We start from the raw sequence: 55560 nt of genomic DNA, 5'->3' as shown, positions 1-55560 counted from the left end.
AATCCACCCCGTGTATCCCCCTCACCCCGACCCTCTCCCCGGGGGGGAGAGGGAGAATCCCCGCCTCGGGAGAGGGCATTCCTCACCTCACGATGCCGACAGCACCGCGCCCGAATCCACCGTGGCGCCGTTCTTCAGAACGAACTTGCTGGCGCCGTCGACGCTGCGCACCTCGGCCACCGTGTCGGTGACGACGGTGGCGGTGTTCAGCGCCTTGCCGTCCTTGTCCTTCGCCGTCACCCGCAGCGTATAGACGCCGTCCGGCGCGGTGCCGCCGCTCGCCGTCCTGCCGGTCCAGTCGAAGACCTGCCGGCCGGTCTTCAGCGAACCGGGGCTGCTGTAGACGACGCCGCCGGCGCCGTTCAGCACCTCCAACTTCACACTGGCCGGCGTTCCTTCGACCGTGTAGGCGGCCTGCGCCTTGCCGTCGGCCAGCGACAGCTGATCGGACGCCACCTCCACCTTGCGGCCGAGCAGGGCCATGTCCATGCGCATGCCGCTGCTCTTCAGCGTGTCCAGCACCTTGCCCAGCGTGTCGTTGGAGCGCATCGACTGCTCCACCGTCGACAGCTGCGCCAGCTGGGTCATGAACTGGGTGGCGTCCATCGGCGCCAGCGGGTCCTGGTTGCGCAGCTGCGCGGTCAGCAGCTTCAGGAAGGATTCGTAATCGACCGTGGCCTTCTTCTGCTCGTCGGCGGCTGCCGCGTTGGTTTTCGCGGCGGTCATCAGGCCGGTGCTGGGCGTGGTGGTACCGGACATATTTGTCATGGCGGGAAAGTCTTTCCTGTTCAGACGGTGACGTCGACCAACCCGTCGATCGGGCGCAGCGGTCGGTCGGCAACGGCTTCGGCGGCGGGTTCGGGAACGGCCTGCACGCTCCAACCGCGGGAGCCGCCGCCTTGGTCGGGAGCGGCGAAGCCGCGCGACTGCCCGTCGCCCTGCAGCGAGAACTGGAGGTTGGAGCTGTCGAGCGACATCCCGGCATCGCCGAGCGCGCGTTCCAGCTGCGTCAGGTCGCGCCGCAGCAGGGCCAGCGTGTCGGCCTGTTCGGCCTGGATGGTCAGCGAGACCTTGCCGTCGCTGACGTCGGCGACGACGCGGATGCGGCCAAGCTCCGCCGGGGCGAGGTCGATGTGGAACTCGCCGCCGCCGCTCTCCGCCACGCGGACCAGCGGGGCCGCCAGCTGCGCCATCGCCGGGCTGTGCGCGGTGGCGGCCCGGCCGGAGGCTGCGGCGGCGGCATAGTGGGTGGCCGCCTGGGCCGGCAGCGTCGGCACCGCCTCGAACCCGGTGGCCGCCGCATCGCCGCTGCCCGCGGTGGGGGGAGCGGGGACGGGCGGGGCGGGGTCCCGGCCGGCAGGGGCGGGAGCGGCGTTGGGGGCCGGCTGTCCGGGCTGTGTGGATTGCGGGGTGGCGGATGCACCGGCGGTCTGTTCGGCCTTTCCGGTGGCGCTGCCCTGACGGCCGACGCCATGGGCACCGCGGATGGCGGTGCGGGGATCGCTGCTTTCGTCGCGCCGGATCTGGCGCCCGTCTGGGGAGAGGGGCGCTTCGGCGGTCGCGTCCGGCGCGGCGGCGGCGGCCGTAGCCGTGGCCGTAGCCGTGGCCGGCAAGCCGGCCTGCACGATCCGGCTGGGATCCGGCGTCTCGGCAACCCGGTCGGCGTTGCCCTGTGCCGCGGCGTCGGCGCTTGCAGGTGCCGCCGTTTCGGCCTGTCCGGCCGGCGCATTGGGTGCGGCGGTGGCAGGCGTCGGCTGCGGCGCGGTTGCCGGTGCGGTCGCGGAGGTCTTCCCGGCAAGGTGCTTGCCGTCGCCGGCCGGCCCTGCCGCCTGCGGAGCGGCGGAACCCGGCGTCGTCGCATTGCCGATGGTCGCCGTCGGCACAGCCGTTGCCGGTGCGGTCGTGGCTGCGGCCATCATCCAGGGCATCAGCGGGGCGTCGGCGCCGCTCGCCTGCACCACCGCCTGGGTGATCGCGCCCTGCGCGGCGACGGGGTCGTCCGCTCTCGGCTCCTTGCGCTTGCGCAGCCGTTCGGGGCGGGCCGCATCGTCGGGTTCCTCCTCCGCGGCCTCGTCAACCAGACTGGCGAAGTCCCCGTCGCGCGCATCGTCGCCGGACGAGCCGCCGCGTTGGGCCGAGGCGGAGTTTGCGGCCGGCCGGGGCGGAGCCGAGACGGCATCGGGCATGCTGGTCATGGCGCTCAATTCGTCAGGGTGGGGCGCGGAACGGCCGTCACCGGCACCGAAGCTCCGACGACGGTGGGCGCGGCCTTGCGGTCGCCGGGCAGGGCGCGGCGCTGCAGGATCAGCCGCGTCACCTCGCGCGCCTTGGCATCGGCCATCTCGGCCAGGATCGGGGCGGCGCGCCGCTCGGCGATGCGGTCCAGCACGTCCACCACGATGTCGGTTTCCATGTCCGTCAGGATGCGGGCGGCATCGCGCGGCTTCATCGCCTCATAGATCGCCACCATCCGCTTCAGATCCTCCTGCGCCAGGTTGGACCGCTGGGTCATCAGCGCCTCGACCTCGCGCTTCACGCCGTTCAGCCGCTGGATCTGCGTGCCGACCCGCGCCTCCGTCGCCGCGAGCACCGCCTCGGCCTCGCGCAGGCGGTTCTGGCGGCCGGCGCTGTCGGCCTTCTGCTCGTCGATGGCCGCGCGCAGCAGCGGATCGGTGCAGTTGGGCGGCGCCAGCGCCACCGGTGGCGGGATCTCCGCAACCGGCGTGGAAACCGGCGGGGGAGCCTGTGCCGGTGTGGGTGCGGCATCGGCCGCCTTCGGATCGGTCGCCTTCAGGTCGGTGGCCCAGGGCCGTTCATGGGCGCCGAATTCGCGGTCGAACTGCTGGGCGATCACCGGGAAGCCGTCGACCAGCGCGCCGAGCTTCAGCGGCAGCACCATCAGCACGGCGACCAGGGTGATGGGCAGGATGCGCGGGATCATGCCGACGCCTCCGACCCGACGGTGCGCAGCCGTGCGTAGAAGGCGCTGGCCGCCGCCTTCGCCGGGCCGGCGGGAGCGGGAACCGCCGCTTCGGCAGGCTGTCCCGCCACCGCACGCAGAGCGGTTTCGAGCGCCCGGAACTCGCCATGATCGACCTCGGCCGCTTTCAGTGCGGTCACCAGGGTGGAGGTTGCCGCGGCCTCTGCGGTCACCTCGGCCGGCTTCGCCGCGCTTTCGACGGTATCCGCCACTTCCGGCCGCGCCCGGTTGCGGGTGGAGCGCGCTGTGCTTGCCATGGCGCCTTCATCCAGGCGACGCAGCAGGGCGCGGGCATGCTGGACCGACTCCTCCATGCGGGCGGTGGTGCGCTCGCAGGATCCCAGGATCAGCGCCATGTCCTCCTTCATGCCCTTGGCGCGGTCCAGATCGTCGGACAGCCGCGCGGCGATCTCGGTCGCCGACGCCACCATGCGCTTCATCGAGGCGTCGGTGTCGTCGATCGACTTGGAGAAGGTCGACACCAGGGCGTTGATCTCGGACTGGCCGGTGCGCAGCAGCTTCAGCCGCTTGTTGACGATGACCAGATAGGCGGTCGCCGTGACCAGCATCACCGCCAGGGCCGCGTCAATGAGAAAGGAGACCATCGATCAGCTCCTGCTTGGTGTCGAGATCGGTGTCGATCTTCACCGCGATGTTGTCGTTGCGCTGTCCCATGTGGCCGGCGAACAGCGGGATGGTCTTGCTGAAGACCAGGACGGTGGAATCGGGATTGATGCGCAGCTTCAGAGACTGGCCTTTCTGCCAGGCCAGGACCTCGCCCAGCGGCACCTTGGTCTCCGCCAGCACGGCGACCAGTTCCAGCTTGGAGCGCATCAGCTCGTTCTTCAGGTGGCTTTCCCACACCGTGTCATGGCCGAACTTCTCGCCCATGAACATCTGCACCAGCTTGCCGCGGATCGGCTCCAGCGTGGCATAGGGGATGACGATGTCGATGTGGCCGGTGCGGCGCTCCACCTCCACGGCGATGCGCACGCGGATGATGGCGTTGGTGGCGCGCGTGATGGTGGCGAACTGCGGGTTCACCTCCAGCCGGTCGAAGACGAAGTCGACCTGCGCCAGCGGATCGAAGGACTGCCCGAGATCCTGCAGCACCACCTTCATCATCCGCTCGGTCATCTTGCGTTCGATGGAGGTGTAGGCGCGCCCGTCGATCCGCCCCGGCCTGGACCGCCGCCCGCCCAGCAGCACATCCATCATGCAGTAGATCAGCGCGCTGTCGATGGTCACCAACATCTGGTTGTCCCACGGCTCGGCGCGGGCGACGCCGATCAGGGCCGGCAGCTCGATGGCGTCCTGGAAGTCGGTGTAGCGCAGCCATTCGATCTTCGACAGCGACGCCTCGACGTTGGTGGAGGCGAACTGGCGCAACGAGGTGTTCAGCATCCGCACCATGCGGTCGAACACCACGTCCAGCATCGGCAGCCGGTCCTTGTTGACCGTGGTCGAGCTGACCAGCCGCTGGATCGCGCTCATCTCCGGCCCGCCGCCTTCCGGCGCGCCGAAATTCAGCAGCCGGTCGATCTCCTCCTGACTCAGCGTCTTGGTCTCGCCGCCCAGCGCCTGCTGCATCGCCTCGGCCATCGCCGCTGCTTCCGCGGCAGGGGGCGGAGCGGGCGCGGCGGTCTGCTGTGCCGCGGCCAGTTCCCACGCGGCATCGGACCAGTCCGCATCCTCGTCGGCGACGGGGACGGAGGTGGGCATGGACGGGGTGGCCATGGACGGGGCGGGGGTGTCGGTCATCCGGTGCCTCTGGAGGTCGCTATTGCGTGAGCAGGCTGCGCAGCAGCACGTCGGTGACGACGTCGCGCCGGCCGGCGGGGTCGGACAGGATCAGGTTGAAGCGGCGCCTGATCTCGCTGCGCAGGCGGTGCAGCCCGGCCGATCCCTCAAGATCGTCCTGGTCCAGGTTGCGTAGGAATTCCTGCAGACTGTCGGTCAGCTGCGGCATCGCCCGTTCCAGCGTCTGGCGGTCGCGGGGAGCGACGGTCAGCGACAGGCCGATCTTCAGGAAGCGGGACGGCGTGTCGCGGCGCAGGTTGACGACCAGTTCCGGCATGTCGACCACGGCGTCGGCCGGCGCGGTTTCCGCCGAAGGCACCCAAAGCCGCTCGACGGCTTCAGTACCCGCCGCCAGCCAATAGCCGCCAAGCCCGGCCGCCGCCACCGCGCCCAGCGCCACCAATCCTGCCAGCAGCCGGGCGACCGGCAGGGCGATCACCAGGATCCGCCCCGACCCGCGCAGCCTGTTCAGGACTTCGTCCCGTGCCGCCGCCGTACCTGCGATGCCAAGTCGTGTAATCATCGCTCCATCCCGCCGGACATTGCCGAAAATTTTAGTCAATCGGGAAACCAGTAAAGTTTTAGAAGCTTTGTCTTCAGCACCGCTCCCGTTTTTTACTCCGCTTAAAAGTCGCGCCGTTAGCGTGACGGGGTGTGCAGGGCGAAGACTAGGCCCGCCGATTTTCAGAAACTTTAAAGGTGCGGGGAACCGTGGACAGTCTGATCGACACCTTGCGGTCGTTGGGGCGCGGTCGGCTGCTCGTCCTGGCGGGCACCGGGCTCGGCATCGTCCTGGCCGTCGCCGGCATGGCCCTGCTGCTGTCACAGCCGCACATGACCGCGCTCTACAGCGGCCTTGAACCGGCGGAGGCCGGCCGCATCGCCAAGGCGGTGCAGGAGATGGGCGTGCCGGTGAATGCCGGCTTCGACGGCACGACGATCAGCGTGCCGCAGGCCGACGTCTCCCGCGTCCGCATGGCGCTGGCGGAGAAGGGGCTGCCATCCCACGGCGGCGTCGGCTACGAACTGTTCGACACCGACAAGCCGCTGGGCATCACCAGCTTCATGCAGCGCATCAACCGCCTGCGCGCCATGGAGGGCGAACTCGGCCGCACCATCGAGACTCTGTCCGGCGTCGAGGCGGCCCGCGTCCACATCGTCCTGCCGGAGCGCGAGGAGTTCTCGCGCAATGCGCCGAAGCCGACCGCGTCGGTGGTGGTGCGCATGCGCGGCCGGGGATCGATGGACCGCCGCCAAGCCCTGTCGATCCGCCACCTCGTCTCCGCCGCCGTGCCGAACCTGAAGCCCAGCGCCGTGACGGTGATGGATTCCTCCGGCGAGCTTCTGCTGACCGAGGATGACGGGCCGGGGCTGGCCTCGGCGCGCACCGACGGGCTGCGCGTCGCGGCGGAAACCCGCGTCGCCCGCGCGGTGGAACAGATGCTGACCGCCCGTCTCGGCGCCGGCAACGTCCGCGTCCAGGTCGCCGCCGAGGTGGAGACCAAGCGCGAGGTGGTGCGCAGCCAGACCTTCGACCCCAACAGCCAGGTCGTCCGCTCCACCCAGACGGTGCAGGAGCAGGACCGCAGCCAGGACAGCAACGGCGAACCGCCGGTCACTGCCGAACAGAACCTGCCGCAGCGCGACGTCCGCGCCCAGCCGCAGGGGCCGCAATCCTCCAACGACAGCAAGCGGCAGGAGGAGACGGTCAACTACGAGATCTCCAACGTCAGCCGTGAAACGGTGATCGAGCCGGGCGATGTCCGCCGCCTCAGCGTCGCCGTGCTGGTCAACGGCACCTGGAAGACCGCCGCCGACGGCACCCGCCAGTACGAGCCGCGCTCGGCGGAGGAGCTGCAGCGCCTGGGCGAGCTGGTCCGCTCCGCCATGGGCTTCAGCGAGGCGCGCGGCGACCGGGTGACGGTGGACAATCTGGAATTCGTCGATCTGGCCCCCGACCTCGCCCCCCGCCCGCTGGGCGACGAGATCGCCGAGACATTGACCCGCAACGTCATGACGCTGATCCAGTGGGTGATCCTGCTGGTGCTGTCCGCCCTGGTGATCCTGGTCGGCCTGCGTCCGCTGATCCGCCGCGTCTTCCCGGCGCCCGAACCGGTGGCGGCGGAAGCCCCGGCGCTGGCCGCCCCGGCCGGCGGCGCCATGCCGCAATTGACCGGCCCGGCCACGGCGGCCGCCGCCGCCGGTGCGGCGTTGCCTGACGGCGCGGAAGCCGACGCTGCCTTGGCCGCCGCCCCGATTGCGCCGCAGCTGGGCATCGAAGAGACGATGGACCAGCTGATCGAGCTGCGCACCGTCGAGGGCCGCGTCCGCGCCTCCTCCATCCGCCGGCTGGGCGAACTGGTCGACCAGTATCCGGACGAGGCCATCGATATCCTGCGGTCCTGGCTCTATGAGGAGGTGGCGTGATGGCCGCCTACCCGCGCTATCGCTTCGACCACAGCTTCGGCGCCCCCGTCGCGGCGGCGGAGCCGGAAGCGGTGGAGATCGCCGACCCGCTCGACCTGCCGACCTTGTCGGAACGCGAGCACCGCGCCGCCCTGGACCGCACCCGCGAGACCGCACTTGCCGAGGGCCTGGCCCAGGGCCGCCGCGACGGCGAACTCTCCGCCGCCCGCCGCATCGAGGCGGAGCTGTCCGCCACCCTCGACCAACTCGCGCAGCGGATGGCGGCGCTCGACGCCGGCCATGCCGCCCTGATGGAGCGGCTGGAGGCCCAGGGTGCCTTCCTGCTGCTGGCGCTGGTCCGCCGCATGGCGCCGCGCCTGCTCGATCAGGTCGCCCGTGCCGAGGTCGAGCGTCTCGCCGCCGATGCCTTGCGCGCCGCCGGACAGGCCCCCGTGCTGACCCTGCGCCTGCACCCCTCGCTCTGCCTCCCGCTGGAAGAGCGGCTGGCCGGGCAGGCCGTCTTCCAGGGCCGTCTCGACATCCAGGGTGACCCGGATCTGCCCGTCGGTGCCCTGGAGGCCAACTGGGGCGCCGGCTCCGTCCGCCGCGACCCCGCCGCCATCCAGGCCGCCATCGCCGACCTCACCGACCGCGCCGTCGCCGCCCTGACACCGGCGCTGTCCCCCGACCTTTAACGATCCGAAGCGAGACTCCGCATGCCTCCCCTGAACCTCGACATGCTCGACGACGATCCCAAGCAGGCTGAGAAGGCTGCCGACAAGCTGGGCGACAAGCCTTACGACGGCCCGATGAACGCCATTTACAACGTGCCGGTGGACGTGCAGGTCGTCCTTGGCCGCACCAGCATGCTGGTGGCGCAACTGCTGAAGCTCGGCCGCGGCGCCGTGCTGGAGCTGGAGCGCAAGGTGGACGAACCGGTCGAGGTGCTTGTCAACCACCGCCTGGTCGCGCGCGGTGAGGTGGTGATCGTCGAGGACCAGCGGCTGGGCGTGACCCTGACCGAGATCGTGCGCACGGAGCTGGAGATCGACTGAGGGACGTGGTTGCCGCCGGTGCCCCCTCCCTAACCCTCCCCCGCTTCGCGGGAGAGGGGACTGCCGCCGTTCCTTTGAGTAACTCCCGCAAGCGTCCTGCCCCCTCTCCCGCGAAGCGGGGGAGGGATGGGGAGGGGGCAACCGCGGCAACCACCCCCCGAAAGCCCTCGCATGCGCCTCCGCCCCCTGACCCTCCTCCTGGCCATCCTCCTCGCCGCCGGCCCCGCGGCGGCGGCACCGCTCAACCTCGGCGCGCTGGGATCGCTGACGGACGGCGCCAGCCTGTCGGGGCGGATCGTCCAGGGCATCGTGCTGCTGACGGTGCTCAGCGTCGCGCCCGGCCTGCTCATCATGGTCACCTGCTTCACCCGTATCATCGTCGTGCTGTCGCTGCTGCGCTCGGCGCTCGGCCTGCAGCAGTCGCCGCCGAACATGGTGCTGGTCAGCCTCGCCATGTTCCTGACCTTCCACATCATGGGGCCGGTGATCGACAGCGCCTGGCAGGACGGGTTGCGCCCGCTGCTGAACGAGCAGGTCACCCAGGAACAGGGATTGGAGCGGATGGTCGAGCCGTTCCGCGGCTTCATGGCCTCCCATGTCCGCGAACGCGACCTCGCCGCCTTCGCCGCCTTCACGGCAAAGCCGAAGCCGGCCACCGAAGACACGGCACCGGCCAGGGACGAGCGGCCGGTGACGGCGGAGAGCGTCGACCTGCGGCTGCTGATGCCCGCCTTCCTGCTGTCGGAACTGCGCCGCGCCTTCGAGATCGGCTTCCTGCTGTTCCTGCCCTTCCTGGTGATCGACATGGTGGTGGCGGCGATCCTGATGGCGATGGGCATGATGATGCTGCCGCCGGTGATGATCGCGCTGCCCTTCAAGATCATCTTCTTCGTGCTGACCGACGGCTGGTTCCTGATCGCCGGCAGCCTGATCCGCTCCTATGGGGTGTGAGCCGATGGACGACACGCCCGCCAGCCCCCCCGCAAGCCTTGCCGACAGCCTGCTGGCGCTGGCCCGCCGCCGGGGCGTGGCGGTGCCGGAGGATGGCTCGGTCGCCGGGCTGCTGGCGGCCCTCGACCCCAACCCGCTGATCCCGCATCCGTTGCTGCTGGTGGCCGGCGCGGTGATGGCGGTCGCCTTCCGTCATGACCGCGCGCTGGCCCTGCCGCCGGCCGATGCCTTCGATGGCGGGGGCGACCCCGCCCCGTCCTCCGTCCCCTCCGCCGATTACTCCTTCTGAGGTGCCGTCATGGGAACGCCGATCAAGATCCGTGAGAACTACAAGAGCCTGACCGGCGTGGAGAAGAGTGCCGTCATCTTCCTGGCCTTGGGCGAGGAGCGTGGCTCGCGGCTGATGGAGCGGCTGGACGAGGACGAGATCCGCCTCGTCAGCCGGGCAATGGCGACTCTCGGCAACGTCACCTCCAATCTGGTGGAGACGCTGATGCGCATCTTCACCGAGCGGTTCGCCAATGCCGGGTCGGTGATCGGGTCCTATGACAGCACGGAGCGGATGCTGAACCGCTTCCTACCGGCCGACCGCGTGACGGAGATCATGGGCGAGATCCGCGGCCCCGCCGGCCGCACCATGTGGGAGAAGATGTCCAACGTGAACGAGGGGGTGCTCGCCAGCTATCTGGCCGGCGAATATCCCCAGACCGCGGCGGTCATCCTGTCGAAGATGCGGGCCGACCACGCCGCCAAGGTGCTGGTCCTGCTGCCCCCCGCCATCCGCACCGAGGTGATCGAGCGCATGATCCAGATCGAATCGGTGCAGCGCGAGGTGCTGCTGGACATCGAATCGATCCTGCACAACGAGTTCATGGCGAATTACGCCCGTACCCACGGCAACGATTCGCTGGAGCGGATGGCCGACATCTTCAACCGCATCGACCGCGAGACGCTGACCGAGATCTTCGACGATCTGGAAACGGTGATGCCGGAGCCGACCCAGCGCATCAAGCAGCTGATGTTCACCTTCGAGGATCTGATGCGACTGGACCGCGTGTCCCTGCAGGCGGTGATCCGCCGCTGCGACACCGGCCAGCTCGCCATCGCGCTGAAGGGGGCGCCGGCACCCCAGCGCGACCATTTCCTGTCGGTGCTGTCGGAACGCGCCCGCCTGATCCTGCTGGACGAGATCGAGAACATGGGTCCCTTGCGCATGCGCGACGTCAACGACGCCCAGGCGGAGATCGTCCGCGTCGCCAAGGCGATGGCCGACGACGGCACCATCATCATCCCGCAATCGGACGACGCCGACACCGTCGTCTATTGAGCGGAGCGGCAGGCAATGGGAATCAACTGAATGGCTGGGCGCGACCTCGTCCCCCGGCGTGTGCCGCCGCCGGAACTGCTGGCCGCGCAGTTCGCCGCGACGCCGCCACCCGCCCCGCGCGCCACGGATGACGGCGACGAGGCCGGGCCGCTCGTGCGCCGCCTCCTCGACCTGCTCGATTCGCTGTCGCCGGCCGATGCGGCGCTGGCGCGGGGATGCCTGCCGCGCTGCGATTCGACCTTCGGCGCCGCGCTCGCCCTGTTCCTGGCGGCGACGGCGGAAGGCTGCCGCGGCTGGCTGGGACCGGAGGCGGCGGCCCGGCTGGAGGATCTCGACGGCGGGCTGCTGCTCGACGACTGCGACCGGGCGCTGGCCGCGCGGTTCCAGCCGGTGGACGGACGGCTGTGGCGCCTGTCGCGCGTGCCGCTTCTGGACAGCGGCGAAAGCCTGTTGTGCGCCGTCGGCATCGAAGACGGCCTGTCCGACCGCATCACCCTGGTGCTTCAGGCCCGGCCGCAGCGGTTGGGTCCGGTGCAGCTGATGGCGACGCTCGCCGGCCGCCGGCTGGACGTGACCCTGCGTCTGGCGGCGGGGTTGCCGTCCGCCGCCCTGGCCGACCTGCACGAGACCTTCCGCGCCGCCCTGACCGACTGCCGGCTGGACGGCGCGCTGACCGTCGGCCCGCTGGCCGATGCCTGGCTGGGGCTGGACCGGCCCCTGTCGTCCGATCTGGCGCTGTGAGAACCTGTAAGGTTTTCGCGCTGATGATCGGCCGTCATCCCCGCGAAGGCGGGGATCCAGGAAACTCCGCGGATCGGTTGCCGAGACGGCTGGATTCCCGCCTTCGCGGGAAAGACGGCTGAAAAAAGCGGCTGCTGTGATCCGATGCGAAGTGGTTCAAGATTGCGGCACCTCCCCCTCAAATCTCCCCGACCGGCCTGATCTGGGTCGGCACGCCCGGCGCGGGAGGCGGCGGCAGCGTGCGCAGCGAGGCGCCGGCGGCCTCACGCATCGCGGCATATCCGTCCTCCGGGAAGCGGTGGATCAGCGTCCGGTAGGACGCGCGCGCCACCTCCGTGCAGTTCAGGATCTGGAACTGGTCGCCCTGGCGCAGCAGGGCGGCGGCCTCGTCGGTCTTCGGGTGGCCGGCGATGGAGGACCCGACCGCGTACCACCGCCCATAAGCCGACCACATGTCGCGCACCGCATCGCCGTCGCATTGGCCGGCGGTGAGCGCCTTTTCAAGGGCTTGGCGGTAATCGCTGTCGGGGGCCTGCGACAATTGCGCACAGCCCGCCAGGACGAACAGGCAAGCAGCGGTGGCGGCCGCCGGCAAGACGGGTGCCTTCGTTCCGGACATGGAACCTCCTCAAACGCGGATGCCCGGCGACGCTAGGACATCAGGGTTAAACCAGCGTTCATATTCATGAGCGTTGGTTTTCCATCCGATTACTGTCGTTAACCAAACATGGCGGGACGATTGCTGGTTGCTTGTGGTGATCACTATAAATTCACGTCGAATCTCAAAGTAAAACCGGTATTACATAAAAATTTATCCAGTGTTTATCCAAACGAAACTATTAAAACGGCGTAAAACGCTCGAATGTCCTATATCAACTCGGCTACCCCAAAGTGTTGACACATCGCCTTTCGATGGGTTCTTTTGATCCTGTGATAAGCGTGTGATATCAACGCAATTGCGTAAAAATCAATGCTTACCAGCGCTTGCTCGACAATGGAGAATCCAATGCAGGCTTTGCTGATTGAGCCAGCCGATCTGATCGCCGATGCCATCGGCAAGCAACTCGCCCTGTGCAAGGTTAACCATGACCGCCTGGACCTGAATGGCCTGCGCGATCTGGTGGGCGGGCATGGCTCCATCGACATCGGCCATGACGCGATCATCATCGGCGACGTCGGCGATACCGAGGCCTGCGTGGCGATGCTCCGCGCCCGCAACGTGACCGCCGCGATCATCTGCCTGATCGAACGCCGCTGCGCCAACACCACCGCCGGCATCCTGCGGGCAGGCGCCGACGACGTGCTGGTGAAGCCGGTGGTCAGCACCGAAATCCGCGCCCGGCTGGAGGCGATCCGCCGCCGGTCCTACGGGCTGACCAGCAACGCGGTGACGGTCGGCCGCCTGACGGTCTTCCTCGACGGCCGCGACCCTGAGGTGGACGGCGAGCGCCTGCGCCTCAGCCAGCGCGAGCACGCGATCCTGTCGGTGCTGGCTCTCAACCACCGCCGCGTGGTGTCGAAGGAACACATCTACGAGGAGGTCTACGGCCTGTCCGGCTCCGACCCGCTCGACAAGGTGATCGACGTCTATATCTGCAAGCTGCGCAAGAAGATCGACACGGCGACCGGCGGCGGCCGCTACATCGAGACGGTCTATGGCCGCGGCTACAAGTTCGAGGCGCCGCCCGACCATGTCGCTCCCGACCGCGCCCAGCTGATGCTGGACCGCTGGTCGGGCGCCGGCGGGCTGGCCGGCCCCCGCGTGCCCTTCATCCCGCCGGTGGTGCCGCGCGCCGCCGCCCGCGCCGTCGGTCGTTGACCGCAGTTCCGTTGCCGCAACCCGTCCGTCCCGAACGCCTGCGATTTTTTACCCCGGCTTAAACCGGCTCGGTCATCCTCGAATTTGCCGCTCGCGCCCCCGCACATTGGATCGGGAAGGCCGGCGCGAATGGCCCCGGCGTCAGAAAGGCGCCATGCATCTCGCGAATGGAGATACCCATGGCCTCGATTATGACGAACACCTCCGCCATGACCGCGCTGCAGACCCTGCGTCGCGTGACCGGGGATCTGGAGACCACGCAGGACCGCATCTCGACCGGCCTGAAGGTCAACAACGCCAAGGACAACGCCGCCTACTGGTCGATCGCCACCACCATGAAGGCCGACGTCGCCGGCTTCAAGGCGGTCAAGGAATCGCTGGAGCTGGGGTCCGGCACCACCAACACCGCGTCGGTGGCCTCCAAGAACATCGTCGAGAACCTGCAGACGCTGAAGGCCCGCGTCATCGCCGGCCAGACCAACGGCGTCGACAAGTCGCTGATCCAGAACGACGTCGACCAGCTGGTGAAGCTGATCAAGGGCGCCGCCGCCGACGCATCGTTCAACGGCGACAACCTGCTGCGCGTCACCTACTCCAACGACGGCACGGCCAAGGACAAGAACGTCGCCATCCTGGCGTCGCTCAGCCGCAGCGACGGCAGCGTCGATCCGAGCTACATCGACTTCCAGCGCCAGGACATGCGCGTGGAATCGATCGTCGGCAAGGCCACCATCGAACAGCAGGTCGACTCGACCAACGCCACCAAGGCCAAGGTCGACATCAAGTTCGGCGCCCCCGGCGACACCTTCATCGACGGCCAGAATCTCGGCCTCGGCAGCCTGACGCTGACGGTGACCAAGGAGGACGGCACCAAGGCCGACGTGTCGGTCGACCTGTCGGCCCAGACCTACGACACCGACCTTGCGACCACCCAGGGCAACATCGCCACCGCGGTGAACACCGCCCTGACCGCCGCCGGCGGTGACTTCCAGGTCGCCTTCACCGGCGACACGCTGACCTTCACCGACCAGGACAAGAACACCGACGGCAACTTCACCGCCCAGGTGTCCGGCCTGTGGGTCGGCTCGAAGGAGAGCGACGCCTTCGGCGGCCTCGCCGATCTGACCCAGATCGACGTGGTCAACAACTCCAAGAAGTCGCTCGAGGTCATCAACAAGCTGCTCGACAGCGCCATCGGCAAGGCGTCGGTCATCGGCTCCATCGAGAACCGCGTGTCGGTGCAGAACGACTTCGTGTCGAAGCTGACCGACTCGATGAACAAGGGCATCGGCGCCCTGGTCGACGCCGACATGAACGAGGAATCGAGCCGCCTGCAGGCCCTCCAGGTCCAGCAGCAGCTCGCCATCCAGGCTCTGTCGATCGCCAACCAGGGTCCGCAGAACATCCTGTCGCTGTTCCGCTAAGTCCCTGACGGGCGGTGCCGTCGTCCAAAATCGGGGCCAATCCCCTGGACGATGGCGCCGCCCCATCGGCCGTTCGCGTCCTTTTCTCGCATCCGTCGCCAAAACCCACCGCAACCGGTCCGGCATCCCGCCGCAAAGGACCCCACCGCAGGGGTGCGCCCATGAGCATCGCCGCCTACCACCAGACCATCGCCGAGTGCGACGATCCGCGAAGGATCGAGTACCGGGTGTTCCTGCGGATCACCCTGGCGCTGGAGAACAACCGCGACGCCGACTGGCGCTCCGCCGCGCTGAAGGACGCGCTGTGGCGTAACCTGGAGCTGTGGAACACGCTGCGCGCCGACCTGCTGGAGGACGGAAACGCCCTGCCGGAGGCGTTGCGCGCCGGTCTGGTCTCGCTGTCCTTCGCGGTGAACCGCAACACCCAGCGGGTGCTGCGCGGCGAGGGCGGCATCGACCTGCTGCTCCACATCAACCGTTCGGTGATGCAAGGGCTGCAAGGGGCGGCGCAGGCCACGCGCGAACTGGCGACGGAGGATCTGTCCTATGGCACTTAAACTGCGCCTGAAGCCGTGCGAGCGGGTGGTCATCAACGGCTGCGTCGTGCAGAACGAGAACCGTCGCTACACGCTGACCATTTCCAACTTCGCCCAGATCATCCGCGGCAGCGACATCCTGCAGGAAGAGGATGCGGTGACCCCGGTGCGCCGCGCTTATTTCCTGATCCAGAGCATGCTGCTCGATCCGACCGTCGCCGCCAACGGCAGCGGTGCGGCGGCGGAGATGATGGCGCAGCTTTACACCACCTTCACCCGCCCGGACATCCAGGACCGCATCGCCCGCGCCATGGGCCATATCGGCGAGCGCGACTATTACAAGGCGCTGTCCGCCCTGCGTCCGGTGATGGAGTATGAAGGCACGCTGCTGTCGCCGGCTCCCTCCGCTCCGGCGCCGTCCTTTCAAACGGACGGCCTCGATCATCACACGGGCCACCACGCCGGAGGATGACGCCATGCCGCCCCCCGTCACCGGCGTGACCGGCCCGTCCGGCGAACGCTCTCCCGCCAGCGCCGACATCATCGCGGAGGCGCGCCAGCGTCAGGCCGACCGCCTGCGGGCCGCCCAGGCCGAAACGACCAAGCCGGCCGAGGTGGTGGAGCGCGCCCAGAAGACCACCGGGAAGACCGATGCGACCGAGGCGGAGGCGAAGCGCGCCACCGGGCCCTACCGCGTCAATCTCGATCCCGACACCCGGCGTCTCTACACCGAGGTGCTCGACACCGCGACGGGGGAGGTCATCATGCGCATCCCCGCCGGCTACGGCGCCGAGACCGATGCCGCCGACGAGAACCCCGCCATTCCGCGCAGCGGTGAAAAGACCAGCGAGGTGGAGGCATGACCACGCTGGTCGACCTGCGCGTCGTCACCAAGAACCATGACCGCTACGAACAGGCGGTGCGCAGCCGCCCGGCGGTGCAGCGCGCCGTCTCCTATTTCCAGGACAACATCGGCAAGATCGCCAGCACCGAAGACTTCATGAAGGACGACAAGCTCTATCGCTTCGTCCTGGAGGCCTTCGACCTGGGCAGTCAGGCGAAGTCGCGCGGACTGATCCGCAAGGTTCTGGAAGAGGGGGTGAGCGACCAGTATTCCACCGCCAACCGGATGAGCGACACCAAGTTCCGCGAGATGGCGACCGTGCTGGGCTTCGCCGAAAACGGCGGCGACAATTTGAAACAGCCGGCCGTGGTCCAGGCGATCATCGACCGCTACGTCAACGTGACGCTGGAGGTCGAATCGGAGGACAGGAACCCGGCGGTGCGCCTCGGCCTCTATTTCCAGCGGCGGTCGTCGAACATCACCAACTGGTATCAGGTGATGGCCGACAATGCCCTGCGCAAGGTGGTCTACACCACGCTGGGCCTGCCCGACCAGACGGCGCTGCTGGAGGTCGACAAGCAGAAGGCGCTGCTGGAAAAGCGCATGGACATCGCCGACCTGAAAAGCCCGGAGAAGGTCGCCAAGTTCCTCGACCGCTTCGCCGCGATGTACGACATGCAGAACGGCGGTGCCACCGCAACCGCCGCCATGCCGTCGATCGGCCCGATCTCCCGCAATGGCCGGGCCTCGGTCATCTCCATCGATCCATCCATCACCATGACGCTGATGAGGTTCCCGCGCTTCTGACAGACCGCGGGGCTCGCCCAAGCGGGAGGAGTCCAGCCGTGCAGCCGCCAGCGGGCATCCCACAGGACCGCAGGTCCGGCGAATTACGAGACCGCAAGGGCCGCGACCGCATCCGCCCGCCGGCCACCACGGGGGCCGCAGCCGTGCAGTTGCGCGGGGCCTCGACGGCGGAGGAGGATGACGGGCGCGACGCCCTGCACATCCTGCCCTTGTCGATCCTGCCCCTGGAAACGCCGGGGCTGCGCCGGGCACGGCTGATCAAGAACGTCCGGCTGGAGACGGTGGCGGAGCTGTTCAACGATGCCCAGACCGGCAGCGGCCAGATCGGCATCGGCCAATTATCGAAATGCTTCGGCATCGACGGCCCGGAATTCCGCCGCGACCTGCGCAAGATCGTCCGGATCGGCGAGGCCGCCAGCTTCGACGTCTACAGTTTGCGGCTGGAGCTGCGCCGCCTGAACATCGATGTGGAGGAGGCGGGCGCGCTCCGCCTGTCGGCCGCCAAGCGGGCGGAGCTGACCAGCTACATGCGTGTCTTCACCCGCCCGCTGGTGGAGCATGTCTATGGCGCGCAGGGGGCGGACATCGCCAGCATGGACGAGCTGGTGCGCCTGTTCGCCCAGCCCGACGTGGAGGAGGCGCGGCGCCGGCTGCAGATGACGGCCGACCGGCTCGACATCCCGTTGCAGGAAATCCCGGCCTTCCTGGAGGAATATGCCGACATCTTCCTGTCGCTGGCCTATTTCAAGCGCTGCCTGGACGACATCGTGCCCGACGTGCAGGGCTTTCTCGGCTGGATGGCGGAACTGTTCCAGGTCAGCGAGGTGCGGCGCGACGCCCGACAGCGCAGCATGCTGGACGAGATCGGCCATGATTTGACCGACATCGCCACCTCCATCACCGGGCGGTTCGAGAGCTTCGACAACCGATCCCGCGATTTCTGGCGCGACATCAACCCGGAAAGCTTCCGCAGCATCCGCGACCTGATCGTCACCCATCACCTGACCATCGGCGGCGTTCTCTGCGGTCTGGCGGTGAAGATGAATCTGTGGAAGCACCGCTTCGCCCGCGGCGGTGGCCCGGTGCGCCGGCTGGAGTTCATCCGCTCGGAAATCCTCCCCGGCCTGGCCCACATCAAGACCATCGAACAGGCGTCGCGCAACAGCATGGGCCGGTGAGGATATACCGCCGGAGAATCGTCCCCACGCCCTTGTTTTGAGCGTCGCCCCCCTCATCTAATCCGGTGTGGGCGGCGACGCTCCTGTTCCAGTGCAGTATCGCGTGCCGAGACCGCTTTCCCGGCCGGCGCGGCAACTTCGGTGATCTCCCTTGATCTAAGTTCCCCGGTTCGGCCTCCCGCCTCGGGTGTGCCGACGCTCTCCTCTCCGACCTCGTGACGCGCAGGCCGCCGCGACCCTCCCCCGTGCCGTGGCGCCGCCGGTGGGGTCGGAGAGGACCCCTTCTTCCCGATTTCCGAGCTTCGCATCCGCGAGGGATGCGCGCATGCCCCGCGCATCCGGCGCCGGGGCGGACAAAGGAACCCTATGGGCACGCATCAGACCACCGATTTGAAAACCACCGAAACGTCGCGCTCCGCATTGGGCCGCGCCCTCGTCCTCCATCCGGTCCTACGCGGGGCCGACACCGACCGCAGCCCCGAAGCCTCGCTGGAGGAAGCGGTCGGCCTTGCCGCGGCCATCGATCTCGACGTGGCGCAGGCCGCTGTCGTCAAGGTCAACCAGCCGCGCCCGGCCACCCTGCTGGGCGGCGGTGCCATCGAGCAGTACGCCAAGCTGATCGAAGACGCACGGGAGGCGGGCGAGGCCATCGACCTCGTCATCGTCGACCATGCGCTGACCCCGGTGCAGCAGCGCAACCTGGAGAGGGCGTTCGGCGCCAAGGTCATCGACCGTACCGGCCTGATCCTGGAGATCTTCGGCGCCCGCGCCCGCACCCACGAAGGCCAGCTTCAGGTCGAACTGGCGTCGCTGAGCTACCAGAAGTCGCGGCTGGTGCGGTCCTGGACCCACCTTGAGCGCCAGCGCGGCGGCTTCGGCTTCCTCGGCGGCCCTGGTGAATCGCAGCTGGAGATCGACCGCCGCCTGATCGGCAACCGCATCGTCAGGATCAAGCGGGAGCTGGACGAGGTCCGCCGCACCCGCGGCCTGCACCGCAAGGCGCGGGCCAAGGTGCCGTACCCGGTGGTGGCGCTGGTCGGCTACACCAACGCCGGCAAGTCCACCCTGTTCAACCGGATGGCCGGCGCCGACGTGTTCGCGAAGGACCTGCTGTTCGCCACGCTCGACCCGACCATGCGTCAGGTGGTGCTGCCGTCGGGCCGCAAGGTCATCCTGTCCGACACCGTCGGTTTCATCTCCGACCTGCCGACCCATCTGGTCGCGGCCTTCCGCGCCACGCTGGAGGAGGTGCAGGCGGCCGACATCATCCTGCATGTCCGCGACATCGCCCACCCCGACACCGAGGCCCAGAAGGCCGACGTGGAGGCGATCCTGGCCGATCTCGGCATCGATCCGGAGCGCGACCCGCGCGTGGTCGAGGTCGCCAACAAGATCGACCTGCTGGACGGGGCGGAACTCGACGCCGTGCTCGCCCGCACCGAACGGGCCGGCAACGCCTGCGCGGTGTCGGCCGCGACCGGCGGGAGGCTGGACACGCTGTTCCGCATCCTCGACGACCGGATGACCGCCGGCCGCGAACTGGTGGAGCTGGATGTCGCGCATGGCGACGGCGCGACGCTCGCCTGGCTTTACGCCCATGGCGAGGTGGTCGGCCGCCGCGACGACGACAGCCACGCCCATCTGCGGGTGGCCATCGAGCCAGCGACGCTGGCCCGCATGGCGCATCCGAGGGCGCATCCGGGGCAGGGCCGCGTCGCCGCCTGACCGGCGGATCGATTCTGGAAGGGAAGGGGCTGCCGGAAACGGCGGCCCTTTTTCTTTGTCCGCTGCATAGATTGCAGAATGAAAAACACTGTATAGATTGATAGAATATTTGAAATCTGCGAGATAGTTTTATAAAGAACCAAATTATTACCCCATAGTCAATTGTATCAAAGAGGAGGTGTGCCATCAATTAGAAGATTGTCGGCGTCAGCTAATCTTATATCTCAGATCAAGATGTTTGACGGCCCCCGGAAAATATGTATGATCCCGCGCTTCGATTTGTGCGACCGCGCGATTCGCGCGATGCGAGCAGTTTGCGCAAGGATGCCGATCAGTGGCTTTTCCTGGCGGGCTCGCAACATTCACTCACCCGGGTCGTTGTGCTGTCAGCGTCTCGACACGCTTACGCTTGGGCGGGCTTGTTTCGGAGTGCCAACATGCATGGGATCAACAAAACCGTATCTTTCACTGCCGGGGGGATAATTCTTCTTTTCGTCGCGGTGGCGGCGCTGTTCACCGAACCGTTCAGCGCCCGCGTTTCGGCGGTGCAGGCTGCCATCGTCGGGAATTTCGGCTGGTTCTATGTCCTGACCGTCGCCGGATTCCTGCTGTTCGCCCTGTGGCTCTTCATCAGCCCCTACAGCGCGATCAAGCTGGGCAAGGACGATGACGAGCCGGAATTCAGCTATCCCACATGGTTCGCCATGCTGTTCAGCGCCGGCATGGGCATCGGCCTGCTGTTCTACGGCGTCGCCGAGCCGATGCTGCATTTCTCCAACCCGCGCGTCGGCGTGGGCGGAACGCCGGATGCCGCGCGCGAGGCGATGAATCTGGCCTTCCTGCATTGGGGCCTGCATGCCTGGGGCATCTACATCGTCGTCGGGCTGGCCTTGGGCTATTTCGCCTACCGCCACGACCTGCCGCTGACGATCCGCTCGGCGCTCTACCCCCTGCTGGGCGACCGCATCCGCGGCTGGCCGGGCCATATCGTCGACATCGTCGCCATCTTCGGCACGCTGTTCGGCATCGCCACCTCGCTCGGCCTCGGCGTCATGCAGATCAACGCCGGGCTTGAGTATCTGGGATTGCTCAGCGTCGGCACGGTGCAGCAGATGGTGCTGATCGCCGTCATCACCGCCATCGCCACGGTGTCCGCGGTCAGCGGCGTCGGCAAGGGCATCCGCCGACTCAGCGAGTTGAACATGCTGGCCGGGCTCCTGCTGCTGGCCTTCGTTTTCCTGCTTGGCCCGACGGTCTTCCTGCTGTCCACCCTGGTCGAGAATATCGGCCGCTATCTGTGGACGCTCCCCTTCACCAGCTTCCGCACGCTGCCCTATTCCGGCGCCGAATGGCAGGCCAGCTGGACCATGTTCTATTGGGGCTGGTGGATTTCCTGGGCGCCCTTCGTCGGCATGTTCATCGCGCGGGTGTCGCGCGGCCGAACCATCCGCGAATTCATCGGCGGCGTGCTGTTCGCGCCGGTCGCCCTGACCTTCGTCTGGTTCACCGTGTTCGGCGAAACCGCCATCCACATCCAGATGTTCGAAGGCGGCGGCATGGCCAAGGCGGTGGCCGACAGCATCCCCACCGCGCTGTTCGTCATGCTGGACCGCCTGCCGCTCAGCACGATCACCTCCGCCATCGCCACGCTGATGGTCATCACCTTCTTCGTCACCTCGGCCGATTCCGGCGCGCTGGTCATCGACATCATCGGCTCCGGCGGCAACCAGGATCCGCCCATCGCCACCCGCATCTTCTGGGCGGTGCTGTCCGGCGTCGTCGCCGCCATCCTGCTGCTGGTCGGCGGGCTGCAGGCGCTGCAGACGGCGGCGGTCACAACCGCGCTGCCCTTCGCGGTGGTCATGGTGCTCATGTGCATCAGTCTGGTGGTCAGCCTTCGCGAGGAGCGCAGCGTGGCGCAGGACCGGCGCACGACCCGCGAATCCATTGGCTCCGGCGTACCTGCCGGCGCTCCCGCCGACGGGGCCGTACTACCGCAGCCGGTGACGATCGACGGCGACTGGCGGCAGCGGCTGGCCGCGATGGTCGGACGCCGGACCGCGGCGCAGGCCGCCCTTCCCCCTGGCAGTACCGCCGCCCGGCAGGAGGTCGCCCGTTTCATCGCCGAGACGGTGCAACCGGCGCTGCGCGACGTGGCGCTGGAGCTGGAGCGGCACGGCCGGCGCGTCGAGATCGAGACGGGCACCTTCAGTGCCGGCATCGCCGTGCTGCGCAACGGGGAGGAGGAGTTCTCCTACTCCATCCGCGCCCGCGCCTACCATCCGATGACCTTCGCCTTCCCGGAGATGCAGGACAAGCGCGCCGCATGGCAACGGCGCGTGGAGGTGATCCTGCGCGGCGGCCTTCACAAATACCTGCCGCCGGACCGCACCTCCCGCGAGGGAATCACCCAGGACATCGTCCACGAATACGGCAAGTGGCTGGGCTGGTGAGCGGAGCCTATCCGTCCGAAGGCGGCGGACGCGACACCACATACACAGCCACGGCCGCCATGGCCAACCCGGTGCCGGCGAGCACCGGGTAGCCGGGCGACGACAGGGCGAGCACGGCGAAGCTGGACGACATGCCGCCGACCGCCATGACCTTCGCCTTCACCGGGATGGCGCCGCGGTCCTGCCACTCGCGCACGGCACGGCCGAACCGCGGGTCGTTGCGCATCCGCTCCCGCAGTTCGGGATTGCCGCGGGCATAGGCCCAGCCGGCGACCAGCAGGAAGGGGACGGTGGGCAGGATGGGCAGGAACGCCCCGGCGGTGGCCAGTCCGACCGCGCCATGGCCAACCAGGAGCCACAGCCGCCGCCGGCCCTTCGCCATGCCCATATCCTTGCTTTCGTCCACTGCCCGCCTGTTCATCATGGAACCCGGTGCCGATCATTGAACCGCGCCCGGCGGTGCCATGCAAGCGCGGGTTGGTCACCCCGTTTTGCGCACCGTCCCCGGCGCGCCGGCCTTCGCCGTGGCTTCCATGCTGTAGAGCTTCGCCAACAGCTGCGGCGCCGCTTGTTCGCCCGCCGGCACCGCTGCCGCCACGTCTCCCGCCTCCGCCCCTGACTTGCGCCGCAATGCCTCCGCCAAGGACTGGGGGGAGGGCAGGGCGGGATCGCCGCCACTCCCATCGCCGCCGCCCATCCAGGGCAGCGTCCCGGCCGGCGCGCCCTCCGCCGCCGTCTCCGTCCCGTCCTCCAGCAGGCTGCCGATATGGCCCAGCACGCTGTCGCCGGTGACCTCCTCGAACGCCACCATGGCGGCGCTGCCGATCAGGCCGGGCAGGCCGCCGAACAGGAAACCGCCGGCCAGCCGGGCGGGGATCGAGATGCTCTCCCCCGTCGCCTCGCGGTAGACCGACGACACCACCGGCAATTGCTGGAGCGGGTTGACGACGTCGAGCAGGTCGTCGAACCCGACGCTCATCCTGTCGGCCAGCGTTTCCTCCGGCTCATTCGATTTGCGCTGGGCGGTCGGCGGGCTGACGGCCTGGGCGGCCAGTCTGGTATTGACGCTCATGCATGGTCTCCGATGGCGGCGAGCAGCCTGTCCAGCCGCGCGAAACTCTCGGCGGAGGGGGAGGGGTCGTCCTTGCCCTGGCGCAGGAAGTCTTCCAGCTGCGGGTGCAGGTCGATGGCGGCGTCGGTCTCCGGATCGGTGCCGCGCTTGTAGGCGCCGAGCCGGATCATCTCCTTCATGCCGTCATAGGTGGCGGCCAGCGCGCGGGCGCGGCCGACGATGCGGTTCTCCCGCGCGTCGTGACAGCCGGGAAGTGTGCGCGACACGCTGCGCAGCAGGTTCACGGCGGGATAGCGCCCCTGCTCGGCGATCTTGCGATCCAGCACCAGATGCCCGTCGAGGATGCCGCGCACCGCGTCGGCGATGGGTTCGTCATGGTCGTCGCCGTCCACCAGCACGGTGAAGATGGCGGTGATGTCCCCCTCTCCATCACCCTCCGGACCGGGCCCCGCGCGTTCCAGCAGGCGGGGCAGCTCGGCGAAGACGCTGGGCGGATAGCTCTTGGCGGTCGGCGGCTCTCCCGCGGCCAGCCCGATCTCGCGCTGGGCCATGGCGAAGCGGGTGACGCTGTCCATCAGGCACAGCACATGCTTGCCCCCCTGGCCTCCGGAATCGCGCAGTTCCTCCGCCACCGTCATCGTCAGCAGCGCGGCCTGACGGCGCATCAGCGGCGGCTCGTCGGAAGTGGCGACGATGACGACGGAACGCGCCAACCCCTCCGGCCCCAGATCGTCCTGGATGAATTCGCGCACCTCGCGCCCGCGCTCGCCGATCAGTCCGATGACGATGGCGTCGGCCTCGGCATGGCGGGCGACCATCGCCAGCAGCGTCGATTTGCCGACGCCCGACCCGGCGAAGACGCCCAGCCGCTGCCCGCGGCAGAGCGGCACGAAGCTGTCGATCACCCGGATGCCGCTGTCCAGCCGCGCCCCCACCCGGCGCCGGGCGCAGGCGGCCGGCGGCGGCTGGCGCAAGGATCGCGGATGCTCGCCATTCGCCAACGGACCCTTGCCGTCGATCGGCTCGCCCAGCGCATTCACCACCCGGCCGAGCCAGCCGGGACCGGGCCGCAGCATGAAGGCGGTGTCGTCGGTGACGGCGGCGCATCCCTCCGCCACACCATCCAAGTTGTCGAAGGCCATCAGCAGCGAGCGGCCGTTGCGGAAGCCGATGGTCTCGCACAGCACGCGCCCGCCGCGCAGGGTTTCCGCATGGCATTTGTCGCCGACCGACAGCACGCGCTGCAGCCCGTCGACCTCCAGCGTCATGCCGGCGGCCGAGCGGATTTCCCCGCGCCACTGGCGCGTCGGCAGCCGGTCGAGTTCCGCCGCCAGGGTGGCGAGTGCCGGCATCGGCGCTGTCTCCATCATGCCTGTCGATGGAGACAGCCTAGAGCAGCGAATTTAAATCCGGTTTTAAACGGGCGGGCTCATCGTCCGGCCTTGTGTTCCGGTGAGATGTGGTGGAACGAGGTCGCAATGGATTTGAGTAAAATCGGTTTCTTCCAGCTTGCCGGCACGCGTCTCGACTATCTGGCGCAGCGGCAGAAGCTGATCGCCGAGAATGTCGTGAACGCCAACACGCCCGACTACCAGGCGCGCGACCTGAAATCCTTCGACAGCGTCATGGAGGGCATCCGCCCGGTGGAGACCGCCCGCACGTCCGGCCTGCATCTGGCCGGCAGCCGCACCGCCACGCCCTACCGCGAGGAGGGCAAGGCGGGCTTGTGGGAATCGACCCCAAGCGGCAACGCGGTGTCGCTGGAGCAGGAGATGATCAAGGGCAGCGAGACCCGCGATGCCTTCGCGCTGACCACCAGCCTGTTCCAGCGCAATGTGCAGATGCTGCGCATGGCCTGGCGGAACGGCTGACGGCATTTTAGGACGGAGACGAGCGATGATGAACGATGTCCTCGGCGCCACGCTGAAGATCGCCGGCGCCGGGCTCCAGGCGCAATCGACCCGCCTGCGCGTGGTGGCGGAAAACCTCGCCAACGCCGACAGCACCGCCACCTCCAAGGGCGGCGATCCCTACCGCCGCAAGACGGTGTCCTTCGACAGCGTGATGGACCGGGGCGTGGGGGCGGAACTGGTGCAGGTCAAGCAGATCGGCCGCGACCGCAGCGACTTCCAGCTCGCCTACGATCCCTCGCACCCGGCGGCCGACGACAAGGGCTATGTCAAGAAGCCCAACGTGCAGCCGCTGATCGAAATGATGGACATGCGCGAGGCCGGCCGCGCCTTCGAGGCCAGCATGAACGTCATCGAACAGTCGCGCGCGATGATGACCCGCGTCGTCGACCTGCTGCGCAGCTGAGGAGCCGTCCCATGATCGAGATGTCCGTCGGCCGCGTCGCCGCCGCCTACGCCGCCAACCGCAGCCCCATCGCCAGCGGCCTCGCCGAGACCCAGGCGGCCACGTCGCCCCTGTCCGCCGCCGGCCAGCCCGATGCGGTTGCCGCCAGCGCCGAGAGCGACTTCGGCGGTTTCCTCGACAAGTCGATCTCGCAGGCCGTCGACACGCTGAAGGAGAGCGAGCGCGTCTCGCTCGCCGCCGTGTCGGGCAAGGCCAGCGCGCAGGACGTCGTGCGTTCGGTCCTCGCCGCCGAGATGACGGTGCAGAGCGTCGTCGCCATCCGCGACAAGATGGTCCAGGCGTATCAGGAGATCATGCGGATCGCAGTTTGAGCCGCGGTGCTGCCCCCTTCCCCATCCCTCCCCCGCTCTCAGCGGACCTACGGTCCGCCTGTCGCGTCAGCACAAAGCGAAGCTTTGTGCGAGAGCTTCGCGGGAGAGGGGGCCGGACGCTTGGCGGCGTGAGTTATTCGCGAAGCGGCGGAGTTCCCTCTCCCGCGCAAGCGGGGGAGGGTTAGGGAGGGGGCAAAGTAGAGCCGCAACCTCCCACAACCAAAGGACCACCCCCATGAACCAGGCCGACGTGCTGGAGGTGCTGCGCAGCGGCATCTGGACGACCCTACTGGTCGCGGCGCCGCCGCTGATCGTGGCGGTGGTGGTGGGCGTGACGATCTCGCTGGTGCAGGCGCTGACCCAGGTGCAGGAGATGACGCTGACCTTCGTGCCGAAGATCGTCGCGATCCTGGTGGTGACGGTGCTGGCGCTGCCCTTCATGTACGGCACGCTCGCCACCTACGCCGACCGGCTGAGCGACCTGATCGTCGCCATCGACTGATGCTCCGGTTGCGAGCGGTCATCCCCCTTCTCGGGCTGCTCGTAAGTCCGGCCGGCGGTGCGGCGGCGCCGCCGGCCAACCCCTCGCAGATCGGCGTGTGGAGCACCGCGCTCTACGCCCCGCCGCAACCGCCGTCCCAGCCCGCCCCCCAAACGTCTGCCAAAGCCTTGCCGCCGGAAGCGCAGTGCATCGCCGCCATCCTCGACGCGGAGAAGGCGGCCGGCATTTCCGACCATCTGCTGCTGGCGATGGGCTTCACCGAATCCGGCCGGCGGACGGAGGACCGGCTGTTCACCGCCTGGCCCTGGACCGTCAACACCGAAGGGCGGTCCCACTATTTCCCGACCCGCGACGCGGCAATCGCCTTCGTGCGCGAAACGCAGGCGCGCGGCGTGCAGTCCATCGATGTCGGCTGCCTGCAGGTCAACCTGCGCTGGCACCCCGACGCCTTCCCCGACCTCGTCACCGCTTTCGATCCGGTCGCCAACGCCCGCTATGCCGCCTCCTTCCTGTCGGCGCTACGCCGCGATCACGGTTCGCTGGAGACCGCCATCGCCCGCTACCACTCCGCCCAGTCCGAGCGCGGCGAGGCCTATCGCCAGCGGGTGACCGGCAATCTGCGCTGGGTCGCCGGCGCGCTCGGCTATCTGGAGACGCTGGCGGCGGGCCCCAGCGGCGCCGCCCAGACCTGGACCGCGGCGGAACGCGGGCGGCTGAGCTTCCTGTCCGGCCTGTTCGCCGACGGCCCGGCCCGCCCGCTGCTGCCGAGCCAATGACAGCCCAGGGGAGCCGTTTAAATCCCGGTTTTACCGCACCCGCCTATCGTTGCCGGACAAGTGTCCCTCCCTCGAACCCATCCGGACCCCCATGACCCTCACGGATCACGTCCGCAGCCGGTTCGGCCTGCTCGGCGACATCGGGCTGGCGAACCGCGACGTACTGTTCGCGGTCGGCATCCTGCTGGTGCTGGCGGTGCTGTTCCTGCCGGTGCCGTCCTGGTTCCTCGATCTCGGGCTGGCGCTGTCCTTCTCGGTCGCAGTGCTGGTGCTGATGGTGTCGCTGTGGATCCCACGCCCGCTCGATTTCTCCTCCTTCCCCACCGTGCTGCTGGTGGTGACGATGCTGCGGCTGGCGCTGAACATCGCGTCCACCCGCCTGATCCTCAGCGAAGGGCACAACGGCCACGGCGCCGCCGGCCACGTCATCCAGGGCTTCAGCCAGTTCGTGATGGGCGGCAACTTCGTCATCGGCGTGGTGATCTTCTGCATCCTGGTGGTCATCAACTTCGTCGTCATCACCAAGGGCGCCACCCGCATCGCCGAGGTCGGGGCGCGCTTCACGCTGGACGCCATTCCCGGCAAGCAGATGGCGATCGACGCCGACCTCTCCGCCGGCATGATCGACGAGACCGAGGCACGCCGCCGCCGCAAGGAGCTGGAGGACGAAAGCACCTTCTACGGCGCGATGGACGGCGCCTCCAAATTCGTGCGCGGCGATGCGGTGGCCGGTCTGGTCATCACCGTCATCAATGTGCTGGGCGGCATGGCCATCGGCATCGTCCAGAAGGGGATGAGCTTCGACGCCGCCGCATCCGCCTACACCACCCTGACGGTGGGCGACGGGCTGGCGACGCAGATCCCGGCGCTGGTGGTATCGCTGGCCGCCGGCCTCTTGGTGACCAAGGGCGGCAACATCGGCTCCGCCGAAAAGGCGGTGATCGACCAGCTTGGCGCCTATCCGAAGGCACTGCTGGTCGCGGCCGGGCTGCTGGGGGCGCTGGCGCTGACGCCGGGCCTGCCGATGGCGCCCTTCCTCGCCATCGGCGCCGCCTTCGCCGCGCTCGGCTGGTACGCCCCGCGCCGCAAGGCCCGCGCCGCCGCGCTGGCCAAGCTGGAGGAAAGCCGCAAGGCGCCGCCCGCTGTCCCGGAAGAGGCGGTGGAGGACATGCTGAAGGTCGACGAGGTGAAGGTGGAGGTCGGCAACCACCTCGTCCCGCTGATCCTGAACAAGAACGGCCCGCTGACCACCAAGGTGAAGACCCTGCGCAAGCGCTTCGCCACCGAATTCGGCTTCGTCCTGCCGTCGGTGCGCATCAAGGATTCCAGCTTCCTGCCGCCCAAGAGCTACGTCATCAGCATCATGGGGGTGGAAGCGGCGAAGGGCGAGGTGCGCCCGAAGCACCTGCTCGCCATCGACCCCACCGGCGGCGCCGTTCCCGACATCGCCGGCGACGCGACGCGCGAGCCAACCTTCGGCCTGCAAGCCAAATGGATCGACCCGGCCCGTCATGAAGAGGCGGTGGCGAAGGGCTACACCGTCGTCGATCCGGAAAGCGTCATCACCACCCACCTGACCGAGGTCATCAAGGACAACCTCTCCACCCTGCTGACCTTCGCCGCCTTGCAGAAGCTGATCGACGGGCTGGGCCGCGAGTATCAGAAACTCATCAACGACATGGTGCCGAGCCAGACCTCGCTGGTCGTCCTCCAGCGCGTGCTGCAACAGCTCCTGTCGGAACGGGTGTCGATCCGCAACCTGCCGGCCATCGTCGAGGCGGTGGCGGAGGCGGTGGGCTGGACCCGCCACATCACCCTTATCACCGAACATGTGCGGATGCGGCTGGGCCAGCAGATCCACCAGGGTCTGGCCGGTCCCGACGGCTTCGTCTCGGTCATCGCGCTCAGCCCGCGCTGGGAGCAGGCGCTGCTCGACCACATCGTGGTCGAGGGCGACGACCGCCGCTTCGTCATGCCGCCCAGCCAGGTGCAGGAGTTCCTGACCGCGGTGCGCCTGAAGATCCAGAAGCACGCGACCTCCCAGGTCTGGCCGGCCCTGCTGGTGGGGGCGGAGGTGCGGCCCTTCGTCCGCTCGCTGCTGGAACGGGTCAGCCCGATGACCCCGGTGCTGAGCCACGCCGAGCTGCACCGCAAGGCGTCGCTCAAGACCGTCGATCAGGTGTAGGCGGATGGACGGGCCGATGGGGGACTTGAGCCAGTTCCTGACCCTGGAGATCTATCGCGGCTTCATCGTGCTGGCGCGGGTGGCGGCGGCCATCGGCCTGTTGCCGGGCTTCGGCGAGGCGGCGGTGCCGATGCGGGTGCGGGCGGCGTTGGCGATCATCGTCACGCTGGTTCTGCTGCCGGGGGTGGATGGCCTGCCCGAGCGCATGCCGGACCAGCTGGTGGAGATGCTGCGCGCGCTGGCGGGGGAGACGCTGGTCGGCGCCTATCTCGGCCTCGGCGCCCGGCTGTTCATGGCGGCCCTGCAGACCACCGGGGCGCTGACGGCCCAGGTCGTCGGCCTCAGCAATCCCTTCTCCATGGAGGCCGCGGGGTTCGAGGGCGGATCGGTGCTGTCCGGCGTGCTGCTGATCGGCGGGCTGGCGCTGCTGTTCGCATCGGATGTGCATTACCTGATGATCGGCGCGCTGGCCCGCTCCTACGGCTCCTGGCCGGCGGGGGTGTTCCCCGACCTCGGCATGGTCGCCCAGCGCTTCGCCGAGCTGCTGGCGACCACCTTCCGGTTGGGCGTGGGGCTGGCGGCGCCCTTCATCCTCTACGGGCTGGTGGTGAATGTGGCGCTGGGGCTGGTCAACCGGGTGATGCCGGCGATGCCCGTCTATTTCGTCGCCACCCCCGGCGTGCTGATGGTGGGGATGGGCCTGTTCATGGCGACCGCCGGCGCGATGCTGACCGCCTTCGTCGCCGCGCTGGGCGGCTGGCTGTCGGGGTCTTGACCCATGGCGGAGCAGGACGACGAACAGAAAACCGAAGAACCGACAGAAAAACGACTGCGCGAGGCGGCGGAAAAGGGCGACGTCCCCCGCGCCCGCGATGTCGGCCTGCTGTCCGCCATGGTCGCCGCCTGGATGATCGTGCTGATGGCGGTGCCCGGCGTCGCCTCGAACCTGTCGGCCCTGCTTCTGCCGCTGATCGAGAATCCCGACGACATCCGCATCGACGGCAGTGCCATCGACGTCATCCACAGCCTCGCTTGGCTGATCGGCGGCGTCGCGGTGGCTCTGCTGCCGGTGCTGGGCATCCTGCTTGGCGGGGTGGTGGTGTCGGCGCTGGGGCAGGGGCGGTTCGTCGTCGCAAGCGACCGCATCCGGCCGAAATGGTCGCATCTGTCGCCGGCGTCGGGCTGGAAGCGGATCGCCGGCCGCCCGGCGCTGGTCGAATTCGCCAAGAGCCTGGTCAAGCTCGCCATCATCAGCGCTGCTGCCTGGCACGCGCTGGCGCCCTACATCGCATGGACGGAGGATACTGTGGGCATGGACGTCGCCGGATTGCCCGTGCTGCTGCGGGACGTGACCTTGCGGCTGCTGCTGGCGGTGCTGCTGGCGACCGTCCTGATGGCGGCGGTGGATGTGCTGTGGAACCGCCTGGAATGGCGCCGCCGGCTGCGCATGAGCCACCAGGAGATCAAGGACGAATACAAGCAGATCGAGGGCGACCCCAACGCCAAGGCCCGCCTGCGCGACATCCGCCGCTCGCGTTCGAAGAAGCGGATGATGGCCAACGTCCCGCGCGCCACGGTGGTCATCACCAACCCCACCCATTTCGCCGTGGCGTTGGAATACGAGCGCGGCCGCACCGCCGCCCCAATCTGCCTCGCCAAGGGCGCCGACCTGATCGCGCTGCGCATCCGCGCGCTGGCCCAGGAACACGACATCCCCATCGTCGAGAACCCCCCGCTCGCCCGCGCCCTCCACGCCTCGGCCGAGGTCGACGCCACCATCCCCCTCCAGCACTATCAGGCGGTGGCGGAGGTCATCACCTATGTGCTGAAGCTGAAGGGCGGGCTGGCGCGGCGGGGCTAAATTGCCCTCTCCCGCCCCGGGAGAGGGAGGGGACCCGCCGAAGGCGGGGAGGGTGAGGGGTAGCCCAAGTATCCCGAACCGCATGGCTCCGTGCCTGACCTCTCATCCCCTTGCCATCCCGCCGGTCGCGTGCCAGGAACGGTATCGCCAGCCCGTGACGTGAAGGGGACCCCCGATGCCGCCGCTCTCCGCAAAGCCCGCCGCCAAAGCCGCGCCCAAATCGGCTGCCGGATCGCTCGCCGGCTTCTGCCCCTGGGCGGCGGAGGAGGGCATCCGGGTCTACCTCCGCCCCATCGGCCTGATGCCCATCGCCGCCTGGGCCAAGGGGGCGGCGGTGCCGCTGGCCGGCGGGCGCTTCGCCTTCTCCACCGCCGAACTGATCGTCCGCGATGCCGGTTCCCGCATCGACCGCGCCTTCGCGCCGCTGTCGGAGATCATGGCCTGGGGCTGGGAACGCTCCCGCACGGTGGCGGAGGCGCTGGACCGCCAACTCGGCGCCCTGACCCGCGCCCGCGCGCCCTTTGCCGGGCTGGCACCCGACCGGCCGCAAATCATGGGCATCGTCAATGTCACGCCCGACAGCTTCTCCGACGGCGGCGATTTCCTCGACCCCGGCGCCGCCATCGCCCATGGCGAGGCGATGCTGGCCGCCGGTGCGGATATCCTGGACATCGGCGGCGAATCCACCCGCCCCGGTGCCGTCCCGGTCCCGCCGGAGGAGGAGGAGCGGCGTGTCCTGCCGGTCATCCGCCATTTCGCCGCGAAGGGAGCGACCGTCTCGGTCGACACCCGCCACGCCAGCGTGATGGAGTCCGCCGCCGCAGCCGGTGCCCGCATCGTCAACGACATCGCCGGGCTGGGCGACCCGCAGGCCCTGCCGGTCGTCGCGCGCACCGGCACCCCGGTGGTGGTGATGCACATGCAGGGCGATCCCGGCACCATGCAGGCCAACCCGACCTACCGCGACGCAGCGCTCGACGTGTTCGACTGGCTGGAGGAGCGGATCGCCCACTGCGCCGCGGCCGGCGTGCCGGCGGAGCGCATCGCCGTCGATCCCGGCATCGGCTTCGGCAAATCGACGGAGCACAATCTGGACATCCTGCGCCACACCTCGCTGTACCACGCCCTGGGCTGCACGGTGCTGATCGGCCTGTCGCGCAAGGGCTTCATCGGCCGCCTGTCGCGTGGCGAGCCGCCGAAGGAACGGCTTGCCGGCTCGCTCGCCGCCGGGCTGGAGACGCTGAACCAGGGTGCGCAGATCCTGCGCGTCCACGACGTGGCCGAAACCGCGCAGGCCCGCGCGGTGTGGGAGGGGCTGCATCGCCTGTAACCCTTTCGCGCAGCCGCCGATGGGGCCTTGACCCGGCCCGGCTGCCGGGCGAAGAAACATCCTTCGCTTGCGTTTCCCGCCACCGGATCCGACATCCGGGGCTGGAGACGGTCTCTGCACGAGGTTTTCATGACGCGACACCTGTTCGGCACCGACGGCATCCGTGGCACCGCCAACATCGACCCGATGACCGCCGAAACGGCCCTGCGCGTGGCGATGGCGACCGCGCTGCAGTTCCGCCGCGGCGACCACCGCCACCGGGTGGTGATCGGCAAGGACACCCGCCTGTCCGGCTATCTGCTGGAACCGGCGCTGACCGCCGGCTTCATCTCCATGGGGATGGACGTCGTGCTGGTCGGGCCGCTGCCGACCCCGGCGGTCGCCATGCTGACCCGCTCGCTCCGTGCCGACATGGGCGTGGTGATCTCCGCCTCGCACAACCCCTATCAGGACAACGGCATCAAGCTGTTCGGCCCCGACGGCTACAAGCTGTCGGACGAGGTGGAGGCGGCGATCGAGCGGCGCATGGCGCTGCCCTTCGCCCCCGATCTTGCCGGTCCCGCCGATCTCGGCCGCGCCAGCCGGATGGAGGACGCCACCGGCCGCTACATCGAATATGTGAAGAACACCTTCCCGCGCGGCCTGCGGCTCGACGGGCTGAAGATCGTCGTCGATTGCGCCAACGGCGCCGCCTACAAGGTCGCGCCCAAGGTGCTGTACGAGCTGGGGGCCGACGTGATCCCGGTCGGCGTCAGCCCCGACGGCACCAACATCAACAAGGGCTGCGGCGCCACCGCCACCCAGACCCTTCAGGAACAGGTGGTCGCCCACGGTGCCCATCTCGGCATCGCGCTGGACGGCGACGCCGACCGCCTCATCATGGTGGACGAGGCCGGGCGCCCGATCGACGGCGACCAGCTGATGAGCCTGATCGCCACCTCCTGGGCGCGGTCGCAGACCCTGCGCGGCGGCGGCGTGGTCGCCACCGTCATGTCCAACCTCGGCATGGAACGCCATCTCGGCGGCCTCGGCCTGCATCTGGCCCGCACCCCCGTCGGCGACCGCTATGTCGTCGAGATGATGCGCGAGCGCGGCTACAATGTCGGCGGCGAGCAGTCGGGCCATGTCGTGCTGTCCGATTATTCCACCACCGGCGACGGGCTGATCGCCGCGCTGCAGGTGCTGGCGGTGCTGATCCAGGCCGACGGCCGCGCGGCCAGCGAGGTCTGCCGCGTCTTCGATCCGGTGCCGCAGAAGCTGACCAACGTCCGCTTCTCCGCCGGGACCAAGCCGCTGGAGGATGCCGTCGTCCAGCAGGCGATCAAGGAGGGCGAAGCACGGCTGGCGGCGAGCGGCCGCGTCCTGATCCGCAAGTCGGGCACCGAGCCGCTGATCCGCGTGATGGCGGAGGGCGACGACGAGACGCTGGTCCACAGCGTGGTCGCCGACATCGCCGGGGCCATTCAGGCCAGCGCCGCCCGCAGCCTGGAGGCCGCGCAATGAGCGACAGCAGCGTGAGCGACAACACCATCAAGGGCCGCGTCCTGATCGTCGCCGGCTCCGATTCCGGCGGCGGCGCCGGCATCCAGGCCGACATCAAGGCGGTCAGCGCGCTCGGCGCCTATGCCATGACCGCCATCGCCGCCCTGACGGCGCAGAACACCACCGGCGTCTATGGCGTGGTGCCGGTCGATCCGGCCTTCGTCGCCTTGCAGATGAAGCTGGTTCTGGAAGATATCGGCGCCGACGCGGTGAAGATCGGCATGCTCGCCAACGCCCCCGTCATCGAGGCGGTGGCGGCCGAGTATGAGGAACGGGCGGTCAACGTCCCCCTGGTCCTCGATCCGGTGATGATCGCCAAGAGCGGCCACCATCTGCTCGATCCCGACGCCGTGCTGACCCTGCGCCGGCGCCTGCTGCCGCTGGCCGAGGTGGTGACGCCCAACCTGCCGGAGGCCGAGGCGCTGACCGACCTGCCGATCCGCGACCTGGACGACATGCGCCGCGCCGCCGAACTGATGCTCAGCTTCGGCCCGAAATCGGTTCTGCTGAAGGGCGGCCATCTGGAGAACGACACCCTCTACGACCTGCTGCTAACGGAGGAGGGCGAGACGGTGTTCGAGGGCCGCCGTGTCCACACCCCCCACACCCACGGCACCGGCTGCACCCTGTCGTCGGCCATCGCCGCCGGTCTGGCCCAGGGCATGACCACCCGCGACGCGGTGGCCCGCGCCCGCCGCTATGTGGAGACGGCGATCCTGACCGCGCCCGGCTTCGGCCACGGCCACGGCCCGCTCAACCACCTGCACACGGTGCGGGAGTTCTCGTAAAGGGGCGGGCGCCCCTTCGGACTTGGAGTTGGTCAAATCCAGTGGCTGTTGTCGGCCGTCATCCCCGCGAAGGCGGGGATCCAGGCTTTGCCGCGCCTAAGCCTTTGGAATGTCTGGATTCCCGCCTTCGCGGGAATGACGGCCGAGACAAACTCATAACGGGATCGGATGCGAAGCGGTTCAAACGACTAGCGTCTCTCAGTACTCACGGCACCCGCTTCTTCTCCAGCTTGCGCGCCAGGGTGCGCCGGTGCATGCCGAGCCGCCGCGCGGTCTCCGAGATGTTGAAGTTCGTCTCCACCAGCGTCTCGTGGATGCGCTCCCACTCCAGATTCTTGATCGAGGTGGTGCGGACGGCCGGCGCGATGGAGGTGTCGCCCTCGGTGCGGTCGAAGGCGGCCTCGATGTCGTCGGTGTTGGACGGTTTCGCCAGATAATGGCAGGCGCCCAGCTTGATCGCCTCCACCGCCGTGGCGATGCTGGCGAAGCCGGTCAGCACGACGATGCGGGTTTCCTCGTCCGCCTCGTGCAGTTCCTTCACGCATTCCAGCCCCGATCCGGTGGCGAGCTTCAGGTCGATCACCGCATAGTCGGGGTCCACCGTCTGCAGGATCTCCCGCATCTCCTCCAGCCCGGCGCAGGCATGGACCTCGTAGCCGCGGCGTTCGAAGGACCGGCGCAGCGCGCGGGCGAAGGACTCGTCGTCCTCGACGATCAGCAGGGTGCGGTCGCCCCCCTCCAACTCGTGCGTCTCCAGTTCAGTCGTCTCCATCGGAGCCTCCCGGCGACAGGGCGGACAGCGGCAGGGTGAGCGTCACGGTGGCGCCGCCGGCGGCCCGGTTCTTGGCCGTGACGGTGCCGCCCAGCTTGCGCAGCACATTGACCACCAGGAACAGGCCGAGCCCGCTGCCCGGCCGCTTCTTGGTGGAGCGGTAGGGCTTGCCAAGCTCCTCCAGGATGGCGGGGTCGAATCCGGGGCCGCAATCATTGACCGCCACCACCAGATTGTCGCCCTGCCGCAGCGCGGCGACGGCGATCCAGTCGGGCGAGGCCTCCAGCGCATTGTCCAGCACGTTGAACAGCACCTGTTTCAAGGCGAGGTCGGCGATCATCCGCTCCTGCGGGCCGACGGTGTTGTCATAGTCGAAGCGGCCCGGCGAGCGGCTGGACAGCCAGTCCTCCACCAGCCCGTCGAGGAACCCCTTCACCGTGGTGCGCACCGTCCCCTCGCCGCGCGCCTCGCCCGACGACATCAGGATACCCGACACGATGGCCTTGCAGCGGTCGATCTGGTTCTGCATTTCCGCCACCTCCTCAGCCAGATCGGGGTCGGCCATCAGCGACGGCATGCGGCGCCAGTCGTTGAGGATCACCGACAGGGTGGCGAGCGGCGTTCCCAACTCATGCGCCGCGCCCGACGCCAGCAGCCCCATGCGGACGATGTGCGCCTCCTCCATGGAGCGCTGGCGCAGTTCCGCCAGATAGGCGTCGCGGGCGCGCAGGTTGCGGTTGATCTGGGTGAGGAAGGGGACCAGCAGGCTCGCCGCCAGCACGAAGCAGATGAACATGCCCTGGATGTGCAGGCTGAACAGTTCGCCTTCATAGGCGGGCGGCAGGGGAAGCGGCTGGTGGGTGCCGATCAGCCAGGTGAAGCCGGCGGTCGCCACCAGAACCAGCGCCCAGGCCGACCACGCCTCCAGCAGCACCGCCCCCAGCGCCACCTGAAGAAGATACAGCGAGATGAAGGGGTTGGAGGCGCCGCCGCTGAGATAGAGCTGCAACGTCAGCGCCCAGACGTCGATCAGCAGTTCCAGGAACAGCTGGGTGTTGGAGACGGCCGAACTGCGGCGGATCTGGATCAGGCTGGCGATGTTCAACGCCACCAGCACGAAGATCACCGCCGCCATCGGCAGCAGCGGCAGGCGGATGCCCATCTGCAGATGGACGATCAGGATCGTCACGATCTGCCCGACGACGGCGAGCCAACGCAGCTGGACGAGCAGGAACAGGTTTTTGCGGTCGGTGGTGTCGCGCACGAAAGACGTCCTGTTCCTCGCCCGGTTCATCAGCATACCGACTTATATAGAGAGTTACCGGCGGGAGGGGAGCTTTGTCGGATGTTTCCCCTATGCCAAAGGGCAATGGTCCATATCGACGCAGGCGCGGGCTTCGCCGTTGACACTCTGTATTTCAGAGTGTATTTACTCTGCATCACAGAGTGACGTTCAGCGGACAGCCCCACCGACCCGAAGCCACGGAAATCCCATGTCCGACAGCCTGTCCCAGCGCCTCGACGCCATCCATTCCATGCTGTCGGCCGGTCACCGCAATCTGCGGATCGAGCGGCACACGCTGGTCCTGTGGGGGCTGACGGGGGCGGCGCTGCTGCTGTTCAGCGACCGCATCCTGACGCCTGCGCAGTTCGCCGACGTGACGCAACAGGCGGTGGCGTGGCTGCTGTTGCTGACCCTGTCTCTCGGCGGGGTGGCGGTGCTGGACTGGCACCTGACGCGGCGGGTCAAGCGCGAGCGGGACGAGGCATGGTCCTTCATCCACCGGCAGGTGCTGAAGGTCTGGTGGCTGCTGGTGGCGCTGGGCATCCTGATGACCTTCGCCACCTTCTTCTTCGGCGGCGGATACATGGTCTGCGCCGCCTGGGTGGTGCTGATCGGCCTCGGCCTCTATGTCCACGGCCTGTTTTCCGAGGAGTTGCTGGAGTGGATCGGCGTCCTCACCATCCTCACCGGCATCGCCAGCCTGGTTTACCGGCTCGATTACACGATCATCCGGCTGATCGCGGCGTCGGTCTTCGGGCTGGGGCTGCCGCTGCTGGCGCTGATGCTCGACCGCGGGCGGGCGCGGCCGTCCTGGCACCGCATGGCGCAGTCCGCCGCTTGGATGCTGGTGGTGCTGGGCGTGCCGCTGGCCCTGCGCCATCACGGCGACTTCGGCGCCCCGGCCGACGCGCCGGCCCTGTCGCTCGACGCATTCCGCAAGGGGGCTGGGGCGGTGGGGCGCCATGTCCTGACCCTGCCGGCGGGCACGCCGGTGCCGGTCGAGATCCGCGTGAACGGCAACATCTTCCGCAACGATCCCGCCACCACCCTGCCGCTGACCCTTTCCAAGCCGGTGGAGCTGGTTCTGGAGAACGGCGTGCCGACCGGCGACGCCCGCTTCGACGGCGAGCCCTGGATGCGCGGCACCGTCGGTCTGTGGCTGCATGTCCCCAAGCTGGACGGCGACCTGACGCCCGACGGCGGACCGGTCGTCCGCGCCGTCGTCAACGCCAACACCATGGCCGCGCCGCGGCCCTAATCCCCTCTCTCTTTCCCAATCCGTAAACCCAGGAGAAAAAGATGACCAGGACTCTGTCTGCGGCCCTGCTGGCCGCCACGGTGACGCTTGCCGGCTGTGCCGGCCTGATGCCGGCGCCGGGCGCCGACGAGATGGCGAAAATCCCGGTGGTCCGCTATGGTGAGACACCGTCGGCCGGCGGCGATTACGTGCTGCTCTACCCGGCCGGGGCGCCGCTGCCGGTGGTGGCGTCGGTCTCCGGGACGCTGATTTCCAAGCCGGGGCTGGCGCGGATGGAGGTCGCCACCAACCGGGACGTCTATGTCTACAAGACGTGGCTGAGCTTCGACGGAAAGACCTGGATGTCCGCCGACAAGGCGGTCGGCGGGGAGTTCGCCATCACGCTGCCCGGCGAAAAGGACAGCAAGTCGCCCGGCACCATGTCGGCGCGCTTCGATCTCAAACCCTGAACGGAATGGCCTTGGACACGCTCGACCCTCTGCTGCACCAACCGCTGCGCACGCAGATCGCCGCCTTTCTGGCCGGCGCCGGCGAGGCGACCTTCACCGAGCTGAAGCAGCGGCTGGACGTGTCGGACGGCAACCTCGATTCGCATCTGAAGAAGCTGATCGCGGCGGGCTACGTGTCGGTCCGCAAGGAAACGGGGGAGGGGCGGCCGCAATCCAGCTACGCCCTTACCCCCCTCGGCCGCGAGGCGCTGCACGGCTACATCGCCGCCCTGCAACGCCTGTTGCCGCTGGACAGGGCTGCGGCCTCGGCGCCGGCCTCACAAGGAACGCCGGTGCTGAGGCCGCGCACCCAATAGCAACGGGTTACGCCCGGCGCCGCCGCATCTCGCTGCGGACGACGTAGAGGACGGCGCCGATCAGCATCAGGTCCAGCGCGAACCAGGTCAGCGCATAGCTGAGATGGCTGTTGGGAAAGCTGAGCACCGTCAGCCCGCCGACCGGCCAGCCGCCGGGATTGCGGGTGCCGTCGGCATCGATGAAATAGGGGGCGACATCGGTCAGCCCCTTCGCGGCGGCGATGGCGGCGACGTCGCGGGAATACCAGCGGCCGGCGGCCGGGTCGTTGCTGCGCAGGAAGCCACCCTTCGGTTCGGTGATGCGCAACAATCCGGCGATGGCGACCTCGCCTTGCGGCTGACCTTCGGTGCGGGTCGCGGGATCGCGTTTTTCCGGCGGCACGAAGCCGCGGTTGACCAGCACGGTGAAGCCGCGGTCGGTGACCAGCGGGGTCATCACCCAGAAGCCGCCGCCCAGGTCGCTGACGGCCTGCACCAGCGTCTCGCGGTCGTTCATCAGGCGGCCGGTGACGGTGACGGGCCGGTACTCGTCCGACGCCGCCGTGACCGACGGCCAGGACTCCGGCCCCGGTGCCGGCACCGGAGAGGCGTGGATGCGGGCGTCCACCCGCTCGATCAAATCCAGTTTCCACACCCGGCGTTCGAGCTGCCAGATGCCGAGCGCGGTCAGGCCGGCGACGCCGGCCAGCGCCAGAAGGCCGAAGAGGGCCAGCGCCCAGACCGGGCGGGCCCTCTTCCTTGTGCCGCCCGCAGGGGGCGCGGACGGCAGTCCGGTCACGGCATCTTGCTCATGTCGTGGGCCATGCCGGGCATCATGTTGTGGTTCAGGTGATACATCACCCAGAGCGAACCGGCGAACATGATGACCACGACGATGACCGTGAAGATCATCGCCAGCATCGACCAGCCGCCTTCGACGCGGCCGTTCATATGCAGGAAATACACCATGTGGACGATGATCTGGACGACGGCCAGCGCCAGGATCACGACCGTGGTGGTCGCGTTGTCCAGCGTGCCGTTCATCACCAGCCAGAACGGAATGACCGTCAGGATCACCGACAGGACGAAACCGATCATGTAGCTGCCGAAGGTGCCGTGGGCGCCTGCGGGGTGGCCGTGGTCGTCGTGACCATGACCGCCGTGACCGCCATGGTCATGCCCGTGGCCCTGATGGGCGTGGTGGTCGCTGTGCGCGTGGGTGCTCATCGCAGCGCTCCCATCAGATAGACGAAGGTGAACACACCGATCCAGATGACGTCCAGGAAGTGCCAGAACATGCTGAGGCACATCAGGCGCCGGCGGTTGGCCGGGATCAGGCCGCGGCGGGCGACCTGGACCATCAGCGTCACCAGCCACACGCTGCCGAAGGTGACGTGCAGCCCGTGGGTGCCGACCAGCGTGAAGAAGGACGACAGGAAGGCGCTGCGCCAGGGGCCGGCCCCCTCGTGGATCAGGTGCGCGAACTCGAACAGCTCGATGCCCAGGAAGGCGAGGCCGAACAGCAGCGTGATGAACAGCCAGGCCTGGGTCTGGCCGGTGCGGCCCTTTTCCATCGCCAGCATGGCGAAGCCATAGGTGATGGAGGACAGCAGCAGCATGGAGGTGTTCAGCGCCACCAGCGGCAGGTCGAACAGCTCCTTCGGCGTCGGGCCGGCGGCGTAGCTGGTGCCCAGCACGCCGTAGGTCGCGAACAGCACCGCGAAGATGAGGCAGTCGCTCATCAGGTAGATCCAGAAGCCGAGCGCGGTGCTGGCGGCTTCGTGGGCGTGCTCGTCCCTCACATAGAAGACGGGCGGGGTGGCGCCGCGCGGGGTGTCGTGCCCCGCGTGGCTGCCGTGCATGGCTTCAACGGTCGTCGTCATGCTTTACACCTGTCCGGAGAGCAGACGGGTCCGCTCGCTCTCGGTCCGCACCACCTCATCCACCGGGATGTGGAAGTCGCGGTTGTAGTTGAAGGTATGGTTGATGGCGACCGCCAGCAGGCCGACGAAGCTTACCGCGGCCAGCCACCAGATGTGCCAGACCAGGGCGAAGCCGAGCACGGTGCTGATGCCGGCCAGGATGACGCCGGTGCCGGTGTTGCTGGGCATGTGGATCGGGCGGAAGCCGTCCAGCGGACGGGCATAGCCGCGCTTCTTCATGTCCCACCAGGCATCGTTGTCATGGATGACCGGCGTGAAGGCGAAGTTGTAGCCCGGCGGCGGCGAGGAGGTCGCCCATTCCAGGGTACGGCCGTCCCACGGGTCACCCGACACGTCGACCAACTGCTTGCGCTTCAGGACGCTGACGGCGATCTGGATCAGGAAGGACCCGATGCCGAGCGCGATCAGGACGGCGCCGAAGGCGGCGATCTGGAACCAGATCTGCAGCGACGGATCCTCGAACACGCGCAGGCGGCGGGTGACGCCCATCAGGCCCAGGACGTAGAGCGGCATGAAGGCGAAGTAGAAGCCGATCACCCAGAACCAGAAGGACATCTTGCCCCAGAACGGATCCAGGCGGAAACCGAAGGCCTTCGGCCACCAGTAGTAGATGCCGGCGAACAGGCCGAACAGCACGCCGCCGATGATGACGTTGTGGAAGTGGGCGATCAGGAACAGGCTGTTGTGCAGCACGAAGTCGGCGGGCGGAACCGCCAGCAGCACGCCGGTCATGCCGCCGATCACGAAGGTCAGCATGAAGGCGATGGTCCACATCATCGGCAGTTCGAACCGGATGCGGCCGCGGTACATGGTGAACAGCCAGTTGAAGATCTTCGCACCCGTCGGGATCGAGATGATCATCGTCGTGATGCCGAAGAACGAGTTCACGCTGGCGCCCGAACCCATGGTGAAGAAGTGGTGCAGCCACACCAGGTAGGACAGGATGGTGATGACGACGGTCGCGTAGACCATCGAGGTGTAGCCGAACAGCTTCTTGCCGGTGAAGGTGGAGGTCACTTCCGAGAAGATGCCGAAGCACGGCAGGATCAGGATGTAGACTTCCGGATGGCCCCAGATCCAGATCAGGTTCACGTACATCATGGGGTTGCCGCCCATGTCGTTCGTGAAGAAGTGCGTGCCGACATAGCGGTCCAGCGACAGCAGGACCAGGACGGCGGTCAGGATCGGGAAGGAGGCGACGATCAGGACGTTGGTGCAGAGCGAGGTCCAGGTGAAGACCGGCATCTTCATCATGGTCATGCCGGGGGCGCGCATCTTCACGATCGTGCAGATCAGGTTGATGCCCGACAGCGTCGTTCCGACGCCCGCCACCTGCAGGGCCCAGATGTAATAGTCGACGCCGACGTCCGGGCTGGCCTCCAGACCCGACAGCGGCGGATAGGCCAGCCAGCCGGTGCGCGCGAACTCGCCGACGAACAGCGAGGCCATGATGAGGACTGCGCCGCCGACGGTCATCCAGAAGCTGAAATTGTTCAGGAACGGGAAGGACACGTCGCGCGCGCCGATCTGCAGCGGCACGACATAGTTCATCAGCCCCGTCACCAGCGGCATGGCGACGAAGAAGATCATGATCACACCGTGGGCGGTGAAGACCTGATCGAAGTGGTGGGAATTGAGATAGCCTTCGCTGCCGTTGAAGGCGATGGCCTGCTGGGCGCGCATCATGATGGCGTCGGCGAAGCCGCGCAGCAGCATGATCAGGCCCAGCACCATGTACATGATGCCGATGCGCTTGTGGTCGACGGTGGTGAACCACTCCGTCCACAGATAGCCCCACAGCTTGAAATAGCTGAGGGCGGCGACCAGCGCGATGCCGCCGAGCACGACCGCGAAGAAGGTCGCGACCACGATCGGCTCGTGATAGGGGAAGGACTCCAGGCTGAGGCGCCCGAAGAGGAAGGTCGTCAGTGTCTCAAGCATGCCGGTGTGCCCAATCAGGGATTGGCCAGCCGCTGCGGCCCGGCCGGGGAGGCGGACGCGCTGATCGGCGTGACGGTGGGGCGCTGCACGGCGCCCGAGTTTGCGGCGGCTTCAACAGCCTCGGCCACGGTGCACAGGCCGGTCGCTTGCGTGTCCGGGAAACCGGCCAGCGTGTTGGCCCGCAGGATCGCCTCGGCGGCGGCCTTGCCGCCCGCGTTCAGCCCGCCCGCACGGTCGATGGCGGCCATGTCGCTCATGCACATGGTGCCGGGACGCACGCACATGTTGACGACGGCGTTGAACAGCTTCGGATCGACGGTGCCGTAATGCTGGACCGGGACGGCCTCGCTCGGCTTCTCCAGCGCCAGATAGGCGTTGCGGTCGAGCGAACCGCCGGCCGACTTCACCTTCGACACCCAGCCGTCGAAATCCTGGTTCGACAGGCCGAGGAAGTTGAAGCGCATGTGCGAGAAGCCGGCGCCGCTGTAGTTGGACGAGAAGCCCTTGTAGGTCCCCGGCTCGTTGATCACGGCGTGGAGCTTCGTCTCCATGCCCGGCATGGTGTAGATCATGCCGGCCAGCGCCGGAACATAGAACGAGTTCATTACCGTCGAGGCGGTAAGGCTGAAGCGGATCTGCCGGTCGACCGGGGCCGCCATCTCGTTCACGGACGCGATGCCGTATTCCGGATAGACGAACAGCCACTTCCAGTCGAGCGCCACCACCTGCACGTCCAGCGGCTTGGCGCCGGCGGGAACGGGCTTGTCCGACGCGATGCGGTCGAGCGGACGGTAGGGATCGAGCTTGTGGGTGGTCACCCAGGTGATGGCACCCAGGCAGATGATGATCAGGAGCGGGGCGGCCCAGATCACCAGTTCAAGCTGCGTCGAATGGTCCCAGTCCGGTTCGTAGCGGGCCGTGTTATTGGACTGACGGTAACGCCAGGCGAACAGCACGGTAAGCGCCATGACCGGGACGATGATCAGCAGCATCAGCAGGGTGGAGATGACCACTAGGTCTCCCTGCTGGCTTGCAACGTCGCCGGCCGGGTTCAGCACGACCAGGTTGCAGCCACTCAACGCCGCCATCACTGGCAGCAGGGCGATTGCGCGATAACGGCTCAAGGCAGGACCTGTTTCATAAGGTTTGCTTTGGGCAGACAGCTAGCGGCAATAGCCTAGCTGCGACATTGGACAATTTGTCCAATGCCTCACGCCTGCGCGCTTGACAGGGCACCGAAAGTTGGGGCCCCATATTGTATGATCTGCGGATCATCGCAAGCGAAATAACGCAGCCGGAGCCGACATGATGACTTCATCGATTGCGGCCGTTGAACGGGATGCGAGGCTGGTGAACGCGCGGCATCACGGGGTCAACCCCGGAGAAATTGCCATCGGCGTGATCATCGGCAGAACATCCGAGTTTTTCGACTTTTTCGTTTACGCCATCGCTTCCGTGATCGTCTTTCCGAAGCTGGTGTTCCCCTATGTCGATCCGCTGACCGGGACCCTTTGGTCTTTCGCCATCTTCGCGCTGGCCTTCGTCGCGCGACCGATCGGCACCTTCATCTTCATGGCCATCGACGAAAGTTACGGGCGCAGCGCCAAGCTGACCATCGCCCTGTTCCTGCTGGGCATTTCCACCGTGGCGTTGGCCTTCCTGCCGGACTACGAGGCGATCGGCGTCGCCGCCGCATGGCTGCTGGCGCTGTCGCGCATCGGGCAGGGTATCGCGCTGGGCGGCACCTGGGACGGCCTGGCCTCGCTGCTGGCGATGAACGCGCCGGAGAATCGGCGCGGCTGGTACGCCATGATCCCGCAGCTGGGCGCGCCCATCGGCCTGATCGTGGCGAGCGGCCTGTTCGCCTATATGGTCAACAGCCTGTCGGCGGAGGATTTCTTCGCCTGGGGCTGGCGCTATCCCTTCTTCGTGGCCTTCGCCATCAATGTGGTGGCCCTGTTCTCCCGCCTGCGGCTGGTGCAGACGCCGGAGTTCGAACGCCTGTTCCTGAACCGCGAACTGCAGCCGGCCCCGGTGGTGGAGACGTTGCAGATGGAGGGCAAGCGCGTGGTGATCGGCGCCTTCGCCCCGCTGGCCAGCTTCGCCCTGTTCCACATGGTCACCGTCTTCCCGCTGTCCTGGATCTTCCTCAACGCGAATCAGGAAACCGGCGTCTTCCTGGTCATCGAGGTGATCGCCGCCGTGTTCGGTACGCTCGCGATCATTGCTTCGGGCTATATCGCCGACCGGGTGGGGCGGCGGACGCTGCTCGGCACCTGCGCGGCGGCGATCGCGGTGTTCAGCGGCTTCGCCCCGATGCTGCTCGACGCCGGCAAGGTGGGCGAACTGGTGTTCATGGTGCTGGGCTTCGTCATCCTCGGCCTGTCCTTCGGCCAGTCGTCGGGGTCGGTGGCGTCGGGCTTCAGCCAGCAGTACCGCTATACCGGGTCGGCGATGACTTCCGATCTGGCCTGGCTGTTCGGGGCCGGCTTCGCGCCCTTCGTCGCGCTGTACCTGTCCAGCCATTTCGGGCTGTTCGCCTCCGGCCTCTACCTGCTGTCGGGCGCGGTCTGCACGCTGGTGGCGTTGCGGATCAACAAGACGCTGTCGTCCTGACGGGGTTGCCGCCCGCCCGCCGCCACTCTTGCGGCGGGCGGGCAACTCTCATGACTTGCCGGACACGCCTTCGCCGCCAATCTTGATCGGTGCAACGAACCGGAAAAAGGCGGCCAGACCCCATGCGATTGCCATCCCATTCCCGTCCCGCCTCCCCTGGTCGCGGGCGCCTGCTCGTGGTGACGCTGGCCGCCCTGGCGGGCCTGTCGGCCTGCGCCGGGTTCGAGCCGGACTACCGCAAGCCGGGCGCCCAGCGCCTGACCGGGCCGGAGCTGTCGACGCTGCTCGGCGGCCACACGCTGAGCATCGTCAACGCGCGCGGCAAGTCCTACATGAACCGCTTTTCCAAGGACGGGTCGATCGTCATCTCCGGGTCCAAAGGCAACGAATACGGCCATTGGACGGTGTCCGGCGACCGCTATTGCCTGACGCTGGACATCGATCCGCGCCAGCAATGCATGGAGATCTACAAGCTTCCCGACGGCCGCTACCAGATGGTCAATGCCGACGGGTCGCTGCGCAACACGTTCACGGTGGATTGAGGCCGGCGCGACTCGAGCGCCCCGACTCGAGCGCCCCGACTCGAGCGCATGGCGCCACAGGGCCATGAACAGGTCGGCCGGATACGTCGGGGTCAGGAGGCGCCGGCTTGGCCGGTCGCCGGCTGGAACTGCAGGATCTTCGGCGTCCGCATGTCCTCGGCGATGGGGGCGTTGCTGGCCGCACCGCGCATGGCGGAGACGGGGCGGGGGAAGCCGCTGCGACCGCTGTAGTCAGGCACCGGCAGGCTGCGGTAATGGGCCTCCTCCCGGTGCAGCTTCTGGGCGCAGACGATGTCCACCGCCGTCGTCGCCAGTACGGCGCCGAAGGCGATGCCGGCATTCCGGGCGCGTGGATTGTCTTTCGATCCAAGGGCCATTCCCTCCGCCAGCGTCGCCATGTCGACGGCGTCGCCGGCGATGCGGCCCCAGATCCAGGGCTTGGGATCGCCGAGCGCCAGCAGGCCGACGCCGGCGGTGATCTCCCGCACGCCATAGGCGCGGATCAGGTTGGTCTTGTCCTCCATCCCCATCCAGCGGGCGATGCGGCGGCCGGCCATCAGTTCGGCGACGCCGATGCCGATGCTGAACCAGCCCAACCCGCGGGCGAGAGTGTCTCCGGCCGAGGAGCGGTCGTAATAGGCCATGTCTTCACCTCAGGGCTTGAGGACCACCTTGATGCAGCCGTCCCGCTTGTCGCGGAAGGTCTTGTACATCTCGGGGCCCTGATCGAGCGGTACGGTGTGGGTGATGACGAAGGACGGGTCGATCTGCCCTTCCTGGATCCGGTTCAGCAGATCGTCGGTCCAGCGGTTGACGTGGGTCTGGCCCATGCGCCAGGTCAGTCCCTTGTTCATCGCCATGCCGAAGGGCAGCTTGTCGATCAGCCCGCCATAGACGCCGGGGATCGAAAGAGTGCCGGCGGGGCGGCAGACATAGATCATCTCGCGCAGCACATGGGCGCGGTCCGATTCCAGCATCAGCGCCTGCTTGGCGCGGTCCATCATGCTGTCGATGGTGGCGGTGGCGTGCGCCTCCATGCCGACGGCGTCGATGCATTTCTCCGGACCCTTGCCGCCGGTCAACTCGTTCAGCCGCTCGACGACGCCCTCATCTTCGAAATTGATGGTGATGGCGCCGCCGGCCTTGGCCATCGCCAGCCGTTCCGGCACGCGGTCGATGGCGATCACCTGTTTGGCGCCGAGCAGGATGGCGCTGCGGATCGTCATCTGCCCGACCGGGCCGCAGCCCCAGATCGCCACGGTGTCGGTCGGCTGGATGTCGCACTGGGCGGCGGCCTGCCAGCCGGTGGGGAAGATGTCGCCCAGGAACAGAACCTGTTCGTCGGTCAACCCGCCGGGGACCTTGATGTGGGTGCGGTCGGCCATGGGCACCCGCACATATTCGGCCTGCCCGCCGGCATAGCCGCCGGTCAGGTGGGTGTAACCGAACAGCCCGGCGGTGGTGTGGCCGAAGACCTTGTCGGCCAGCGCCTTGTTGCGGTTGGAGCGTTCGCAGACCGAATAGTTGCCGCGCTTGCACTGGTCGCATTCGCCGCACCAGATGGTGAAGGGAACCACCACCCGCTCGCCGACCTTCAGCGCGCCCTTGGCGTCGGTTCCCACCTCCACCACCTCGCCCATGAACTCATGGCCGACGATGTCGCCCTTCTCCATGCCCGGCATGAAATTGTCGTGCAGGTGAAGGTCGGACCCGCAGATGGCGCAGGTCGTCACCTTGACGATGGCATCGCGCGGATGCTCGATCTCCGGATCCGGAACCGTGTCGCAGCGGATGTCATTGGCGCCATGCCAGACCAGTGCTCTCATCGATGTCTCCCCGACTCTTGCCTTCGTGACGGCCCTCATGACGGTCGTGTCCAGCAACAGGACCGGCGGGCGGAGCGTTCCGCCCCCGACCCCTTGCCATAAGGCGATGGTCAGAGGATCAGTGCCTTCTCGCGGGCGACGCCGCCGGACATGATGGCGGTCTGACCGTCGTCCAGGCTGTTGCGCAGGGCGGGGAAATCGATCTCCTCCTCCTGCCGGATATGGCCGTCGATGATGCGCTTCAGGTCCAGCGCGACGGCGAGCCAGCGCGGATCGTCCTTCGGGGTCTGTTCCAGGTCGAACAGGTGCATCTTCATTTCGGCATGCTCGCCGTAGAGATGCTTGGCGTCCTCCTCCTTCCGCGCCTGATCGTGCAGCAGCGGATAGACGACGTCCTCCTCCGCCATGGCATGGGCGGCAAGCCGGCGCTTCAGGCGCAGCAGCAGCTGGGTGCGGCGGCCCGGCGCATCCATCGGGGTCTGCACCATCGCCACCAGCAGCGACTGGATGTGGCGGTGGTCGTCGATCAGCGCGTCGATGCCGTCGCGGCCGGCGGCATGGCGGGCGGTGCCGGCCAGCTGCGCCACCACCGGCGGCAGCAGCCGGCTCGCCACCAGCGCCAGCGCCGCCCCGCCGGCCATCATCGCCAGCCCGCGCGCCGACAGCCAGCCCGTATCGTCTCCGTGCGAATAGCCTGCTCCCGAGTAACGTGCCATGACGGGGCTCCTTCCTGCCGGTTGGGTGATCTGGCACACCAACAGGCGCGCAAGGTCCGGCGTTCCGGTGGGCCCCGGTGGGCCGTCAGCGCGCGGGCAGGGGCGGGGCGGCAGGTTGCCGCGCCGCCCGCGGCGTGTCCGCTGTCGTCACCAGCAGGTGCAGCAGCAGCAGGGCGGTGAAGAACAGGTAGGATTGCAGGATGTTGAGGGGGGTATCGGCAAGCTCGTTCAGGGGATGGAAGAAGTCGTTGCTCACGATGGCGAATCCGATGCCCAGCAGCAGCAGTTTGCCGAGGCCGCGGCGGCGGTCCCGGGCGGCGAGGTCGATCAGGACGAACAGCAGATAGGCGCAGACCGGCAGCAGCACGCCGTAATGCGGGATCCAGGCGATCGGCGTGCCGATGGTGAAGCAGGTGCCGGCCACCAGGAAGGAGGCGATGGGCTGCCGCCGGTCGCCCCCATTGCCGTCCCTGATCCGCCACAGCAGGCCGAACAGGACGAACAGGATGCCGGAGACCAGCGTCGCGCCGTGGACGAGCGCATTGTAGGCCGGGAACGCGCTGCCCCGCCATTCGGTCTCGCCGTTGGTGTTCAACAGCAGGTTGGGACCGTTCTGGAGCAGGCGGTGCAAAAGCCCATTCAAGGTCTGGTTGGCATAATAGCTTTCGCCATGCTGGCCCAGGAACGACAGGACGTCGAGGTAATGCAGCGACGGGCCGAAGCCATAGAGGGCGCTGGCGGCGGCGAAGCCGGGAACCACCACCGCCGCCCAGCCGATGGCGAACCCCCATTCCCGGCGCAGCAGCGCCCAGATCAGGAAGAGCGACATCTGCGGCTTGATCAGCGTCGATGCGCCGAGCATCGCGCCGGCGAGCACCCGCTGGTCGCGCACGTAGAACAGGGTGGCGAAGACAAAGGCGGCGTTCAGCCACACCTGCATCTGGCCGACGGCGAAGGCCTTGACGATCGGGAAGAAGCACAGCGTCGCCACCGCGCCGAGCGCCGCGAGCGTCAGCCGGCTGACCCCGTTGCGCACGGTCTGGTCGAAGCCCATGCGTTCCGCCAGGTCGCGCATCAGCAGCGCCATGCCGCCGGCGGTGGCGACGACCATCAGCAGGTTGATCAGGGCATAGACCCGCAGATGGAGCAGGCCGACCGCCGACATCGCCTCCAGCACCAGCAGCGAGGTCAGCGGATATTGGAATTTCACATGTTTGGTGAAGAAGATGGCGTCGTAGACGTTGCCCTGTCCATTGTCGTGCAGCCAGGTGAAGGCCGTCATCATCGGTTCCCAGGAATCGAGCGGCAGGCGTTCCGGCGATTTGCCCAGGATCAGGAGCAGGACGTCCCAGACCGTGGTGTCGAGTCCGGCATCCAGATAGGGTTTGAGAACGATGCCAAGCAGCGTGTCGGCACTGAGAACGAACAGAAACGCGACCGACAGCATCCAGGCGGCGAAGCGGTGGTTGCCGATGATGTCGGCAGTCCCGCCGCCGCCGACATTGTCCAACCGTCCCTTTAATGCTCCGTCCGCCGCGTTTGCGAATTCCTTCGAGTCCATCGGCGCCCACTCCCCGGCATTGTTCCCGGCCTCGACCGCCGGCATGTTCGCGAAACTATGCCAGAGCACTGTGGACGGGGAATGTGCCCCACCCGTGCCGGATGGGAGTAATGCCATTAAACGCCGGGCACCCGCGGCGGTAGCAGGCTATCCCGCCGCGGCCGGTTCCGGCGCGTTCGGACAAATGACGGTGGAAAGAACCGGTCAACCCGGCTTTCCCGCTTCGCGGTTGCGCGGCCGCTTGCAGGCGTCCTCCTTCGGGGTCGGCGGAGCGGCGTGCCGGTCCCGATCCTGGTTCTGGTCCTATTGCTTGTCCATCTCGTCCTCCCGGCCAACATGCCGATTCCGGCGGACGCCGGATGGGGAGGAGCATGGCCGCGGCAACCCGCCGTTGCCGAACGCATGAACGGTATGCGTTTAGGGAATCCCTCGGTTCCACCTGTATTATTGTTCTGGAACCTGAAAGTATTCTAAGGTCAAACTCCCCCAATTTTCGGGTCCGGCACAGGAGCCGTCCCGACAGAGACCAGTTTCAGGCCCCGGTGACCCGACGGTGATGGCGTCCTCTCACATAATCGTCGGTGGCGCCACCTGGTTCTACCTGTCGAGCCGGTATGGGATGACCTTCGACGCGGTCGCCTTCGGGGCGGCGATTCTGGGGGCGCTGGCGCCGGACATCGACCATCCGAAATCGACTCTGGGGCAGATGGTCAAGCCGCTGTCCACGGCGATCTCCAACATCTTCGGCCATCGCGGCGTTACCCATTCGGCGCTCGCCATCGCCGGCTGCCTGTGGGTCCTGCACGAACATGCGGCCTATCAGCGCCTGCTGATCCCCTTCATCGTCGGCTATCTCACCCATCTGGCCGGCGACCTGCTGACCCCGGCCGGCCTGCCGCTGCTGTGGCCGATCAAGCGGCGGCGCAATTTCGCCCTGCCGATCCTGAAGACGGGCGGCTTTTCCGAACAATTGGCGGTGACGTTGATGGCGGGCTGGATGATTTCCGGCCTGTTCGCCAACGGCTGGCCGGAATTCCCGCTGCAACGGCCCTGGCGCTCGGTCGTCGCCGCGGCGCAGACCTATCTGGGCGAGAGCGGCATCGAGAAGGCCGCACCGCCGATTCCCGTGCGCAAGCCGCCGGAAGCCAGCCGTCCCAAGCCGCTGAAGGGCTGAGTCCCGGCCGTTCGGGCGCTCTCCCCGCCATCCCATCGAATCTGCGAAAACAAGCCCGACGCTTTCTCTGTATCGTCGGCAACAGGGCTGCTTTGCCAACTTTTGTTCGGCAAAAACGAATGCGCCCGTCACGCGGCCCCGAAAACCGGCCGGATGTTCTGAGATTTCACCTCGACGCTCGTAATTCATTCTGACAAACCGCCATAATTCAGAATTTTAGTCGGTAAAATGACATAAATACCAGTTGGAAAGGATCCCGGAAAATCGGTTAGCCTGACAGGCATCGGATCGGCCTCCGCAACCCGCCGGACAGGTGCCGCTCCACGCCCCCCGACCAGAGCCAGCCACGCGATGAACCAGATGACCGACCCGAGCGTTGCCCCCGCCACCGAGCCGTCCTTCTCCACCGGCACCGGCCCCTTCGCCGCCTTCGCCCCCGTCGTTCGTCCGGCCGGCCCGCTGCGTCGGGCGATCACCGCCGCCTATCGCCGGCCGGAGCCGGAGTGCGTGGCGTGGCTGGTCGAGCAGGCGGCGTTGCCGGCCGAGGTGACGGCGGCGGCGGCCGAGACCGCGCGTTCGCTGATCGCGGCGCTGCGTGCCAAGCCGCAGGGGCGCGGGGTGGAGGGGCTGATCCACGAATACAGCCTGTCAAGCCAGGAGGGTGTGGCGCTGATGTGCCTGGCGGAGGCGCTGCTGCGCATTCCCGACCGCGCCACCCGCGACGCGCTGATCCGCGACAAGATCGCCGGCGGCGACTGGCGCGCCCATCTCGGCAACAGCCCGTCGCTGTTCGTCAACGCCGCGACCTGGGGGCTGCTGGTCACCGGCAAGGTCACGGGTGTGCTGGGCGACGGCTTCGGCGGCGAGCAGGCGCTGTCCTCGGCGCTGACCAAGCTGATCCTGCGCGGCGGCGAGCCGCTGATCCGCCGCGGCGTCGATATGGCCATGCGGATGATGGGCGAACAATTCGTCACCGGCCAGACCATCGACGAGGCGCTGTCCAACAGCCGCAAGATGGAGGCCGAAGGCTTCCGCTATTCCTACGACATGCTGGGCGAAGCGGCGACGACCGCCGCCGACGCCGACCGCTATTACGCCGACTACGAAAAGGCCATTCACGCCATCGGCAAGGCGTCGGCCGGGCGCGGCATCTATGATGGCCCCGGCATCTCGATCAAGCTGTCGGCCCTGCACCCGCGCTATTCCCGCGCCCAAGCGGACCGCGTGATGGCGGAACTGCTGCCGCGCGTCACCGAACTGGCCCGGCTGGCCCGGCGCTACGACATCGGCCTCAACATCGACGCCGAGGAGGCCGACCGTCTGGAGCTGTCGCTCGATCTGCTGGAATCGCTGTGCTTCGATCCGGACCTGAAGGGCTGGAACGGCATCGGCTTCGTCGTCCAGGCCTATGGCAAGCGCTGCCCCTACGTCATCGACTTCATCGTCGATCTCGCGCGGCGCAGCGGCCACCGGCTGATGGTCCGTCTGGTGAAGGGCGCCTATTGGGACAGCGAGATCAAGCGCGCCCAGGTCGACGGGCTGGAGGATTTCCCGGTCTATACCCGAAAGCTGCACACCGACGTGTCCTATGCCGCCTGCGCCCGCCGGCTGCTGTCGGCGCCCGACGCGGTGTTCCCGCAGTTCGCCACCCACAACGCCCAGACTCTGGCGACCATCTACCGGATGGCCGCGCATCTGAACGGCGAGTTCAAGGTCGGCCAGTACGAGTTCCAGTGCCTGCACGGCATGGGCGAGCCGCTCTACAAGGAAGTGGTCGGCCCGCTGAAGCGGCCCTGCCGCGTCTATGCCCCGGTCGGCACCCATGAGACCCTGCTGGCCTATCTGGTCCGCCGCCTGCTGGAGAACGGCGCCAACAGCTCCTTCGTCAACCGCATCGCCGACAAGAGCGTGTCGATCGACGATCTGGTCGCCGACCCGGTGGCGCTGGCCCGCGCTGCCCTGCCGATGGGCGAAAAGAACCCGCTGATCGCCTTGCCCAAGGACCTCTATGGCGCGGAGCGGGCGAATTCCGCCGGCCTCGACCTGTCGAACGAAACCACGCTGGCCGATCTGTCCGCCGCGATGCGCGACAGCGCCACCGTCGCATGGACCGCCGCCCCGCTGCTGGCCGATGGCGAACGTCGTGGCAAGGCCCAGCCGGTGCTGAACCCGGCCGACCACCGCGACGTCGTCGGGACTTGCGTCGAGGCCGGCCCGGCCGACATCGCCGACGCCTTCCAGTTCGCCGAGGCCGCCGCCCCGGTCTGGGCCGCCACCCCGCCGGCCCAGCGCGCCGCCTGCCTGTTCCGCGCCGCCGACATGATGCAGTCGCGGATGCCGACCCTGCTGGGCCTCATCATCCGGGAGGCCGGCAAGTCCACCGCCAACGCCATCGCCGAGGTGCGCGAGGCCATCGACTTCCTGCGCTATTACGGCGCCCGGGTCCGCGACGGCTTCGACAACGGCAGCCACCGCCCGCTGGGTCCGGTGGTCTGCATCAGCCCCTGGAACTTCCCGCTCGCCATCTTCTCCGGTCAGGTCGCCGCGGCGCTGGCCGCCGGCAACCCGGTGCTGGCCAAGCCGGCGGAGGAAACCCCGCTGGTCGCGGCGGAGGCCGTGCGCATCCTGCACGCCGCCGGCGTTCCCGCCGGTGCGGTCCAGCTTCTGCCCGGCGCGGGCGAGGTCGGCGCCGCCCTGGTGGGCCATGCCGGCACCCGCGCGGTGATGTTCACCGGCTCCACCGACGTCGCCCGCCTGATCCAGCGCCAGTTGGCCGGACGTCTGTCGCCGGACGGCGCGCCGACCCCGCTGATCGCCGAAACCGGCGGCCAGAACGCCATGATCGTCGACAGCTCCGCCCTGGCGGAGCAGGTGGTCGGCGATGTGATCGCGTCGGCCTTCGACAGCGCCGGCCAGCGCTGCTCCGCCCTGCGCATCCTCTGCCTGCAGGAGGATGTCGCCGACCGCACGCTGACCATGCTGAAGGGCGCGATGCGGGAACTGCGCCTCGGCAGCCCCGACCGGCTGGCGGTCGATGTCGGCCCGGTCATCACGGCGGAGGCGCGCGACGGCATCATCCGCCACGTCGAGGCGATGCGGGCCAAGGGCCGCCGGGTGGAGTCGCTGCCGCTGCCGGCGGAGACCGCCAACGGCACCTTCGTCGCGCCCACCATCATCGAGATCGACGGCATCGCCGACCTGGAGCGCGAGGTGTTCGGCCCGGTCCTGCACGTCCTGCGCTTCCGCCGCGATGATCTGGACCGGCTGGTCGACGCCATCAACGGCACCGGCTATGGCCTGACCTTCGGCCTGCACACCCGCATCGACGCCACCATCGACCGGGTGACCAGCCGGATCGAGGCCGGCAACCTGTACGTCAACCGCAACACCATCGGCGCGGTGGTCGGCGTACAGCCCTTCGGCGGCCACGGCCTGTCCGGCACGGGCCCGAAGGCCGGTGGCCCGCTGTACCTGTCGCGCCTGCTGTCCGTACGTCCGTCCCTCGACTTGCGCATGCGCGGCAGCGACGCCGTACGTGCGCCGGCCCATGCGCTTGCCGACTGGCTCTCCGACCAGGGCAAGGCGGCGATTGCCACCGACATACGGACGCTGGCGAAGCGCTCCCCCGTCGGCGGCAGCGTCGAACTGGCCGGCCCGGTGGGTGAGCAGAACATCTACAGCCTGATCCCGCGCGGCCGTATCCTGCTGCTGCCGCAGACGGAGGAGGGTCTGTACCGGCTGCTGGGCGCGGCGCTCGCCACCGGCAACGAGGTGGTGGTGGACGGCGACGCTGCGGTGACCGCCGGCCTGAAGACCCTGCCGGCGGAGCTTGCCGCCCGAATCCGGGTGACGGCGAACTGGCTGTCCTTCGGTGCATTGGCCGGCGCGCTGGTGGAGGGTGACGCCGCCCGCCTGCTGGCCGCCAATCGCCGCATCGCTGAACTGCCCGGCCCCATCGTCCTGACCCAGGGCGTGCCCATGGGTGGCGAGGGCGTGGAAATCGCCTGTCTGATGAACGAGCGTTCCGTCAGCACCAACACCACCGCCGCCGGCGGCAACGCCAGCCTCGTGGCGATGAGCTGAGGAAGCACGAGAATCCCCCTCTCCCCCCCAGGGAGAGGGTCGGGGTGAGGGGGATGCATTGCGTGGATTCTCGGTAAAGGGCCGCCGCGCGAGCCCCCCCCCCCCCCCCCCCCCCCCCCGGGGGGGGGGGAGGTCCCCCCTTAGGTGCAGAAGCGGAGGGGGGGCCGGGCGGGGGGGGCCTAATTTCCCCCCCCCCCCCCGGGGAGGGGGAGGGGCCCCCCCGAGGGCGGGGAGGGTGAGGGGTAGCCCAAGTATCCCGAACCGCATGGC

General features: G+C 68.1%; 55 protein-coding genes. 34 read left to right on the top strand and 21 right to left on the bottom strand.

Annotated elements, in window-relative coordinates; all coding sequences use genetic code 11:
- Window positions 1-87 precede the first annotated feature (87 nt).
- The 6 genes from FZ029_RS27450 to FZ029_RS33985 are packed head-to-tail and all read right to left on the bottom strand — an operon-like array spanning window position 88 to window position 5303.
- The gene (locus FZ029_RS27450) at window positions 88-768 is read right to left on the bottom strand and encodes a flagellar hook assembly protein FlgD (RefSeq protein WP_247892529.1); all 681 of its coding nucleotides are present in this window, start codon (window positions 766-768) and stop codon (window positions 88-90) included.
- A 20-nt stretch (window positions 769-788) separates the two neighbouring features.
- Window positions 789-2195, bottom strand: a complete 1407-nt coding sequence (locus FZ029_RS27445) for a flagellar hook-length control protein FliK (protein ID WP_149272835.1) — start codon at window positions 2193-2195, stop codon at window positions 789-791.
- Window positions 2196-2200: 5 nt separating this feature from the next.
- Entirely contained in the window at window positions 2201-2941 is a 741-nt protein-coding gene (locus tag FZ029_RS27440) for a flagellar motor switch protein (RefSeq protein WP_149272834.1), read from the bottom strand.
- On the bottom strand, window positions 2938-3585 hold the full coding sequence (locus FZ029_RS27435; RefSeq protein WP_149272833.1) for a DUF6468 domain-containing protein: 648 nt from the start codon (window positions 3583-3585) through the stop codon (window positions 2938-2940). Before FZ029_RS27435 ends, FZ029_RS27440 begins: the two co-directional genes overlap by 4 nt.
- Window positions 3566-4741, bottom strand: a complete 1176-nt coding sequence (fliM, locus tag FZ029_RS27430; protein WP_149272832.1) for a flagellar motor switch protein FliM — start codon at window positions 4739-4741, stop codon at window positions 3566-3568. Before fliM ends, FZ029_RS27435 begins: the two co-directional genes overlap by 20 nt.
- Window positions 4742-4760: 19 nt before the next feature.
- The gene (locus FZ029_RS33985; RefSeq protein WP_282184183.1) at window positions 4761-5303 is read right to left on the bottom strand and encodes a flagellar basal body-associated FliL family protein; all 543 of its coding nucleotides are present in this window, start codon (window positions 5301-5303) and stop codon (window positions 4761-4763) included.
- A 188-nt stretch (window positions 5304-5491) separates the two neighbouring features.
- Here FZ029_RS33985 and fliF point away from each other — a divergent pair, with 188 nt between their 5' ends.
- The 7 genes from fliF to FZ029_RS27390 all read left to right on the top strand — a co-directional run bounded on the left by fliF (window position 5492) and on the right by FZ029_RS27390 (window position 11260).
- Window positions 5492-7207: a flagellar basal-body MS-ring/collar protein FliF gene (gene fliF / locus FZ029_RS27420; protein WP_247892528.1), complete on the top strand. Its 1716-nt coding sequence runs from the start codon at window positions 5492-5494 to the stop codon at window positions 7205-7207.
- Window positions 7207-7881 (top strand): flagellar assembly protein FliH, encoded by a 675-nt coding sequence (locus tag FZ029_RS27415; protein ID WP_149272830.1) that lies wholly within the window; start codon window positions 7207-7209, stop codon window positions 7879-7881. The genes fliF and FZ029_RS27415 overlap by 1 nt, the downstream gene beginning before the upstream one ends.
- Before the next feature lie 21 nt (window positions 7882-7902).
- Complete coding sequence (gene fliN, locus FZ029_RS27410) at window positions 7903-8241, top strand: flagellar motor switch protein FliN (RefSeq protein WP_085090935.1); 339 nt, start codon at window positions 7903-7905, stop codon at window positions 8239-8241.
- A gap of 171 nt (window positions 8242-8412) precedes the next feature.
- Window positions 8413-9192, top strand: a complete 780-nt coding sequence (gene fliP, locus FZ029_RS27405) for a flagellar type III secretion system pore protein FliP (protein ID WP_188052071.1) — start codon at window positions 8413-8415, stop codon at window positions 9190-9192.
- Window positions 9193-9196: 4 nt separating this feature from the next.
- Window positions 9197-9481 (top strand): hypothetical protein, encoded by a 285-nt coding sequence (locus FZ029_RS27400; RefSeq protein ID WP_247892527.1) that lies wholly within the window; start codon window positions 9197-9199, stop codon window positions 9479-9481.
- A gap of 9 nt (window positions 9482-9490) precedes the next feature.
- Window positions 9491-10519: a flagellar motor switch protein FliG gene (locus FZ029_RS27395; protein ID WP_085090932.1), complete on the top strand. Its 1029-nt coding sequence runs from the start codon at window positions 9491-9493 to the stop codon at window positions 10517-10519.
- 30 nt (window positions 10520-10549) lie between these two features.
- On the top strand, window positions 10550-11260 hold the full coding sequence (locus tag FZ029_RS27390) for a hypothetical protein (RefSeq protein WP_149272827.1): 711 nt from the start codon (window positions 10550-10552) through the stop codon (window positions 11258-11260).
- Between the two features lie 178 nt (window positions 11261-11438).
- Here FZ029_RS27390 and FZ029_RS27385 read toward each other — a convergent pair whose 3' ends face one another.
- On the bottom strand, window positions 11439-11879 hold the full coding sequence (locus tag FZ029_RS27385) for a hypothetical protein (RefSeq protein WP_149272826.1): 441 nt from the start codon (window positions 11877-11879) through the stop codon (window positions 11439-11441).
- A gap of 387 nt (window positions 11880-12266) precedes the next feature.
- On the opposite strand from FZ029_RS27385, the gene FZ029_RS27380 reads away from it, so the two are divergent.
- The 9 genes from FZ029_RS27380 (at window position 12267) to FZ029_RS27340 (ending at window position 22046) form a co-directional block, all read left to right on the top strand.
- The gene (locus FZ029_RS27380; RefSeq protein ID WP_149272825.1) at window positions 12267-13079 is read left to right on the top strand and encodes a response regulator transcription factor; all 813 of its coding nucleotides are present in this window, start codon (window positions 12267-12269) and stop codon (window positions 13077-13079) included.
- 179 nt (window positions 13080-13258) lie between these two features.
- A complete protein-coding gene (locus FZ029_RS33980; protein WP_149272824.1) occupies window positions 13259-14503 on the top strand; it encodes a flagellin in 1245 nt (414 codons plus the stop codon).
- Window positions 14504-14664: 161 nt separating this feature from the next.
- Complete coding sequence (locus tag FZ029_RS27370) at window positions 14665-15060, top strand: flagellar biosynthesis regulator FlaF (protein ID WP_149272823.1); 396 nt, start codon at window positions 14665-14667, stop codon at window positions 15058-15060.
- A complete protein-coding gene (locus FZ029_RS27365; protein ID WP_149272822.1) occupies window positions 15050-15511 on the top strand; it encodes a flagellar biosynthesis repressor FlbT in 462 nt (153 codons plus the stop codon). Before FZ029_RS27370 ends, FZ029_RS27365 begins: the two co-directional genes overlap by 11 nt.
- Before the next feature lie 4 nt (window positions 15512-15515).
- Window positions 15516-15902 (top strand): flagellar protein FlaG, encoded by a 387-nt coding sequence (locus FZ029_RS27360; protein WP_149272821.1) that lies wholly within the window; start codon window positions 15516-15518, stop codon window positions 15900-15902.
- Entirely contained in the window at window positions 15899-16690 is a 792-nt protein-coding gene (locus FZ029_RS27355; protein WP_149272820.1) for a DUF1217 domain-containing protein, read from the top strand. Before FZ029_RS27360 ends, FZ029_RS27355 begins: the two co-directional genes overlap by 4 nt.
- Window positions 16691-16728: 38 nt before the next feature.
- Complete coding sequence (locus tag FZ029_RS27350) at window positions 16729-17868, top strand: hypothetical protein (protein WP_149272819.1); 1140 nt, start codon at window positions 16729-16731, stop codon at window positions 17866-17868.
- A 366-nt stretch (window positions 17869-18234) separates the two neighbouring features.
- On the top strand, window positions 18235-19593 hold the full coding sequence (gene hflX, locus FZ029_RS27345) for a GTPase HflX (protein WP_188052070.1): 1359 nt from the start codon (window positions 18235-18237) through the stop codon (window positions 19591-19593).
- A gap of 437 nt (window positions 19594-20030) precedes the next feature.
- Window positions 20031-22046, top strand: coding sequence for a BCCT family transporter (locus tag FZ029_RS27340; RefSeq protein ID WP_149272818.1), 2016 nt, complete (start codon window positions 20031-20033; stop codon window positions 22044-22046).
- 7 nt (window positions 22047-22053) lie between these two features.
- Here the strand turns inward: FZ029_RS27340 and FZ029_RS27335 are convergent, their stop codons facing one another.
- The 3 genes from FZ029_RS27335 to fliI all read right to left on the bottom strand — a co-directional run bounded on the left by FZ029_RS27335 (window position 22054) and on the right by fliI (window position 24470).
- Entirely contained in the window at window positions 22054-22428 is a 375-nt protein-coding gene (locus FZ029_RS27335; RefSeq protein WP_247892526.1) for a YbaN family protein, read from the bottom strand.
- Between the two features lie 99 nt (window positions 22429-22527).
- Window positions 22528-23118, bottom strand: a complete 591-nt coding sequence (locus tag FZ029_RS27330; protein WP_149272816.1) for a hypothetical protein — start codon at window positions 23116-23118, stop codon at window positions 22528-22530.
- Complete coding sequence (gene fliI / locus FZ029_RS27325; RefSeq protein WP_149272815.1) at window positions 23115-24470, bottom strand: flagellar protein export ATPase FliI; 1356 nt, start codon at window positions 24468-24470, stop codon at window positions 23115-23117. Before fliI ends, FZ029_RS27330 begins: the two co-directional genes overlap by 4 nt.
- Window positions 24471-24596: 126 nt before the next feature.
- On the opposite strand from fliI, the gene FZ029_RS27320 reads away from it, so the two are divergent.
- The 11 genes from FZ029_RS27320 to thiD all read left to right on the top strand — a co-directional run bounded on the left by FZ029_RS27320 (window position 24597) and on the right by thiD (window position 34789).
- Window positions 24597-24989: a flagellar biosynthesis protein FlgG gene (locus tag FZ029_RS27320; RefSeq protein WP_149272814.1), complete on the top strand. Its 393-nt coding sequence runs from the start codon at window positions 24597-24599 to the stop codon at window positions 24987-24989.
- 25 nt (window positions 24990-25014) lie between these two features.
- Entirely contained in the window at window positions 25015-25434 is a 420-nt protein-coding gene (gene flgC, locus FZ029_RS27315) for a flagellar basal body rod protein FlgC (protein WP_149272813.1), read from the top strand.
- An 11-nt stretch (window positions 25435-25445) separates the two neighbouring features.
- On the top strand, window positions 25446-25805 hold the full coding sequence (locus FZ029_RS27310) for a flagellar hook-basal body complex protein FliE (protein ID WP_149272812.1): 360 nt from the start codon (window positions 25446-25448) through the stop codon (window positions 25803-25805).
- A gap of 235 nt (window positions 25806-26040) precedes the next feature.
- Window positions 26041-26307: a flagellar biosynthesis protein FliQ gene (gene fliQ / locus FZ029_RS27305; RefSeq protein ID WP_149200656.1), complete on the top strand. Its 267-nt coding sequence runs from the start codon at window positions 26041-26043 to the stop codon at window positions 26305-26307.
- Window positions 26307-27083, top strand: a complete 777-nt coding sequence (locus FZ029_RS27300; RefSeq protein ID WP_149272811.1) for a lytic transglycosylase domain-containing protein — start codon at window positions 26307-26309, stop codon at window positions 27081-27083. Before fliQ ends, FZ029_RS27300 begins: the two co-directional genes overlap by 1 nt.
- 91 nt (window positions 27084-27174) lie before the next feature.
- Complete coding sequence (gene flhA / locus FZ029_RS27295) at window positions 27175-29268, top strand: flagellar biosynthesis protein FlhA (RefSeq protein WP_149272810.1); 2094 nt, start codon at window positions 27175-27177, stop codon at window positions 29266-29268.
- A gap of 16 nt (window positions 29269-29284) precedes the next feature.
- Complete coding sequence (locus tag FZ029_RS27290; protein WP_188052069.1) at window positions 29285-30043, top strand: flagellar biosynthetic protein FliR; 759 nt, start codon at window positions 29285-29287, stop codon at window positions 30041-30043.
- A 3-nt stretch (window positions 30044-30046) separates the two neighbouring features.
- Complete coding sequence (gene flhB / locus FZ029_RS27285) at window positions 30047-31129, top strand: flagellar biosynthesis protein FlhB (RefSeq protein WP_149200653.1); 1083 nt, start codon at window positions 30047-30049, stop codon at window positions 31127-31129.
- A gap of 175 nt (window positions 31130-31304) precedes the next feature.
- Window positions 31305-32459, top strand: coding sequence for a dihydropteroate synthase (gene folP / locus FZ029_RS27280; protein ID WP_149272808.1), 1155 nt, complete (start codon window positions 31305-31307; stop codon window positions 32457-32459).
- A 129-nt stretch (window positions 32460-32588) separates the two neighbouring features.
- Window positions 32589-33962, top strand: coding sequence for a phosphoglucosamine mutase (gene glmM, locus FZ029_RS27275; RefSeq protein WP_149272807.1), 1374 nt, complete (start codon window positions 32589-32591; stop codon window positions 33960-33962).
- Window positions 33959-34789: a bifunctional hydroxymethylpyrimidine kinase/phosphomethylpyrimidine kinase gene (thiD, locus tag FZ029_RS27270; RefSeq protein ID WP_149272806.1), complete on the top strand. Its 831-nt coding sequence runs from the start codon at window positions 33959-33961 to the stop codon at window positions 34787-34789. Before glmM ends, thiD begins: the two co-directional genes overlap by 4 nt.
- Before the next feature lie 205 nt (window positions 34790-34994).
- Here the strand turns inward: thiD and FZ029_RS27265 are convergent, their stop codons facing one another.
- Together FZ029_RS27265 and FZ029_RS27260 are read right to left on the bottom strand one after the other, a co-directional pair.
- Entirely contained in the window at window positions 34995-35561 is a 567-nt protein-coding gene (locus FZ029_RS27265; RefSeq protein ID WP_149272805.1) for a response regulator transcription factor, read from the bottom strand.
- Window positions 35548-36825, bottom strand: coding sequence for an ATP-binding protein (locus FZ029_RS27260; RefSeq protein WP_247892525.1), 1278 nt, complete (start codon window positions 36823-36825; stop codon window positions 35548-35550). The genes FZ029_RS27265 and FZ029_RS27260 overlap by 14 nt, the downstream gene beginning before the upstream one ends.
- A gap of 229 nt (window positions 36826-37054) precedes the next feature.
- On the opposite strand from FZ029_RS27260, the gene FZ029_RS27255 reads away from it, so the two are divergent.
- Genes FZ029_RS27255 through FZ029_RS27245 form a run of 3 tightly spaced genes read left to right on the top strand, consistent with a single transcriptional unit; the run spans window position 37055 to window position 38909 of the window.
- Entirely contained in the window at window positions 37055-38104 is a 1050-nt protein-coding gene (locus FZ029_RS27255) for an MFS transporter permease (RefSeq protein ID WP_149272803.1), read from the top strand.
- A gap of 41 nt (window positions 38105-38145) precedes the next feature.
- A complete protein-coding gene (locus FZ029_RS27250; RefSeq protein WP_149200644.1) occupies window positions 38146-38553 on the top strand; it encodes a hypothetical protein in 408 nt (135 codons plus the stop codon).
- A gap of 11 nt (window positions 38554-38564) precedes the next feature.
- A complete protein-coding gene (locus FZ029_RS27245; RefSeq protein ID WP_211104234.1) occupies window positions 38565-38909 on the top strand; it encodes a transcriptional regulator in 345 nt (114 codons plus the stop codon).
- Window positions 38910-38916: 7 nt separating this feature from the next.
- Here FZ029_RS27245 and FZ029_RS27240 read toward each other — a convergent pair whose 3' ends face one another.
- Genes FZ029_RS27240 through cyoA form a run of 5 tightly spaced genes read right to left on the bottom strand, consistent with a single transcriptional unit; the run spans window position 38917 to window position 43896 of the window.
- Window positions 38917-39687: an SURF1 family protein gene (locus FZ029_RS27240; protein WP_149272801.1), complete on the bottom strand. Its 771-nt coding sequence runs from the start codon at window positions 39685-39687 to the stop codon at window positions 38917-38919.
- Window positions 39684-40115 (bottom strand): cytochrome o ubiquinol oxidase subunit IV, encoded by a 432-nt coding sequence (gene cyoD / locus FZ029_RS27235; RefSeq protein WP_149272800.1) that lies wholly within the window; start codon window positions 40113-40115, stop codon window positions 39684-39686. The genes FZ029_RS27240 and cyoD overlap by 4 nt, the downstream gene beginning before the upstream one ends.
- Window positions 40112-40750, bottom strand: coding sequence for a cytochrome o ubiquinol oxidase subunit III (gene cyoC, locus FZ029_RS27230; RefSeq protein ID WP_109073640.1), 639 nt, complete (start codon window positions 40748-40750; stop codon window positions 40112-40114). Before cyoC ends, cyoD begins: the two co-directional genes overlap by 4 nt.
- Before the next feature lie 24 nt (window positions 40751-40774).
- Window positions 40775-42772 carry a cytochrome o ubiquinol oxidase subunit I gene (gene cyoB, locus FZ029_RS27225; RefSeq protein WP_149272799.1) on the bottom strand — a complete coding sequence of 666 codons (1998 nt, stop codon included), beginning with the start codon at window positions 42770-42772 and terminating at the stop codon, window positions 40775-40777.
- A 14-nt stretch (window positions 42773-42786) separates the two neighbouring features.
- Window positions 42787-43896, bottom strand: coding sequence for a ubiquinol oxidase subunit II (gene cyoA, locus FZ029_RS27220; protein ID WP_188052068.1), 1110 nt, complete (start codon window positions 43894-43896; stop codon window positions 42787-42789).
- Window positions 43897-44077: 181 nt separating this feature from the next.
- Here cyoA and FZ029_RS27215 point away from each other — a divergent pair, with 181 nt between their 5' ends.
- Together FZ029_RS27215 and FZ029_RS27210 are read left to right on the top strand one after the other, a co-directional pair.
- On the top strand, window positions 44078-45388 hold the full coding sequence (locus tag FZ029_RS27215) for an MFS transporter (RefSeq protein WP_149272798.1): 1311 nt from the start codon (window positions 44078-44080) through the stop codon (window positions 45386-45388).
- Window positions 45389-45510: 122 nt separating this feature from the next.
- Complete coding sequence (locus FZ029_RS27210) at window positions 45511-45930, top strand: WD40 repeat domain-containing protein (protein ID WP_149272797.1); 420 nt, start codon at window positions 45511-45513, stop codon at window positions 45928-45930.
- A gap of 92 nt (window positions 45931-46022) precedes the next feature.
- On the opposite strand, the gene FZ029_RS27205 is transcribed toward FZ029_RS27210, so the two are convergent.
- From FZ029_RS27205 to FZ029_RS27190, 4 genes are all read right to left on the bottom strand, one after another.
- A complete protein-coding gene (locus FZ029_RS27205) occupies window positions 46023-46574 on the bottom strand; it encodes a cyclase dehydrase (RefSeq protein WP_149272796.1) in 552 nt (183 codons plus the stop codon).
- 9 nt (window positions 46575-46583) lie between these two features.
- On the bottom strand, window positions 46584-47756 hold the full coding sequence (locus FZ029_RS27200) for a zinc-dependent alcohol dehydrogenase (RefSeq protein ID WP_149272795.1): 1173 nt from the start codon (window positions 47754-47756) through the stop codon (window positions 46584-46586).
- Window positions 47757-47866: 110 nt separating this feature from the next.
- Window positions 47867-48472: a hemerythrin domain-containing protein gene (locus FZ029_RS27195; RefSeq protein WP_149272794.1), complete on the bottom strand. Its 606-nt coding sequence runs from the start codon at window positions 48470-48472 to the stop codon at window positions 47867-47869.
- Between the two features lie 85 nt (window positions 48473-48557).
- Window positions 48558-50033, bottom strand: a complete 1476-nt coding sequence (locus FZ029_RS27190) for a glycosyltransferase family 87 protein (RefSeq protein WP_149272793.1) — start codon at window positions 50031-50033, stop codon at window positions 48558-48560.
- A 556-nt stretch (window positions 50034-50589) separates the two neighbouring features.
- Between FZ029_RS27190 and FZ029_RS27185 the strand changes: the two genes are divergently transcribed.
- Both FZ029_RS27185 and putA read left to right on the top strand, forming a co-directional pair.
- Window positions 50590-51207, top strand: a complete 618-nt coding sequence (locus tag FZ029_RS27185; protein ID WP_149200631.1) for a metal-dependent hydrolase — start codon at window positions 50590-50592, stop codon at window positions 51205-51207.
- A gap of 351 nt (window positions 51208-51558) precedes the next feature.
- A complete protein-coding gene (gene putA / locus FZ029_RS27180; RefSeq protein WP_211104233.1) occupies window positions 51559-55290 on the top strand; it encodes a trifunctional transcriptional regulator/proline dehydrogenase/L-glutamate gamma-semialdehyde dehydrogenase in 3732 nt (1243 codons plus the stop codon).
- The last annotated feature ends 270 nt before the right edge of the window (window positions 55291-55560 follow it).

Source organism: Azospirillum sp. Sh1 (genome assembly GCF_008365135.1).
In the GTDB taxonomy this organism is placed as follows: domain Bacteria; phylum Pseudomonadota; class Alphaproteobacteria; order Azospirillales; family Azospirillaceae; genus Azospirillum; species Azospirillum oryzae.
This window is presented reverse-complemented; position numbering and strand designations above follow the sequence as displayed.

Excerpts from the sequence above, each read along its gene's own strand:
- FZ029_RS27385 (WP_149272826.1), bottom strand. The coding sequence starts at position 11,879 with ATGTCCGGAACGAAGGCACCCGTCTTGCCGGCGGCCGCCACCGCTGCT.
- fliQ (WP_149200656.1), top strand. The coding sequence starts at position 26,041 with ATGAACCAGGCCGACGTGCTGGAGGTGCTGCGCAGCGGCATCTGGACG.
- FZ029_RS27195 (WP_149272794.1), bottom strand. The coding sequence starts at position 48,472 with ATGGCACGTTACTCGGGAGCAGGCTATTCGCACGGAGACGATACGGGC.
- cyoB (WP_149272799.1), bottom strand. The coding sequence starts at position 42,772 with ATGCTTGAGACACTGACGACCTTCCTCTTCGGGCGCCTCAGCCTGGAG.
- cyoC (WP_109073640.1), bottom strand. The coding sequence starts at position 40,750 with ATGCACGGCAGCCACGCGGGGCACGACACCCCGCGCGGCGCCACCCCG.
- glmM (WP_149272807.1), top strand. The coding sequence starts at position 32,589 with ATGACGCGACACCTGTTCGGCACCGACGGCATCCGTGGCACCGCCAAC.
- FZ029_RS27320 (WP_149272814.1), top strand. The coding sequence starts at position 24,597 with ATGGATTTGAGTAAAATCGGTTTCTTCCAGCTTGCCGGCACGCGTCTC.
- FZ029_RS33980 (WP_149272824.1), top strand. The coding sequence starts at position 13,259 with ATGGCCTCGATTATGACGAACACCTCCGCCATGACCGCGCTGCAGACC.
- fliM (WP_149272832.1), bottom strand. The coding sequence starts at position 4,741 with ATGACCGACACCCCCGCCCCGTCCATGGCCACCCCGTCCATGCCCACC.
- fliN (WP_085090935.1), top strand. The coding sequence starts at position 7,903 with ATGCCTCCCCTGAACCTCGACATGCTCGACGACGATCCCAAGCAGGCT.
- FZ029_RS27185 (WP_149200631.1), top strand. The coding sequence starts at position 50,590 with ATGGCGTCCTCTCACATAATCGTCGGTGGCGCCACCTGGTTCTACCTG.
- FZ029_RS27300 (WP_149272811.1), top strand. The coding sequence starts at position 26,307 with ATGCTCCGGTTGCGAGCGGTCATCCCCCTTCTCGGGCTGCTCGTAAGT.
- FZ029_RS27215 (WP_149272798.1), top strand. The coding sequence starts at position 44,078 with ATGATGACTTCATCGATTGCGGCCGTTGAACGGGATGCGAGGCTGGTG.
- flhB (WP_149200653.1), top strand. The coding sequence starts at position 30,047 with ATGGCGGAGCAGGACGACGAACAGAAAACCGAAGAACCGACAGAAAAA.
- FZ029_RS27380 (WP_149272825.1), top strand. The coding sequence starts at position 12,267 with ATGCAGGCTTTGCTGATTGAGCCAGCCGATCTGATCGCCGATGCCATC.
- cyoD (WP_149272800.1), bottom strand. The coding sequence starts at position 40,115 with ATGAGCACCCACGCGCACAGCGACCACCACGCCCATCAGGGCCACGGG.
- FZ029_RS27360 (WP_149272821.1), top strand. The coding sequence starts at position 15,516 with ATGCCGCCCCCCGTCACCGGCGTGACCGGCCCGTCCGGCGAACGCTCT.
- FZ029_RS27200 (WP_149272795.1), bottom strand. The coding sequence starts at position 47,756 with ATGAGAGCACTGGTCTGGCATGGCGCCAATGACATCCGCTGCGACACG.
- FZ029_RS27335 (WP_247892526.1), bottom strand. The coding sequence starts at position 22,428 with ATGGCGAAGGGCCGGCGGCGGCTGTGGCTCCTGGTTGGCCATGGCGCG.
- putA (WP_211104233.1), top strand. The coding sequence starts at position 51,559 with ATGAACCAGATGACCGACCCGAGCGTTGCCCCCGCCACCGAGCCGTCC.
- FZ029_RS27450 (WP_247892529.1), bottom strand. The coding sequence starts at position 768 with ATGACAAATATGTCCGGTACCACCACGCCCAGCACCGGCCTGATGACC.
- FZ029_RS27290 (WP_188052069.1), top strand. The coding sequence starts at position 29,285 with ATGGGGGACTTGAGCCAGTTCCTGACCCTGGAGATCTATCGCGGCTTC.
- FZ029_RS27205 (WP_149272796.1), bottom strand. The coding sequence starts at position 46,574 with ATGGCCTATTACGACCGCTCCTCGGCCGGAGACACTCTCGCCCGCGGG.
- FZ029_RS27370 (WP_149272823.1), top strand. The coding sequence starts at position 14,665 with ATGAGCATCGCCGCCTACCACCAGACCATCGCCGAGTGCGACGATCCG.
- folP (WP_149272808.1), top strand. The coding sequence starts at position 31,305 with ATGCCGCCGCTCTCCGCAAAGCCCGCCGCCAAAGCCGCGCCCAAATCG.
- FZ029_RS27400 (WP_247892527.1), top strand. The coding sequence starts at position 9,197 with ATGGACGACACGCCCGCCAGCCCCCCCGCAAGCCTTGCCGACAGCCTG.
- FZ029_RS27445 (WP_149272835.1), bottom strand. The coding sequence starts at position 2,195 with ATGACCAGCATGCCCGATGCCGTCTCGGCTCCGCCCCGGCCGGCCGCA.
- FZ029_RS27190 (WP_149272793.1), bottom strand. The coding sequence starts at position 50,033 with ATGGACTCGAAGGAATTCGCAAACGCGGCGGACGGAGCATTAAAGGGA.
- FZ029_RS27310 (WP_149272812.1), top strand. The coding sequence starts at position 25,446 with ATGATCGAGATGTCCGTCGGCCGCGTCGCCGCCGCCTACGCCGCCAAC.
- FZ029_RS27395 (WP_085090932.1), top strand. The coding sequence starts at position 9,491 with ATGGGAACGCCGATCAAGATCCGTGAGAACTACAAGAGCCTGACCGGC.
- FZ029_RS27365 (WP_149272822.1), top strand. The coding sequence starts at position 15,050 with ATGGCACTTAAACTGCGCCTGAAGCCGTGCGAGCGGGTGGTCATCAAC.
- FZ029_RS27255 (WP_149272803.1), top strand. The coding sequence starts at position 37,055 with ATGTCCGACAGCCTGTCCCAGCGCCTCGACGCCATCCATTCCATGCTG.
- FZ029_RS27265 (WP_149272805.1), bottom strand. The coding sequence starts at position 35,561 with ATGGAGACGACTGAACTGGAGACGCACGAGTTGGAGGGGGGCGACCGC.
- fliI (WP_149272815.1), bottom strand. The coding sequence starts at position 24,470 with ATGCCGGCACTCGCCACCCTGGCGGCGGAACTCGACCGGCTGCCGACG.
- fliP (WP_188052071.1), top strand. The coding sequence starts at position 8,413 with ATGCGCCTCCGCCCCCTGACCCTCCTCCTGGCCATCCTCCTCGCCGCC.
- flgC (WP_149272813.1), top strand. The coding sequence starts at position 25,015 with ATGATGAACGATGTCCTCGGCGCCACGCTGAAGATCGCCGGCGCCGGG.
- FZ029_RS27440 (WP_149272834.1), bottom strand. The coding sequence starts at position 2,941 with ATGATCCCGCGCATCCTGCCCATCACCCTGGTCGCCGTGCTGATGGTG.
- FZ029_RS33985 (WP_282184183.1), bottom strand. The coding sequence starts at position 5,303 with ATGATTACACGACTTGGCATCGCAGGTACGGCGGCGGCACGGGACGAA.
- FZ029_RS27390 (WP_149272827.1), top strand. The coding sequence starts at position 10,550 with ATGGCTGGGCGCGACCTCGTCCCCCGGCGTGTGCCGCCGCCGGAACTG.
- flhA (WP_149272810.1), top strand. The coding sequence starts at position 27,175 with ATGACCCTCACGGATCACGTCCGCAGCCGGTTCGGCCTGCTCGGCGAC.
- hflX (WP_188052070.1), top strand. The coding sequence starts at position 18,235 with ATGGGCACGCATCAGACCACCGATTTGAAAACCACCGAAACGTCGCGC.
- FZ029_RS27435 (WP_149272833.1), bottom strand. The coding sequence starts at position 3,585 with ATGGTCTCCTTTCTCATTGACGCGGCCCTGGCGGTGATGCTGGTCACG.
- FZ029_RS27330 (WP_149272816.1), bottom strand. The coding sequence starts at position 23,118 with ATGAGCGTCAATACCAGACTGGCCGCCCAGGCCGTCAGCCCGCCGACC.
- FZ029_RS27415 (WP_149272830.1), top strand. The coding sequence starts at position 7,207 with ATGGCCGCCTACCCGCGCTATCGCTTCGACCACAGCTTCGGCGCCCCC.
- FZ029_RS27210 (WP_149272797.1), top strand. The coding sequence starts at position 45,511 with ATGCGATTGCCATCCCATTCCCGTCCCGCCTCCCCTGGTCGCGGGCGC.
- FZ029_RS27250 (WP_149200644.1), top strand. The coding sequence starts at position 38,146 with ATGACCAGGACTCTGTCTGCGGCCCTGCTGGCCGCCACGGTGACGCTT.
- thiD (WP_149272806.1), top strand. The coding sequence starts at position 33,959 with ATGAGCGACAGCAGCGTGAGCGACAACACCATCAAGGGCCGCGTCCTG.
- FZ029_RS27355 (WP_149272820.1), top strand. The coding sequence starts at position 15,899 with ATGACCACGCTGGTCGACCTGCGCGTCGTCACCAAGAACCATGACCGC.
- FZ029_RS27340 (WP_149272818.1), top strand. The coding sequence starts at position 20,031 with ATGCATGGGATCAACAAAACCGTATCTTTCACTGCCGGGGGGATAATT.